Annotated in this window: 38 protein-coding genes (1 of these 38 running past the window's edge); 17 read left to right on the top strand and 21 right to left on the bottom strand. The window is 72.8% G+C overall.

All coding sequences use genetic code 11. The features are described 5' to 3' along the window. Positions 1–144 precede the first annotated feature (144 nt). The 7 genes from LNK82_RS15165 to LNK82_RS15135 form a co-directional block, all read right to left on the bottom strand. A complete protein-coding gene (locus LNK82_RS15165; protein WP_230567616.1) occupies positions 145–4,965 on the bottom strand; it encodes a ThuA domain-containing protein in 4,821 nt (1,606 codons plus the stop codon). A 64-nt stretch (positions 4,966–5,029) separates the two neighbouring features. Next, on the bottom strand, positions 5,030–5,872 hold the full coding sequence (locus tag LNK82_RS15160) for a sugar phosphate isomerase/epimerase family protein (protein WP_230567615.1): 843 nt from the start codon (positions 5,870–5,872) through the stop codon (positions 5,030–5,032). A gap of 44 nt (positions 5,873–5,916) precedes the next feature. After that, positions 5,917–7,098 carry a substrate-binding domain-containing protein gene (locus tag LNK82_RS15155; RefSeq protein WP_230567614.1) on the bottom strand — a complete coding sequence of 394 codons (1,182 nt, stop codon included), beginning with the start codon at positions 7,096–7,098 and terminating at the stop codon, positions 5,917–5,919. A 23-nt stretch (positions 7,099–7,121) separates the two neighbouring features. Beyond that, positions 7,122–8,129 (bottom strand): ABC transporter permease, encoded by a 1,008-nt coding sequence (locus LNK82_RS15150; protein ID WP_230567613.1) that lies wholly within the window; start codon positions 8,127–8,129, stop codon positions 7,122–7,124. After that, the gene (locus LNK82_RS15145) at positions 8,126–9,010 is read right to left on the bottom strand and encodes an ABC transporter permease (protein WP_372470493.1); all 885 of its coding nucleotides are present in this window, start codon (positions 9,008–9,010) and stop codon (positions 8,126–8,128) included. Before LNK82_RS15145 ends, LNK82_RS15150 begins: the two co-directional genes overlap by 4 nt. Positions 9,011–9,135: 125 nt before the next feature. Next, the gene (locus LNK82_RS15140) at positions 9,136–10,638 is read right to left on the bottom strand and encodes a sugar ABC transporter ATP-binding protein (protein WP_230567612.1); all 1,503 of its coding nucleotides are present in this window, start codon (positions 10,636–10,638) and stop codon (positions 9,136–9,138) included. Continuing rightward, positions 10,635–11,849, bottom strand: a complete 1,215-nt coding sequence (locus tag LNK82_RS15135; RefSeq protein WP_230567611.1) for a Gfo/Idh/MocA family oxidoreductase — start codon at positions 11,847–11,849, stop codon at positions 10,635–10,637. Before LNK82_RS15135 ends, LNK82_RS15140 begins: the two co-directional genes overlap by 4 nt. Positions 11,850–11,949: 100 nt before the next feature. Here LNK82_RS15135 and LNK82_RS15130 point away from each other — a divergent pair, with 100 nt between their 5' ends. Continuing rightward, positions 11,950–13,128, top strand: coding sequence for an ROK family protein (locus tag LNK82_RS15130; RefSeq protein ID WP_230567610.1), 1,179 nt, complete (start codon positions 11,950–11,952; stop codon positions 13,126–13,128). Positions 13,129–13,189: 61 nt separating this feature from the next. After that, entirely contained in the window at positions 13,190–14,227 is a 1,038-nt protein-coding gene (locus LNK82_RS15125) for a family 2 encapsulin nanocompartment cargo protein polyprenyl transferase (RefSeq protein WP_308257216.1), read from the top strand. Between the two features lie 66 nt (positions 14,228–14,293). Here the strand turns inward: LNK82_RS15125 and LNK82_RS15120 are convergent, their stop codons facing one another. From LNK82_RS15120 to LNK82_RS15100, 5 genes are all read right to left on the bottom strand, one after another. Further along, positions 14,294–14,941 carry a hypothetical protein gene (locus LNK82_RS15120; RefSeq protein ID WP_230567609.1) on the bottom strand — a complete coding sequence of 216 codons (648 nt, stop codon included), beginning with the start codon at positions 14,939–14,941 and terminating at the stop codon, positions 14,294–14,296. A gap of 188 nt (positions 14,942–15,129) precedes the next feature. Beyond that, positions 15,130–15,867 (bottom strand): DUF4328 domain-containing protein, encoded by a 738-nt coding sequence (locus LNK82_RS15115; protein ID WP_230567608.1) that lies wholly within the window; start codon positions 15,865–15,867, stop codon positions 15,130–15,132. 100 nt (positions 15,868–15,967) lie between these two features. After that, positions 15,968–16,825 carry an RNA polymerase sigma-70 factor gene (locus LNK82_RS15110; protein WP_230567607.1) on the bottom strand — a complete coding sequence of 286 codons (858 nt, stop codon included), beginning with the start codon at positions 16,823–16,825 and terminating at the stop codon, positions 15,968–15,970. 13 nt (positions 16,826–16,838) lie between these two features. Beyond that, entirely contained in the window at positions 16,839–18,017 is a 1,179-nt protein-coding gene (locus tag LNK82_RS15105; RefSeq protein WP_230567606.1) for an NAD(P)/FAD-dependent oxidoreductase, read from the bottom strand. Between the two features lie 136 nt (positions 18,018–18,153). Then, a complete protein-coding gene (locus LNK82_RS15100; RefSeq protein WP_230567605.1) occupies positions 18,154–18,360 on the bottom strand; it encodes a hypothetical protein in 207 nt (68 codons plus the stop codon). A 4-nt stretch (positions 18,361–18,364) separates the two neighbouring features. On the opposite strand from LNK82_RS15100, the gene LNK82_RS15095 reads away from it, so the two are divergent. The 3 genes from LNK82_RS15095 to LNK82_RS15085 all read left to right on the top strand — a co-directional run bounded on the left by LNK82_RS15095 (position 18,365) and on the right by LNK82_RS15085 (position 21,362). Next, a complete protein-coding gene (locus tag LNK82_RS15095; RefSeq protein WP_230567604.1) occupies positions 18,365–18,553 on the top strand; it encodes a hypothetical protein in 189 nt (62 codons plus the stop codon). Positions 18,554–18,803: 250 nt separating this feature from the next. Next, positions 18,804–20,510 carry an AAA family ATPase gene (locus LNK82_RS47690; protein ID WP_308257215.1) on the top strand — a complete coding sequence of 569 codons (1,707 nt, stop codon included), beginning with the start codon at positions 18,804–18,806 and terminating at the stop codon, positions 20,508–20,510. 3 nt (positions 20,511–20,513) lie between these two features. Beyond that, complete coding sequence (locus tag LNK82_RS15085; protein WP_230567603.1) at positions 20,514–21,362, top strand: DUF7192 family protein; 849 nt, start codon at positions 20,514–20,516, stop codon at positions 21,360–21,362. Between the two features lie 76 nt (positions 21,363–21,438). On the opposite strand, the gene LNK82_RS15080 is transcribed toward LNK82_RS15085, so the two are convergent. The 5 genes from LNK82_RS15080 to LNK82_RS15055 form a co-directional block, all read right to left on the bottom strand. Next, positions 21,439–23,130: a ThuA domain-containing protein gene (locus LNK82_RS15080; RefSeq protein ID WP_230567602.1), complete on the bottom strand. Its 1,692-nt coding sequence runs from the start codon at positions 23,128–23,130 to the stop codon at positions 21,439–21,441. A gap of 31 nt (positions 23,131–23,161) precedes the next feature. After that, on the bottom strand, positions 23,162–25,999 hold the full coding sequence (locus LNK82_RS15075) for a PQQ-dependent sugar dehydrogenase (RefSeq protein WP_230567601.1): 2,838 nt from the start codon (positions 25,997–25,999) through the stop codon (positions 23,162–23,164). Between the two features lie 96 nt (positions 26,000–26,095). Next, the gene (locus LNK82_RS15065; RefSeq protein ID WP_268996424.1) at positions 26,096–28,486 is read right to left on the bottom strand and encodes a ricin-type beta-trefoil lectin domain protein; all 2,391 of its coding nucleotides are present in this window, start codon (positions 28,484–28,486) and stop codon (positions 26,096–26,098) included. Between the two features lie 270 nt (positions 28,487–28,756). Next, a complete protein-coding gene (locus LNK82_RS15060; RefSeq protein ID WP_230567600.1) occupies positions 28,757–30,301 on the bottom strand; it encodes a glycoside hydrolase family 76 protein in 1,545 nt (514 codons plus the stop codon). Positions 30,302–30,644: 343 nt separating this feature from the next. Then, entirely contained in the window at positions 30,645–31,493 is an 849-nt protein-coding gene (locus LNK82_RS15055; RefSeq protein ID WP_230567599.1) for a mycofactocin-coupled SDR family oxidoreductase, read from the bottom strand. Positions 31,494–31,788: 295 nt separating this feature from the next. On the opposite strand from LNK82_RS15055, the gene mftA reads away from it, so the two are divergent. From mftA to mftE, 12 genes are read left to right on the top strand one after another with little or no spacing between them, the layout of a single operon-like run. Next, positions 31,789–31,902 (top strand): mycofactocin precursor MftA, encoded by a 114-nt coding sequence (gene mftA / locus LNK82_RS15050; RefSeq protein ID WP_230567598.1) that lies wholly within the window; start codon positions 31,789–31,791, stop codon positions 31,900–31,902. A gap of 9 nt (positions 31,903–31,911) precedes the next feature. Then, positions 31,912–32,199, top strand: a complete 288-nt coding sequence (gene mftB / locus LNK82_RS15045) for a mycofactocin biosynthesis chaperone MftB (protein ID WP_230567597.1) — start codon at positions 31,912–31,914, stop codon at positions 32,197–32,199. Between the two features lie 10 nt (positions 32,200–32,209). Continuing rightward, positions 32,210–33,397 carry a mycofactocin radical SAM maturase gene (mftC, locus tag LNK82_RS15040; protein WP_230567596.1) on the top strand — a complete coding sequence of 396 codons (1,188 nt, stop codon included), beginning with the start codon at positions 32,210–32,212 and terminating at the stop codon, positions 33,395–33,397. Further along, positions 33,394–35,376: a mycofactocin system FadH/OYE family oxidoreductase 1 gene (locus LNK82_RS15035; protein WP_230567595.1), complete on the top strand. Its 1,983-nt coding sequence runs from the start codon at positions 33,394–33,396 to the stop codon at positions 35,374–35,376. Before mftC ends, LNK82_RS15035 begins: the two co-directional genes overlap by 4 nt. A 1-nt stretch (position 35,377) precedes the next feature. Further along, on the top strand, positions 35,378–37,333 hold the full coding sequence (locus tag LNK82_RS15030; RefSeq protein WP_230567594.1) for a mycofactocin system FadH/OYE family oxidoreductase 2: 1,956 nt from the start codon (positions 35,378–35,380) through the stop codon (positions 37,331–37,333). 59 nt (positions 37,334–37,392) lie between these two features. Next, on the top strand, positions 37,393–38,310 hold the full coding sequence (locus tag LNK82_RS15025; RefSeq protein WP_230567593.1) for a mycofactocin-associated electron transfer flavoprotein alpha subunit: 918 nt from the start codon (positions 37,393–37,395) through the stop codon (positions 38,308–38,310). Beyond that, positions 38,307–39,611: an FAD-dependent oxidoreductase gene (locus LNK82_RS15020; RefSeq protein ID WP_230567592.1), complete on the top strand. Its 1,305-nt coding sequence runs from the start codon at positions 38,307–38,309 to the stop codon at positions 39,609–39,611. The genes LNK82_RS15025 and LNK82_RS15020 overlap by 4 nt, the downstream gene beginning before the upstream one ends. Continuing rightward, positions 39,608–39,898 (top strand): ferredoxin family protein, encoded by a 291-nt coding sequence (locus LNK82_RS15015; RefSeq protein WP_230567591.1) that lies wholly within the window; start codon positions 39,608–39,610, stop codon positions 39,896–39,898. The genes LNK82_RS15020 and LNK82_RS15015 overlap by 4 nt, the downstream gene beginning before the upstream one ends. Positions 39,899–39,903: 5 nt before the next feature. Next, on the top strand, positions 39,904–40,752 hold the full coding sequence (locus LNK82_RS15010) for a mycofactocin-associated electron transfer flavoprotein beta subunit (RefSeq protein ID WP_230567590.1): 849 nt from the start codon (positions 39,904–39,906) through the stop codon (positions 40,750–40,752). Then, positions 40,749–41,534 (top strand): mycofactocin-coupled SDR family oxidoreductase, encoded by a 786-nt coding sequence (locus tag LNK82_RS15005; protein WP_230567589.1) that lies wholly within the window; start codon positions 40,749–40,751, stop codon positions 41,532–41,534. The genes LNK82_RS15010 and LNK82_RS15005 overlap by 4 nt, the downstream gene beginning before the upstream one ends. Further along, on the top strand, positions 41,531–42,883 hold the full coding sequence (mftF, locus tag LNK82_RS15000; RefSeq protein WP_230567588.1) for a mycofactocin biosynthesis glycosyltransferase MftF: 1,353 nt from the start codon (positions 41,531–41,533) through the stop codon (positions 42,881–42,883). Before LNK82_RS15005 ends, mftF begins: the two co-directional genes overlap by 4 nt. Continuing rightward, positions 42,880–43,575 (top strand): mycofactocin biosynthesis peptidyl-dipeptidase MftE, encoded by a 696-nt coding sequence (gene mftE / locus LNK82_RS14995; RefSeq protein ID WP_230567587.1) that lies wholly within the window; start codon positions 42,880–42,882, stop codon positions 43,573–43,575. Before mftF ends, mftE begins: the two co-directional genes overlap by 4 nt. 109 nt (positions 43,576–43,684) lie before the next feature. On the opposite strand, the gene LNK82_RS14990 is transcribed toward mftE, so the two are convergent. The 4 genes from LNK82_RS14990 to LNK82_RS14975 all read right to left on the bottom strand — a co-directional run. Continuing rightward, positions 43,685–46,435, bottom strand: coding sequence for a helix-turn-helix transcriptional regulator (locus LNK82_RS14990; protein ID WP_230567586.1), 2,751 nt, complete (start codon positions 46,433–46,435; stop codon positions 43,685–43,687). A 224-nt stretch (positions 46,436–46,659) separates the two neighbouring features. Next, complete coding sequence (locus LNK82_RS14985; RefSeq protein WP_230567585.1) at positions 46,660–47,304, bottom strand: response regulator transcription factor; 645 nt, start codon at positions 47,302–47,304, stop codon at positions 46,660–46,662. Positions 47,305–47,377: 73 nt separating this feature from the next. Next, positions 47,378–48,523, bottom strand: a complete 1,146-nt coding sequence (locus LNK82_RS14980; protein WP_230567584.1) for a sensor histidine kinase — start codon at positions 48,521–48,523, stop codon at positions 47,378–47,380. A gap of 117 nt (positions 48,524–48,640) precedes the next feature. Continuing rightward, on the bottom strand, positions 48,641–49,389 hold the 3' portion of the coding sequence (locus tag LNK82_RS14975; RefSeq protein WP_230567583.1) for a macrolide family glycosyltransferase. The gene runs 454 nt beyond the window's last position; the window shows 749 of its 1,203 coding nt (coding positions 455–1,203); its start codon lies off the right edge, out of view — the gene reads right to left on this strand; the stop codon is at positions 48,641–48,643.

Genomic DNA, 49,389 nt, shown 5'->3' with positions numbered 1-49,389 from the left:
CCCCCCCCTCCGCCGGCACACCCAACCCCCCGGCAACCCCCGGGGCCGGGCCCGCGCGCGCCCGGCCACCGGTCGGGTGGGGGCGGTCCGGCAACCGCCCCCACGCGCTGGTGGCCGGATCGCGGTGGCGCCGGCCATCGCCCGTCAGCTACCGCCCGACTGCTTCCGCAGCGCCGAGATCACCACCTCGGCGTCGGCGACGAGCAGGTCGCGCACGGCCCGATCGGTCACCTTGCGGGAGACCGCGTCGCGGAAACCCTCCAGCTCCTCGATCGCCTTGGCGGGCTTGCCGTCGAACAGCAGCCGTCGGGCGTCGTCCAGGTCGCGGTCCAGCCCTCGCGCGACGGACGACGGGATGCGCCGTTCCGCCGAGAACCGGTCGACCATGGCCTGCAGGTCGGGCAACGAGGTCGTGACGGTGAACGACACCACCACGTCACGCTTGTTGCCCGCTTTGTCGGTCGCGGTCAGCGCCAGGGTGTGCGCGCCGAGCGCGAGCGTGTGCATGGGGATGGTCGTGCCGGACGTCACCGGGCGGCCGTCGAGCGCGACGGTGACCGATCCGACCCCGGACGTGGCGTCCTCGCCCTGCCAGGTGACCACCTTGTCCTCGGCGTGGCCGTAGCTCACGCCGTCGTGCAGCCCGGTGAGCTTCACGGTCGGCGCGGTCGCGTCGACCTTGACCGCCACCGAACCGGGTTCGGACCGGTTGCCCCGCGCGTCGGTCGCCCGGTACTGCACGGCGTGGGCGCCGTCGCCGGTCACCGGGAACGGCGCGGTGTAGGGCTTCCAGTCGCCGCCGTCGATCCGGTACTCGGTGCTCGCCACGCCGGAACCGGCGTCCACCGCGGCGATCGCCACGGTCGGCGCGGTGGTCCACCAGCCGTCCGCGCCGTCGGGCTCGGCCGGGTTCACGTTCGCCGTGACCTCGGGGGCGGTGGTGTCCACACCGGACACCCGGAACCAGTCGAAGTCGACCGTCACCGGGCCCATGGTCTGCGACGGCCCGATCGCCATCAGGCCGAACTTCGCGTTCGGCACGTCGTTCGTCACCGGGGCGCCCATGGACGTCCACGTGGTGCCGCCGTCGCTGATCTCGCCGCTGTAGGTGTTGCCCACCTTCTTCAGCCGCAGGTGCCACCACCCGCTCTCCGGCGTGCCGATGGTGATGCCCCGGTTGCCGCCGTCGCCGAACGAGCCGTTGTTCTCGGAGACGAGCTCCGCGCCCAACGTCACGGCCTGGCCCGGCGCGTTGCGCGCGACGACGTCGAACTTCACGTAGTCGTCGTCGTTGGCGTAAACCATGAAGCCGGCGAGCTGCCACTGCTCGACCACCGGCGCGGCCAACCTCGTCTCCACCGTCCAGTCGCCCGTGGGCGCGTTCTGCAGGACGAAGTTGCGCGGGTCGCCGTTGTCGCCGCCGTTGATGTCGCCGGGCAGCGTGTCGATGCTCAGCAGACCGTCACCCATCCGCATCGAGTCCAGGTCCGGCCGCAGGACGGCGTTCCAGCGGCACCCGTCGAGCCGGTCGCCGTCGAACTCGTCGCTCGGCGCGACGGTCGGGTTCGGCGGGTCGCAGGTGATGGGCGGCATCGGCGGGTCGCGCACGAGCACCGGCGTGGACACCTTCTTGGTCCGCCCGGCCGCGTCGGTGACCGTCACGGACGCGTAGTAGGTGCCGTCCTCGGCGTAGGTGTGCTCGACCGCGGCGCCCGATGCCGACGTGCCGTCACCGAGGTCCCACGAGTAGGTGAACGGCGCGTCGCCCTCCGCGTCGGTCGCCGTCGCGGTGAGCTTGGTGGTGAACGGCGCGGAGCCGGTCGCCGGGTCCGCCGTGACGGTCACGTGCGGCGCGGCGTTGACCGAGACGCCCTTGCCGATGAACGTGAACGAGTCGAGCGTGAACCGGTTGGCCGGGCCGCGGAATACCGCGACCAGCTTCACCGTGCCGCCGGGGTCGGCGACCGCCACGTCGGGCGCGGTCGCGTACCGGCCGATGCCGCCGGTCTCGGGCACCGCGATGGTGGCGAGGAGGTCACCGGTGGGCGAGCCCGCGCGCAGTTCGATCGACCCGCCCGCGCTCGCGGACGCCACCCGCGCGGTGACGCGGTCGATGCGGTGGAGGTTCACCGGGTGGAAGGCGATCCAGTCGCCGTCGCCGATGTCCGAGACCCGCTTGCCCGACTCGGCGGCCGGGTCGGGGGAGACCAGCACGCCCGCGGACTCCTGGTGGAACTCGGCCTGCTTGTGCTTGGGCTGGATCACCGCGAGGTCGCGGCCGACCAGCGGCGGCAGCGCGCCGGCGCCGCGGTCGGTGTAGGAGGCGTCCACGGAGTAGAAGATGTCCGCGTCGGCGTGGCCCTCGTCGACCAGGGTGGTGAACTTGCCCTCGCACGCGTTGATCTGGTCGATCGGGTGCGCGTGCGCCTCGTGGCCGAGCGCGGGCTGGAGGACCGCCTTGGCGCAGTCCGGTTGGCCGTCCTCCGGGTCGGTGATGTCGAGGTCGAACGCGACCTCGTCGCCGAAGTCGAAGAACCCGCCGTCGACCGGGGACGCCATGGTCACCGACGGCGCGGTGTTGCCGACCGTCACCTGGACGTTGGTCACGCCGCTCTTGCCCGACGGGTCGGTCACGGTGAGCTGGGCGTTGTGGACGCCGTTGGCGGTGTAGGTGTGGGTGGGCTCGGCCTCGGTGGACGTGCCGCCGTCGCCGAAGGTCCACGCGTAGGTCAGCGCCGCGCCTTCGGGGTCGGACGACTGCGTGGCGGAGAACCGCACCGGCAGCGGCGCCTGGCCCGAGGACGGGGTCGCCGTCGCCTTGGCTGTCGGCCGCCGGTTGCCCTGCGTGTAGTCGATCCGGTAGACGCCGGAGTCCGGGTTGTCGCGGCCGTAGCCACCGCCCCACTCCACGACGTACATCGCGCCGTCCGGACCGAACTTCACGTCCATCGGCGCCAGCGGCGCCGCGGTCTTGAACCACTCGTTGATCTTGAGCAGGCCTCCCTGGTCGTCCTGCGAGAACGTCCAGAACTTGTTGCGCGCCCAGTCGTAGAAGAACGGCTTGCCGTCGTAGTACTCGGGGAACTTCACGTCCGACACCAGGTTCGGGTCGAACTCGTAGCGCGGCCCGGCCATCGGGGCCTCGCCACCGGTGCCCATCTCGGGGAACTCGTCGCCCTCGGCGCCGTTGCCGTACCAGACGTCGGCGGCCTTGGCCGCGGGCAACGTGGTCAGGCCGGTGTTGTTCGGCGAGTCGTTCACCGGGTTGGCGCAGTCGAACTTGGCCTTGGACGTGTTCGTGGCGAAGTCGAAGTCGTTGAACGGGGTGTTGTCGCCCACGCAGTACGGCCAGCCGTAGTTGCCGGGCTCCTTGATGACGTTCCACTCGACCAGGCCGCCGGGGCCGCGCGACGGGTTGTCCCCACCGGCGTCGGGGCCGTAGTCGGCCATGTGGAGCGTGCCGTCGGAGGCGACGTTGAAGCGGAACGGGTTGCGGAAGCCCATGGCGTAGATCTCGGGCCGGGTCTTCGCCGTGCCCGGCGCGAACATGTTGCCCGCCGGGACGGTGTAGGTGCCGTCCGGCTCCGGGTGCACGCGCAGGATCTTGCCGCGCAGGTCGTTGGTGTTCGCCGCGGTCTTCTGCGCGTCGAACAGGTCGCGGCCGGGCCGCTCGTCCACCGGGGCGTACCCGCTGGACTGGAACGGGTTGATGTCGTCGCCCACGCCGATGTACAGGTTGCCGTTCGGGCCGAACTCCAGGTACCCGCCGGTGTGGCCGGGTTCCTCGCGGCGCGACGCCGGGATCTCCAGCAGGACCTTCTCGCTGTCGGGCCGGATCACGTTGCCCTCGGCGGTGAACCGCGAGACCCGGTTGACCTCGGCCGTGCCGACCGGTGAGTAGTACACGTAGAGATGGTGGCTGGTGGCGAAGTCGGGCGCGAGCGCCAAGGACACCAAACCGTCCTCGCCGCCGCTGTAGACGGGCAGCGTCAACGCGGTGGACGTGGCGTCCGACGCCGGGTCGTGCACGCGGATCTGGCCGAGCAGCTCGGTGTAGAACACGCGGCCGTCCGGCGCGACGTCCAGCGTCGTCGGCGCGTGGGTGGCGTCGTCGAGCGTCACCTTCTCGAAGTTGGCGTCGACGGTGGCGCCGCAGTCCGCGGGCACGACGCCGGCGGCCGTGCGGATGCCGCCCAGCACGTGCGCGACGAAGTTCGGCTCGGTGTAGTCGGCGGCGTTGTGGCCCATGCCGGTCGCCCAGACCCGGCCGCCCTCGGCGTCACGGCACCAGCTGATCGGGTGGTCGTGCCCCATGGCCTCGGAGCCCGGGTTGTAGGTCTTCTCGTCGACCTCGACCAGCGGGTGCACCTTGCCGCGCATGCTCGGCTTGAAGTTGTACCACTCCTCGGCCTTCTGCCAGCGGTCCGGCAGGTGCCTGGTCGACTCGTGCACCTCGTCGACCTGGTAGGAGGTGGCGGTGAGGCCGTTGGCGGAGTGCGCGGTCATGTGCGCGCCGCCGTTGACGAAGTCGTCCCACCACGGGAACGAGGACTCGATGTTCATGTCCGTCGCGTTGTGGACGGCGACGATGCCGCCGCCGTCGTTGACGAACTTCCTGACGGCGGCGCGCTGGGCGTCGGTGTCCCAGACCATGCCGCCGTTCTGGAGCATGATGACGACGTCGAACCCGGCGAGGTTCTCGTCGGTGAACTGGGTGGCGTCCTCGCTGTGCACCACCTCGAAGTGGTGGTCGGCGGCGAGCTTCTCGACCATCGCCACACCGGCCGGGATCGAGTCGTGCCGGTAGGCGCCCGCGGCGGTCTTGGTGAACAGCAGGGCTCGGAACTCGGCCGGCGCGTCGTGGCCGGGGTGTGCCGCGGCGGTCGCCGGCAGCGATCCGGCGGCGACGAGGAAGGCCAGCACGAGGACGAACACGGTGCGCAAGCGGAATACAGGGGTTCTCACGATCCTCCACACGCTTTCTGTTCCGCCCGGCGTGCCGGCGCCGGTGAGTGGTGGGTGACGCCGGTCAGCTGGAGCCGATCACCTCCCTGAGGAACTTCAGCCCGTCGACGGCGAGCGCGTCCTGGGTCGGTGCGAGCGGGCGCCAGATGGACGCGGCGGTCGCGATGCTCGCGTTCTCGCCGGTGAACGACTCGATGCACAGCGGCCCGGAGTAGCCGGCCTCGGCCAGCGCGGCGACGACGTCCGGCCAGTCGAGGTGGTCCTCGCCCGGTGTGCCGCGGTCGTTGCCGCACACCTGGACGTGCGCGATCCGACCGGCGGCCGACCGGATCGCGTCACCGACGTGCTTCTCCTCGATGTTCTGGTGGTAGACGTCGACCGCCACGCCGCACCCGTCGACCGGCAGCCCCTCCAGCGCCTCCAGGGTCTGCCCGACCGTGTTGAGCAGGCTGGTCTCGTAGCGGTTGAGCGGTTCGACCGCGACCCGCACGCCCGCCGCGCGAGCGTGCTCCACCACCGGCGCCAGGTTGTCGCGCAGCTCGGCGATCCGGTCGCGCCGCTCCCGCGCCGCCATCCGCCACGTGCGGCCGACCGACGCGTAGGCCGGGCCCGCGACGACCGGCGAACCGACCTGCACCGCGACGTCCACGACCCGCCGCAGGTAGTCCTGGGTCGCCGTGACGGTGGCGGGCTCTGCCGCGACCAGTTCCCGGCCCGGCGGCATCACCAGGCACACGGTCGCGGCGAGCCCGTGGTCCGCCAGCACCCGCGCGGCGTGCGCCGGGTCCCAGTCGCCGACCTCCTCCACCGGGAGTTCGAGCACGTCGAACCCCCAGCCGGCCACCCTCGTGGCCAGTTCGGCGAGCGTCACGTCGCGCAGCGGCGACGTCCAAACCCACGTGCTCACACCGATCGCGTGCACCGTTCCTCCGTCCGGGCCGGGCTCCGAGGTCACTTCCAGGGCGCGGGGTAGCCGGCCATCGACTCGCACCCGCACATCGCGTAGTGCAGCGGCGGCATGTCCTGCTTCAGGAAGCTCTGGAGGGTGTCCTGGGTGACCTTCGGCTGCGGCAGCACCCACTCCTTCGGCACCTGCTGACCGTTGAGGACCTTGAGCGCGGCGATGACCGGGGTGCGCCACTGGTAGGTCGGGTAGGTCGGCGCCACGGCGGTCATCTTCTCGTCGGCCCACATCCGCAGGAAGTCCTGCTGGTCCTCGCCGACGAACGCCGGGATCGGCACGCCCGCGTCCTGGAACGCCTCCACCGCGGCCACGGCGGTCGCGCCCGCGTCCATCCACACGCCGTCGATCTGGCCCTCGCGCTGGATGTAGTCGTTGACCACGCTCTTGGTCTTGGCCGCGTCACCGTCGGTGAACTCCACGCCGACGACCTTCAGCTCGCTGTCCGAGAAGATCTCGTCGGCCGCGGCCCACCGCTGCTCCAGCACGTCGACGCCGGGCAGGATCCGCAGGGCGAGGATCTTGCCACCCGGCTTCACCTTCTCCTTCAGGAACTCCGCGCCGTCCGCGCCGAACGCGAACCCGCCGATCGGGTGGATGAACGTGACGGGGCAGGTGGAGTTCACGCCGCGGTCGAACACGATCACCGGCACGTTGGTCCGGCACGCCGCCTCGATGGCGGGCGTCAGGGTCGCCGTCGTGTTCGGCGACACGACCAGCGCGCTGCACCCCTGCGAGGCGAACGACTGGATGTCGCTGATCTGCTTGTCGTCCTTGGCCTCGGCGTCGAGCACGGTGAACTTGGTGATCTCCGGGTGCAGCTTCACCTCCTCCTTCATCGTCTTGAAGCCGACCTGCCGCCACGGGTTGTTGACCGCGGCGTTGGAGAAGCACAGGTGGTAGTCGCCGCCCGGCTTGGCGAACTTCGCCGTGTCGACCAGCTCGGGCGAGATCATCTGCTCCCACGGCTTGTCGGCCGGCCCTTCGGCGGCGGTCGACCGGAACTTCAACTGGCGCTCGTACGTCGCCTGGTCGAAGAACTCCGACTTCGCGCCGGCGTCCTTCGACGCGCCCGTCGTGCCGGGCGTGCCGGTGTCGGCGGGCAGGTCGCTGCTGCAGCCGGCCACGGCCAGCAGGCCCGCGACGGCCACGACGGACCACTTCCTGTTCATCGGATCTCCTTGTGCGGCGGTGACTAGCGGCGGGCAGGCTCGGGTGTGCCCGCGCGGCGGCGGAACCGGAGCCGCGGCGTGACGCCGAGGGCGGCGTAGGCGACGGCGGCGATGATGATCACGCCCTGCACGGCGGACTCCAGCGCGCCGGCCACGCCGAGCAGGTTGAGCAGCGAGAAGAGGGCTTCGAGGGTGAGCGCACCGGCCGCCGCGGCGACGACGGAACCCCGTCCGCCGCCGAGCAGGACGCCGCCGAGCACGACCGCGGTGATGGCGCGGAACTCCAGTCCCTCGCCGACCTGCGCCGACACGCCCGCGAACCCGCCGAGCAGGATCGCGGCCAGCGCCGCGAGCAGACCGGACAGCGCGAACGCCAGCACCTTCAGGCGATCCACCCGACCGCCGGCCAGCCGCACGGCGTTCTCGTTGTCCCCCACCGCGACCAGCGTGCGGCCGGTGCCGCTGCGCATGAACAGCACGGCGGCGACGAGGACGGCCAGCAGGATCACCACCGACCACGGCAGGTGGCCGAGGACCGGCAGGTCGACGCCACCGCGACCGAACACGCGGAACGACGGTGACAGCGCGCCGCGCGGTGCGCCGCCGGTCCACAGGAACACCGCGCCGTCGAGGATGAGCAGCATCCCGAGGGTCACGATGAACGACGGCACCAGCAGCTTGGTCGTGACCAGCCCGTTGACCAGGCCGACCAGCAGGCCGAAGCCGAGCAGCAGCACGATCACCCAGCCGGTCGCCGACTCCTGGCCGTCGATCAGCCGGGCCGCGATCACCACCTCGGCGGTGACCAGCGAGCCCACCGACAGGTCGAACCCGCCGGAGACGATGACGAAGTACTGGCCGATGGCCAGGAGCACCAGCGGCGCGGCGCGCTTGAGCAGCGCCAGGTACCCGGCCGGTTCGGAGTAGGCGGGGCCCGCGAAGGCCAGCGCCACCAGCAGCACGGCGAGCACCACCAGCACGGGCGCGGTGCCGTCCGCCAGCCGGGGACGCCACGTGGTCGGCGCGCTCACGCGGACCTCCTGGAGAGCTTGCGGCGCGCGTAGAGCGCCACCGCGACGATGAGGACGATGCCGCGCACGACGTCCTTGAAGAACGGGTCGACGGCGAGGTCGTCGAAGATGGTGTCGAGGGTGGCCAGGATGAGGACGCCGCCGATCGTGCCGACGACACCGCCGCGACCGCCCGCCAGCGCCGCGCCGCCGAGCACCACGGCCGCGATGGACTCCAGGTCGTACCCGGCGTCCGTGCCGACGTACGGCGCGCCGGACCCGAGCCGGCTGGCCAGGAACACCCCGGCGAGCCCGGCGGCGACCGCGCACAGCACGTGGGCGATGACGATCGTGCGGCCGGTGCGCACACCGGACAGCCGGGCGACGTCCACGTCACCGCCGACCGCGTAGGTGTGGTAGCCGGCGCGGGTGCGCTTGAGGTACCACCACGCCGCCGCGGCGACGACGAGCATCAGCAGCACGCCGATCGGCACCGGGCCGATGCGGTCGAACCCGAGGTGCTGGAACGCGCGCGGCACGCTGCCCGCCGGTCCGGTGTAGTTCTGCTCCAGGTAGCCGCGCAGGATGAGCGCCACGCCGAGGGTCGCGATGAACGCGTTGACCTTGAGGACCGTGACGACCAGCCCGTTGACCAGGCCGACCACGGCGGCGACGCCGAGCGCCAGCAGCACTCCCGGCACGATCATGCCGTCACTGCCCGCCATCGTCTCCGCCGCCACGAGCGAGCACAGCCCGACCAGGTAGGCCACGGACAGGTCGAGCGAGCCGGTGATGATCACGATGGTCTGACCGACCGCGACCAGCCCGAGCACGGTGCTGCGGGTCAGGATGTTGAGGATGCCGCCCTGGTCGAGCAGCACGCCGCCGTTCAGGCCGACCAGGACGCTGCCGACGACGAGCAGCACCACCAGCGCCAGGTAGACGGTGACGGTCGGCGTGAAGCCGAACCGCCGGGCCCCACCGCGCCGGGCCGCGCCCGCGAGCTTGACCTTCTCCTGCACGACGCTCACGCCACTTCTCCCATACCGTGCCCCGTGGCGAGGCCCATGACGGCTTCCTCACCGGCGCCCGCGGGCAGCTCGCCCGCGATCGCGCCCTCGTGGACGACCAGGACCCGATCGCTCATGCCGATCAGCTCGGGCAGTTCGGAGGAGATCATCAGGATCGCGACCCCGTTGCGGGCCAGGTCGCGCAGCAACCGGTGCACCGCCTGCTTCGCGCCGACGTCGATGCCGCGCGTGGGCTCGTCCACGAGGAGCACGCGCGGCCCGACGGCGAGCCACTTGGCCAGCACGACCTTCTGCTGGTTGCCGCCGGACAGGTAGCGCACCTCCTGGTGCTCGCCCCGCCCCACGACCGCGACCGACTTCAGCAGCTCGCCGAGGTCGGACCTGCGCCGCCCGGCGCCACCTGCGAGCGCCGCCCGGCGGACGAGCAGCGCGTTGTCCCGGATGGACTGGCGCAGCGCCAGCCCCTCCCCCTTGCGGTCCTCGGTGACGTAGCCGATGCCCAGCCGAACGGCGGCACGCGGGTCGGTGATCCGCCGCGCGACGCCGTCGACCTCGAGCGTGCCGGTGGTGAACGGCTCGACGCCCCAGATCGCCCGCGCGATCGCGGACCGCCCGGAGCCCTGGAGCCCGGCGATGCCCACGATCTCGCCCGCCCGCAGCTCGAACGTCACGCCGCGGACCCGGTCGTTGCCCGCGCCGCGCAGCGCCAGCCGCACGTCGCCGAGGTCCTCCGGGGTCGCGCGGTCGGGGTAGAGCGCGTCGAGGGACCGCCCGACCATGTGGCGCACGAGCTGGTCGGAGGTCAGCTCGGCGGTGAGGGCGGAGGTGACGAACGCGCCGTCCTTGAGCACGGTGATCCGCTTGCTCAGGTCGAACACCTCGCGCATCCGGTGCGAGACGTAGAGGATCGCGATGCCCCTGGTGCGCAACCGGTCGACCAAGCCGTACAGCAGCTCCACCTCGTGGTCGGCCAGCGCGGCGGTCGGCTCGTCCATCGCCAGCACCTTGGCATCGGTGGACAGCGCCTTGACGATCTCGACGACCTGCTTCTGCGCGACCGACAGCCGGTTGACGGTCTCGGCCGGGTCGACCCCGTCCTCGCCGAGCCAGTCCAGCAGCCCCTTGGTGTCCGCCTCCATCTTCCGGCGGTCCACCTGGCCCCGGCGGACCGGCTCGCGGCCGAGGTAGACGTTCTCCGCGACGGTGCGGTGCTCCAGGAGGTTGAACTCCTGGTGGATGATCGCGATGCCCGCTCCCTGGGCGTCCCGGGGAGTGGTGAACACCACCGGCTCGCCGTTGACCTCCACCTGACCTGAGTCGGGCCGGTGCACGCCCGCGAGGACCTTCAGCAGCGTCGACTTGCCCGCGCCGTTCTCGCCCATGAGCGCGTGCACCTCGCCCGCGCGCAGTTCCAGGTCCACGCCGCGCAGCACGGGCACGCCGAGGAAGCTCTTGGTGATCCCGGTGAGCCGGACGACGACGTCACCGCCGGCGGTCATCGGTCCGCCTCGCCGCGGTCGTCCGCTCCCCCGACTGTCGTCCGATCGTCGACTCCGCCGACCGTGGTCTGGTCGTCGACTCCGCCGACGGTCGTCCACGCGCCGGCGGACGCGGCGGAGGTCAGGACCGCCTCGGTGATCCGGACGGACCGCAGGCCGTCGGCGAAGGTCGGCAGGCCGTCGGGCCGGTCCTCGCCGAGCACGGCGCGGTAGGTGTCGGCGACGAAGGCGTCGAAGCAGTCCTGGTAGCCCTGCGCGTGACCGGCGGGCAGGCGCGCGTACCGGGCCGCCCCGGGCGACAAGGTCCCCGGGTCGCGCAGCAGCACCTGGTTGCCGTCCCGCTTGCCGACCCACAGCCGCTCGGGGTCCTCCTGGTCGAACGCGAAGCTGGACTCGGTGCCGGAGATCTCCACGTGCAGCCGGTTCTTCCGGCCGGCCGCGACCTGCGAGACCACCAGCGTGCCGAGGACGCCGGACCCGGTGGCGAACTGGACGACCGCGGCGTCCTCGGTCGGCGTGGCCGACGGCCGAGGGCGCGCCTGGACGGTCGCCGTCTGCGCGGACAGCCGGTGGATCCGGTCGCCGGTGACGAACTCGACCAGGTCGCACCAGTGCGAGCCGATGTCGGCGAACGCCCGGGACGGGCCACCGACCGCCGGGTCGACCCGCCAGTCGTCGTCACTCGGCCGGGACAGCCAGTCCTGCAGGTAGCCGCCGCTGACCGTGGACACCACACCCGCCTGACCGGCCGCCAGCCTGGCCCGCAGCTCGCGCACCATCGGGTGGAACCGGTAGACGAACGGCACCGTGGCCACCCGGCCCGCGGCCGCCGCCGCGGCGGCCAGCCCGGCGGCCTGGGCGACGCCGACGGCCAGCGGCTTCTCGCAGATCACGTGCGCACCTGCGGCGAGCGCGGCCTCCACCGCCTCCGCGTGCCGGGCGTTGGGCGTGCACACGTGCACCACGTCGGCCCCCGCCTCGGCGAGCAACGAGGCCAGGTCGGGGTAACCGCGGTCCGCCCCGACCGCGCGCGCGGCCTGGTCCGCGCCTCCCGGAGTGCTCGCCACCGCGGCGACCACCGCGGCCCCGGCCCGTCGGGCCGCTTCGGCGTGCACGCGGCCCATGAACCCGGCGCCCACCACGGCGACCCTCGGCGTCCGCGGCTCGGCACGACCGGCGGTGGCCGGCTGAGTTAGGTGGGTCACAGTCATGTGGCGAACCGTAAGATCGGTAATGGCGGATGTCAACCAAAAGTCCGACATGTTTCGACGGTTGACGCCGTATGACCGTGACCTCTGCTTCAATTGAAGGGTGAAAGAAGACGTATCCACCGTCGGCGCCGCGTCTCCGGGAGAGCTGCTGCGCCTGCTGCGCGACGGCGTGCCCCGCACTCGCTCCGAACTCACCACGGTGACCGGACTGGCCAGGTCGACCGTGCGGGCCAGGTTGGACGCGCTGCTGGACGCGGGCTTGGTCAGCGACGGTGGCAGCGAGGCGTCGACCGGCGGGCGCCCGGCCGGCCGGTTCGTGTTCAACGCCCGCGCGCGGGTCGTGCTCGCCGCCGAGGTGGGCGCCACCCACGCGACCGTCGCGGTGACGGACCTGACCAGCTCACCCCTGGCGGTGCGCCGGTTGGAGCAGGACATCGCCGAAGGTCCGGAAGTGGTCCTGCCCGGGCTCGTGGCGGCCTGGCGGTCTCTGCTGGAGGAGACCGACCTGGAGTCGACGCGCGTGGCGGGCGTCGGCATCGGCCTGCCCGGCCCCGTCGAGCACTCCACCGGTCGGCCGAACAACCCGCCGATCATGCCCGGGTGGGACGGCTACGACGTCCCGGGCCACATCGGCGCGGAACTCGACGTCCCGGTCCTGGTCGACAACGAGGTGAACCTGATGGCCCTCGGCGAGCACACGAAGTGCTTCCCGGAGGCCGAGCACCTCATCGTGATCAAGGTGGCCACCGGGATAGGCGCCGGTTTCATCAGCAACGGCAAGCTCCACCGCGGCGCGGTGGGCTCGGCGGGCGACCTCGGCCACATCCTCGCGCCGCACGCCGGCGACGTGCCGTGCCGCTGCGGCAACACCGGCTGCCTCGAAGCGGTCGCCAGCGGGTCCGCCATCGCGGCGACGTTGCGCGCCAAGGGCGTCGAGGCGCACACGAGCGCGGACGTCGTCGCGCTGGTCCGCGCGGGCAACCTCGAAGCCGGTCAGGCCGTGCGGCAGGCGGGCCGCGACATCGGCGAGGTCCTCGCCGCCTGCGTGAGCATGTTCAACCCGTCGCTGATCGTCGTCGGCGGCACCGTCGCGCTCGCCGGGGAGATGCTGCTGGCCGGTGTGCGCGAGGCGATCTACCGGCGTTCCCTGCCGCTGGCCACCGGGAACCTGCGCATCGTGCCGTCGCAGGCCGGTGACGACGCCGGCGTCCTCGGCGCGGCGGCGATGGTGGTGCAGCACGTCCTGTCGCCGGACGTGGTCGACCGCCAGCTGGCCTGACCCGCGGGCACGACCGGCGTCCCGGCGGCCCCGCCCGACCCGACCGACCAGGAGGTGCGTCGTGCCGCCCGAAGCCATCGCCGGTGCCCGACCGGTGCGCGAAGTCGTGGCGTGGAGCCGCGACATGGTGCAGCCGGCCCTGCGTGCCGCCGTCGACCGGTTGCCCGCGTCGGCGCGCCGCGTCGCCGGGTACCACCTGGGGTGGTGGGACGAGCACGGCGAGCCGACCGACGCGGACGGCGGCAAGGCGATCCGCCCGGTGCTGACCCAGCTGGCGGCCGAGGCGGTCGGGGGCGAGGCGAGCACCGCCGTGCCGGCCGCCGCGGCGGTGGAACTGGTGCACAACTTCACGCTGCTGCACGACGACGTGCTCGACGGGGACCCGACCCGGCGGCACCGTCCGACGGCGTGGCGCGTCTTCGGCGTGCCGGACGCCGTCCTGGCCGGTGACGCGATGCTGGCGCTCGCCTTCGACGTGCTCGTCGCCGACGGGCACCCGGCCGCCTTGGCGGGCGTGCGCACGCTCAACGCCGCGGTGCTCGACCTGGTCGACGGCGAACAGGCCGACATCGCGTTCGAGGGGCGGCACGACATCGGGGTGGCCGACTGCGTGGCCATGGCGGAGCGCAAGACCGCCGGGCTCCTGGCCTGCGCCTGCGCCCTCGGCGCGATGTTCGCCGGCGGCGGGCCCGCGGAGGTCGCGGGCCTGCGTGACTTCGGCCTGCGCCTGGGGCTGGCGTTCCAACACGTCGACGACCTGCTGGGGATCTGGGGCGACGAGTCCGTGACCGGCAAGCCGGTGCACGGCGACCTGCGCGCCCGCAAGAAGTCGCTGCCGGTCGTCGCCGCTTTGACGTCCGACACGCCGGCGGGCCGGGAACTCGCCGTGATGTACGCGGGCGACGGGCGTCCGGTGGCCGCCGACCCGGCCCGCGCGGCGCGCCTCGTCGAAGCGGCCGGCGGGCGCGCCTGGAGCGAGCGGCAGGCGGAGCTGCTCCTCGGCGAGGCGTTGCGCCGACTCGACTCGATCAAGCCCGCGCCGCGCGCGGCGGCGGAGCTGACCGACCTCGCCCACGCGATCGTCCACCGTGACCGCTGAGCGCTTCACCGTGATGCCGCAGATCCCCGAAGTGGCCTCGCGCGACCGGGGATTCCGCCGGCGACTCTAAGGGGCCTCGGGGTTCCCGGCGCGTGGTCCGGCCGGTGGCGGGAGGTCCAGCGCGCGGGCGAGGGCGGCGGTGACGGGGGCGGCGTGGCCGGGCAGGTGCCGGGCGGCCCAGTCGGCTGCCGACGCGAGGAACCCGGCGAGATCGTGCTCGGCTCCGGCGAGCAGGCGCCGGAGGTCGGTGACGGGCAGCTCGATCACCGGGCTGTCGCCCTGCTCGGCGTCGACGATCAGCCGGGCGGTGCCGCCGTGCCGCTCGGCGCAGGGGTCGGGGTCGTGCCCGAAGCCCACCCGGCCGCTGCCGTCGAGAACCTGGTGCCACTCGCGCCAGTCCTCCAGACCGTTGCAGCAACCCGGTAGGAAGGCCACGCCCGTGGCGCCGTCCGTCACCCGCAGGCCGCCGGGCGCGAAGAGCGTGTCGAGGGTGAGCAGGCCGTGCAGGAAGGATCCCAGCGGGTCGGTGGGGCGAGGCGGACGGCCGTCGTGCCCGGGGTCGATGTCGTTGCACCTGGCGATGTACATCACCGCCGCCCCGACCTCGAGGGGCGTGAGCTCGCCGTTGAGCGCGAGGAAGCCGAACGGCTCGGCCTCGGCGACAGGCCAGAGGGCGAAGCCGCCAGGGGCGTAGACCTCCAGAACGGGCTGCATCACGATCACCCGGGGAAGTGTCGCTCATTCCCGCCCGCCCTGCCTCTGGTTTCCCCGTGCCCTGTCCCAGGTCCATCGGGGGTTACTTCTGCATGACCGCCGCCAAAAGTCTGCGATTCCTATGAGGACGGCCACGGCACCCCCGGGGGAGTGCCGTGGCCGTCAAGGGAGTCGGCTGGGAGGGGTGTCTACTCGGGACGCTCCCACCGCGGGTCGTGGGCGGGCGGCGCGGTCGGCGGAGCGGGCGGCGCGGGCACGTCCACCGGGGCCGGCCCGACGGACGACGGCGACACAATCTCCTCCGGCGTGACGAAGCCGGGCACGGACTGCCACGCGGTGATCCGCCGCACGACGTTCACCGACAGCGCCGCGGCGGCCACCGACAGCACGGCCACCACCACGAGCATCGTCCTGCCGTTGGCGAACTCCCCCACGTTCGTGCTGCGGGCCAGCATCCGGTCGGCGATCCGGTCCATCACCAGGTAGGCGATGAACAGGCCCCACCACCAGTTGACCTCGGCTCGGCCGCGACCGAGCTCGTGCCGCGGCAGGCTGACCTGCCAGACGTCCACGACCACGCGGCGCGGGAACCAGAAGTTGATGACCGGCAGCCAGCCCCAGATGGCCCACCGCTTGGCGAGGTGGTGGGCGTCCGGCGCGACCAGGTCCGCGTTGGAGCGGACGTTCCACAGCCACACCACGAACACGACACCCGCGGCGAGGTACGCGGCGGCGGCGCCCAGGTCGAGCACGTCGGTCACGGCGAGCGCGCGGTCGAACTCGGCCTCCCCGATCCGGCCGTCGACGAAGTCCTGCAGCACACCGTGCACGCGCCACACCCACCCGGCCAGGACAACGTCCATCAAGGCGGTCAACGCGACCAGCACGCAGAACGCGACGCCAAGGCCGCGCACGGATCGGAACACGGAATCTCCACTCCAGAGGTCCCCCGACCCGGGGGCAGCCTACGTGACGCGCCGATGGCGGCGGATCGCTCTTGCGCCACGCACACCGGCGACGAACGCGCTACCGGAGGCCGGTGAGCTTGTCCGGGTTGATCTGCAGGCGCAGGTTCTGCACGAGCCCGTCGGCCAGGTCGAAGGTCAAGGCGCCGATGGGGGTCGTCCCGACGGTGACCAGCACGCCCAGCTCGCCGTTGATGGAGGCCGGTTCGAGGACGACGCCCGCCGAGGCGGGTTTGGCCAGCACGCCGAGGAACCAGCGGGCGACGTGGTCCGGGCCGTGCAGGGGCCGCAGCGCCGCGGTGACCTTGCCGCCGCCGTCGGACCACGCGGTCACGCTGGGGGCCAGCAGTTCCATCACCGCGTTGAGGTCGCCGCCCGCGCAGGCCGCGATGAACCGGGACGTGATCTCCGCGCGCCGCTGCGGGTCGGCGTCGAAGCGGGGACGGCGGGCCTGCACGTGCTCGCGGGCGCGGTGCGCGATCTGGCGGACGGTGGGCTCCGGGCGGTCCAGCGCGTCGGCGATCTCGGCGTGGGAGTACCCGAAGACCTCGCGGAGCAGGAACACCGCGCGCTCGACGGGGTTGAGGGTTTCCAGCACCACCATCATCGCGGTGGAGACGGTGTCGGCCATGTCGGTCTCCGTGGCAGCGTCGGGCGAGGTCAGCAGCGGCTCGGGCAGCCACGGGCCGACGTAGGTCTCCCGGGTGGCCCGGGCGGAGGTGAGCCGGTTCAACGACAGGTTGGTGACCACGCGCACCAGGTACGCCTTCGGGTGCCGGACGTCCGAGCGGTCGGCGGCGTGCCACGTGAGCCAGGCGTCCTGGAGGACGTCCTCGGCGTCGGCGACGCTGCCCAGCATCCGGTAGGCGGTGGCGAACAGCAGCCGCCGGTGTTCGAGGTACGGGTCACGATCGGTCATGGCTGCGATGCTCTCAACGCGCGGCGGCGGGCTCGCGGGTGGCACGACCGCCCTTCGAGACGATGGTGCTGACGTTCACGCGCTTGCCGAGCCGGTACATCTTGACCGGGCTGCCACTGACGAACTCCTTGTAGAGGACGGCGGCGCGGCCCTTGAGGTAGGCCCGGCGCGGGGTGTCGTCGGCGTGGGTGAACTGGATGACCGCGTCACGGCGGCCGAGGCTGACCGGCTGGTGGAAGTAGCCGAACCGGAACGGCCGGGCCTGCTTGCCGCGCAGCAGCCGGGCGATGGTGTCGGCGGTGTGCTGGGCCGTGGGCAGGCCGCTCTGGCACGTGCCGTGGACGCGCCCCCAGCCCAGCCGGACGGCGGCGGCGTCGCCGATGGCGTGGACCTCGGGGTGCGACACCGACCGCAGCGTCGCGTCGACCACGATCAGCCCCCGGTCGTCCACCGCGATGCCCGACTCACGGGCCAGCGGCGACACCGCGACGCCGGTCGTCCACAGGCACGCGGCCGAGGCGACCCGCTCGCCGGTCTCCAGTTCGACGGCGTCGGCAAGCACCTCGGTGACCCGTCCGACCACGACCGCCACGCCGAGGCGGCGCAGCGACCCGTGGAGGTGGGCGCGGGCCCGGTCGCCCATCATCGCGCCGGGCTCGGTCGCGCTGATCAGCGTGACGTTCAGGTCGGGCCGGGCTTCGGCGACCTCGGTCGCCGCCTCGACACCGGTCAGGCCGCCGCCGCAGACGGTGACGGTGTCGCCGGCGGCGAGCCCGTCCAGCCGGTCGTGGAAGCGGACGGCGACCTGAGGGCTGTTGAGCGTGAAGGCGTGCACGTCCGCGCCGGGGACCCGGCTGGTGTCGGTGGCGCTGCCCAGCGCGTAGACCAGGGTGTCGTAGTCCAGCCGGGTGCCGTCGTCGATCGTGACGGTCCGGCCGTCGGGGTCGATCGCAGTGGCCCTGCCTCGCACGAACGCGATGCCGGTGCCGGCGACCAGGTCCGCGATGCGGAGGTGGGCCAGTTCCTGCCCGGCCGCGACCTGGTGCAGCCGCAGCCGCTCGGTGAACCGGGCCGACGGGTTGACCAGCGTGATCCGGACGCCGGTCCGGCGGGTGCGGCGGGCCAGCCGGATGGCGGCGAACATGCCGGTGTACCCGGCGCCCAGCACGACGACGTGGTGGTCGAGTTCCATGACTTCGTCCCTGCTCTCCTGACCGTGCCACCGGCTTTCCGGGGCGTTGAACGGCCATGGGACAAGCAGGCCCCGCCGGACGTGACACCCGCGGATGTGACGCGCGACACGTCACCGCCCGGTCACCTCGGCGGGCTCAGGACTTCCGGTGCGGAGCGCGCCCCGGCACTCCCGGGGCGAGGACCGCGGCGAAGGCCCCGCACATCACCACCTGGTAGGCGAACGACAACGGCACGCTGGACGCGAGGTGCAGCGCGCCCACGAACCCGGACGCCCACCACCCCGCGAGCGTGCTCAGCGCGAAGCCGTGCCAGAGCAGGAACACCGCGCAGAAGACCAGCACCGCCGTGCCCGCGGCGCACCCCGCGCACCATCGGCACGAGCGCGGCGACGTCGACCGGCAGGCTCGGCACGACCAGCACACCGAGGGCGGCCTGGTCGAACCTGGTCGTCTCACCGCCCGGCCCGACGAAGAGCAGCGCCGTCTGGACACCGGTCGCGGCGACCGCGAGCCGGCACGCCCGGGTGCCGCGTGACTGTTCCATCGGACTCCACTGCGGTGCGAACGGCGTCGGGCATGGTCATGGGCGGTTGTCGTGGCGGACCGGCTGCCCGCGAACCAGAGGAATCGTGCCTGGTCGCCGACAACCGACCTCGACCTGGTCGACCGGGGACGGCGTCGACCCCGTCCGCCCGCGGTGCGTGGCAGCAACGTGCCGCTCTCCGGGTGAGCCCCCGAATCGATCACATACTCGGTGGCGACACCACGGGGAACGGGGAGGAAGCGTGCGGACCAGCACGAAGGCGGAGATCGCCCAGATCTCCGAGGCGGTGGCGCGTGCGGTGTTCACGCAGAGCAATCTGCTGTGGATGGTGCAGAGCGAGATCCAGGCCCGGCTGCCGGAGACCATCCGCCAGCACGCCCAGGCGGCACTGCCCGGCCTGGCCAGGCACGCGGTCGCCGAGGCCACCCCGGACCTGGCCGAGATGCGGGCCGCGATCGAGGGGGCGGCGCGCAAGGAGCTGGAGGCCGACCTCCCGGCACTGGTCAACCGGGCCGCGGACGAGCTGCTGCCGGACCTGGCCAGGGCGGCGGTGCGGGAGGCGACGCCGGACGCGGCGGAGGTGCGCGAGGAGCTGGTCGCCGCGGTGGCCGCGGAAGCGACCGGCATCGTGCGCGGTCAGGCCGGGGACGTGCTCGCGGACGTGGTGCGCCAGGCCACCGACCAGGTGCGCGACGCGGTTGCCGGCAGCCTCGCGCGGCAGTCCGAGGAGGTGATCGCCGAACTGGCCCGCGCCGCGGTCGCCGAGGCCACGCCGGACCGGGACGAGGTGCGTGACGAGCTGGTGCGCGCCGGGTCCGCCGCGATGGTCGAGGTGGTGCGCGCGGCGGTCGAGGAGGCGGCGCCCGGGGCGGTGCGGGACGAGGCGGACAAGGTCCGCGGTTCGCTGGCCGAGGCCGTGGCGCGGGCGGCGGAGGAGGTGCTGCCGGCGCTCGCCCGTGACGCGGTGGCCGGAGCGACTCCGGACCTGCGACTGCTGCACGACGAACTGGCCGCCAAAGCCGCGGTCGCGGCGACCGAGCTGGCCCGCGAGGCGACCCGCGAGGACCTGCCGGGCGTCGTCGACCAGGTGTCCGCGGCAGCGATGGACTCGGTCCGCGGCGCGGTCCGCGAGGAGGCCGAGAAGACGTTCGCGCGGTACGCGCCGAACGTGGTCACCGTGGTGCTGCCGCAGGGCGGGAAGGTGGAGCTTGGCGCGGACACGCACACCGTGCTGCCGGAGTTGCTGGTGGCGCTGCACGCGCGCTGCCACGTGCTGCTGGTCGGCCCGGCGGGCACCGGGAAGTCGATGCTGGCCAAGCACGCCGCAGGGGCGTTGGGGCTGGAGTTCCAGGCGCTGTCGCTGGGCCCGACCACCCCGATGAGCAAGGTGTTCGGCTACTACGACGCCCACGGCCAGTACCGCGACACCCCGTTCCGCCGGGCGTTCGAGCACGGCGGCGTGATGCTGCTCGACGAGCTGGACAACGGCCACCCCGGGCTGCTCGCCGAGCTGAACCAGGCGCTCGCGCTGGGCACCTGCGCGTTCGCCGACCGCATGGTGGACGCGCACGAGAACTTCCGGTTGGTGGCCACCGGGAACACGTACGGCACGGGAGGTGACCGGCAGTACGTCGGCCGGCAGACGTTGGACGCCGCCACGCTGGACCGCTTCGTGGTGATCGACGTGCCGATCGACGAGGGGTTGGAGGAGCGGATCGCGCTGCGGCACGCGCCGTCGCACCCGGACGCGGTGCACGAGCTCCTCGCCGAGGTCCGGGAGCTGCGCAAGCTGGCGGAGGACAAGAAGCTGCCGGTGCTCTTCTCGCCGCGGACCAGCATCGACGGCGCCAAGCTGCTGGAGGCGGGCGCCACCGTGGACCAGGTGGTGCAGTGGCGGGTGGTGCGCGGCCTGTCCGACGCGCACCTCAAAGCGCTCGGGTTGGACTGACCCGTGCTGCCCACGACGTTGCCGCCGCTGCTGTCCTGGCGCGAGTTCCTCGATGCCGCAACGGCTCCGCCGTCCATCGCGTACGGGACGAGCAGGAGGGCCGATCTCGGGTGGCACGGCTCCTCCTGGGAGGAGGCGGTCCGGCTGGCCGTCGACGGCTGGCCGCTGGCCTTGGAGCAGGCCGACGTGACGATCAGCCAACTGCGCGACAGCGCCGGCCTGTCCCACGCCGTCACCTTGTTGGAACCGACCTGGGACGTGACCGGCAGCGAGGTCGACGTCGGCGCGTACCTGGCCGGTGTGCCGGAGTGCATGGTGGACGCGGTGCCCCGGCAGGTCTCGCGCCGGGGCAAGGTGATCACGTTCCTCGTGCCGTCCTCGTACTCGCACCGGATCGCGCACGACGTGATCATCAACCGCGGCCTGGCGCTGGCCACCCTGTGCGCCGCGATCATCGACGCCGGCCACAGCGTGGAGATCTGGTCCGGTGACGCCGGGGTCCTGCACTCGCCCGAGGGGCCGCAGCGCTACTGCGGCGTGGCGCGGGTGATCTCGGCCGGCGAACCGTTCGACGTGGGCAGGCTGATCTTCGCGATGGCGCACCCGGGGATGCTGCGGCGCCTGTGGTTCGGCATCTGGGACGCCCAGCCGAAGGAGGTCGCCGAGGCGATGTACGCGGACAACTACGGGCGTCCCCCGTACACCTGCCGCGCGACCGACCTGCCTGCCGACATCACCGAGCCGTACGTGTTCCCGTACCTGACCGAGGAGGACCGACAGTGGGACGACCTGCCGACCGCGCTGTCCTGGGGCAGGCAGGTGTTCAGCGACCTCGGGCTGATCCAGGACTGACCCGGCCGGCGGCGCGGGCAGAGGCGCCCCGCCGCACCACGCGCGGCGGGGTACCTCGGTCACGTCGGTCCGGCCGTCAGGGCAGCGTCCACCTCTGGTTGGCGGCGCCGATGCAGTCCCAGATGTGCAGCGCGGTGCCGTCGGCGGAGCTGTTGCCCGACGCGTCCAGGCAACGCCCGGACTGCGGGTTGCGCAGCGCGCCGCCGGCCTGAGCGGCCCACTGCTGCGCGCCGCTGCCGTTGCACGTCCACAGCTGCGTGAGCGTGCCGTTCGCCGTGCCGCCGGACCGGACGTCGAGGCACTTGCCCAGCGCGCGGATCGTGCCGTCGCCCGGCAGGGTCCACTGCTGCGCGTTCGTGCCGTTGCAGGTCCACAGCTGGATCTTCGTGCCGTCCGCGGTGCCCGCGTTGCTGACGTCGACGCACTTGCCGCCGATACCCGTGATCCGACCGGTGCGGGTGGCGGACAGCTCCTTGACCCGGATGTTGCGGAAGGACGCGTCGTCACCGTCGCCGTGGTTCTGCAGGCCGAAGTGCCCCTGTTGCAGGCTGCGGGCCGGATCGGTGTTGGTGAAGTCGTTGATCTTCACGCCGTTGAGGAACAGCTGCAGCCGCTCGCCTTCGACGAGCAGCTCGTAGGTGTTCCACTCGCCGGGCGGGTTGAGCGCGCCGTCCCGGGCGGCGATGTCGGCCGACTTGAAGCCGTACACCGCGCCGGTGGTGCGGTCGACCGCGTCGGTGGGGTCGATCTGGATCTCGTAGCCGTTGTTCACCGCCGACCACGGGTCGCTGCTGGCCGGGAACCCGATGAACACACCGGAGTTGTCGTCGCCGGCGAGCTTCCAGTCGAGCTTGAGCGAGTACGACCGGAACTCCTTGGCCGAGTACCAGAGCATCCCCATCCCACCCCGTGAGGTGAGGGTGGCGTCGGCGACGGCGAAGCTGCCCGGACCGGCCTGGCTCCACCCGCTTGTGTCGGAACCGTTGAACAGCGACGTGTAGCCGGTCTCGGCCCGGCAGTCGGCGTCGGTCACGCCGGCCGCGTAGCGGATGCCGCCCAGCAGGTGCGCGCGGAACCCAGGCTCGGCGAACGCCTGCTCGGTGTGCCCGCCGGCGGTGTACCAGGACCGGCCGCCCTGGTAGGTCTGGCACCACGCGATCGGGTGGTCGCCCATGTTGCCGCCGGAGTAGGTGCCCTCGTCCAGGCGCGCGAGCACGTGCACGTTCGCCCGCGGGTTCGCCCGGAAGTTGTACCACTCGTCGGTCCGGACCCAGTCCTGGCCGAGGTGGGAGGTCGAGGCGTGGGCGCGGTCCTCGACCCGCACCGTCGCCTGCTGGATCGCCGGGTGCGAGTGGAAGTAGCCGCCCACCACGCCGCCGTAGAACGGCCAGTCGTACTCGGTGTCGGACGCGGCGTGCACGCCGACGAAACCGCCGCCGGAGCGCACGTAGGACTCGAACGCGCCCTGCTGGGTGGCGTTGAGCACGTCACCGGTCGTGGACAGGAAGACCACGCTCTTGTACTGGGCCAGGTTCGCGCCGGTGAAGGCCGCGGCGTCCTCGGTGGCGTCCACGGTGAAGTTGTTCGCCGCACCGAGGTCGCGGATCGCCTGGATGCCGTTGGGGATGGACGAGTGGCGGAAGCCCGCGGTCTTGGAGAAGACCAGCACCTTGTAGGGGGGATCGGCCGCGGTCGCCGGAACGGACGCCGCGGCGAGGACCACCGCCGTCGCGGTGATCGTCGACAGCACGGATCGCAGTCGGGACATCAGTTGCTCCTCGGTCGAGCGGTCGTCGTGGTCAGGGTCCGATCCACTTCTGGTTGGCGGCGCCGTTGCAGTCCCGGATGTGCAGCGCGGTGCCGTCGGCGCTGCTGCCGCCCTCGGCGTCGAGGCAGCGCCCGGACTGCGGGTTCACCAGGGCGCCGCCGGCTCGCGCGATCCACTGCTGCGCGCCGCTGCCGTTGCACGTCCACAGCTGCGTGACCGTGCCGTTCGCCGTGCCGCCGGACCGCACGTCGAGGCACTTGCCCAGCGCGCGCAGCGACCGGTCGGCGGCCGTGGTCCACTGCTGCGCGTTGGTGCCGTTGCAGGTCCACAGCTGGATCTTCGTGCCGTCCGCGGTGGCCGCGCCGCTGACGTCGACGCACTTGCCGCCGATGCCGGTGATCGGACCGGTGCGGGGACCGGTGGCGAAGGTGAAGTCGTCGACGTCGAACAGCGCGCCCGCGCCGCCCTTGAACACCAGGTAGAGGGTGGTGGTGCCGGCGGGCCGGTTGGTCAGGCCCGCGCTGACGTCGGTGAACGTCTCCCAGCCACCGGTCACCGGCACGGCGGCCGAGCCGAGCAGCGTGCCGGTCGCGGACCCGGCCCGCACCTCGATGGTGCCCCCCGCACCGGCCGAGGCGACCCGCGCGGTCATCGTCGTCGCGTCGGTCAGCACGTAGGGCTGGAACGCGATCCAGTCGCCGTTGTGGATGTCGCCGACCGCCTTGCCGCCGTGCGCGGCGCCCTTGTCGTAGACCGTCACGCCGTTGGCCGAACCGTGGTGCTCGGCCTGCCGGTTCTTCGGCTGGGTGACGTGCTGGGTGTGGGTGGTCACGCCGCCGCTGTCGGTGTACTCCGCGTCCCAGACGCCGAAGATGTTGGCGTTGGGGTCGTGCTCGCCGTCCTGGGGTGTCTGGACGGTGCCCGAGCACCCGGTGGCCTCGGTCAGCTTGTGGCCGTGCGAGTCGTGCCCGAGGATGTAGCTGATCTTGACCTTGGCGCAGTCGACCGCGCCGTCCTCGGGGTCGGTCACGCTGATCCGGAACGGCACCGCGTCGCCGAACTCGAACAGCTGCCCGTGCTGCGGCAGGTGCAGGGTGACGGTCGGAGCCGTGTTGCCGACGGTCACCTGCACGCTCGCCGTGGCCGTCCGACCGGTGCTGTCGGTGACGGTGAGCGTGGCGGTGTAGGCGCCGTTGGCCGTGTAGGTGTGCTGCGGGTTGGCCGCCGTCGACGTCGCGCCGTCGCCGAACTTCCACGCGAACGTGATGGCGTCGCCGTCGGGGTCGGACGAGCCCGCCGACGAGAAGGCCACCGTCAGGGGCGCCTGGCCGGAGGTCTTGTCTGCGGCGGCCTTGGCGATCGGCGCGAGGCCGCCGGTCACGTGCTCGATCCGGTACAGCGCCGAGTTCGCGTCACCGGCGAACCAGCCCGTGCCGTAGTCCAGCACGTACAGCGCGCCGTCCGGGCCGAACGCCGAGTCCATCACCTGCGTGCCGGACCAGGGGAAGGCGGTGATCGCGCCCGGCGTGCCGTTGGCGTTCACCGTGATGTCCTTGATCCAGCGGCGGCCGAACTCCGTGCCGAAGAAGTGCCCGTCGTAGGACTGCGGGAACTTCACCGCGGAGTCGAGGTTCGGGTTGTAGCGGTAGACCGGGCCGCCCATGGGCGACTCGCTGCCGCAGCCGAACTCGGGCACGGAGCAGCCGTCGTAGGAGATCCAGGCCGCTTTCGCGGCGGGCAGCGTCGGCAGGCCGGTGTTGCGCGGCGAGTTGTTCGTCGGCCCGCCGGCGCAGTTGTACTTGGCCCCGGAGACGCCGGTGGCGAAGTTGTGGTCGTTGTAGGTCTCCTCGGTGGTGTTCGAGCCCGTGCAGTACGGCCAGCCGTAGAAGCCGGGGCCGGTGATGCGGTTGAACTCGACCTGGCCCGCCGGGCCGCGGGTGGCGCTCGTCGACCCCGCGTCCGGGCCGTAGTCGCCGAGGTAGACGACCCCGGTCGCCTTGTCCACGGAGAACCGGAACGGGTTGCGGAAGCCCATGGCGTAGATCTCGGCCCGGGTGCCCGCGGTGCCGGGTGCGAACATGTTGCCCGCCGGCACGGAGTAGCCGCCGTCCGCGTTGACCTTGATCCGCAGCAGCTTGCCGCGCAGGTCGTTGGTGTTGCCCGCGCTGCGCTGGGCGTCGAAGGCCGGGTTGCGGTTGGCGCGCTCGTCGAGCGGGCTGTAGCCGTCGGAGGCGAACGGGTTGGTGTCGTCGCCGGTGCTCAGGTAGAGGTTGCCGGCGGCGTCGAAGTCGAGGTCGCCGCCGACGTGGCAGCACGTGCCGCGGCTGGCGGGCACGTCCAGGACCACCTTCTCGCTCGCGGTGTTCAGCGTGCCGTCGGCGTTGAGCACGAAGCGGGACAGCCGGTTGACCCCGTTCCAGGCGGAGAAGTCGGTCCCGTCGGAGGGTGCGTCGCCGGCCGGTGTCGACAGCGGTGGCGCGTAGTAGAGGAACAGGTGGCGGTTCGTGGCGAAGTCCGGGTCGGCGGCGATGCCCTGCAAGCCCTCTTCGTCGTGGGAGTAGACGGTGAGCTTCCCGGCCACCTTGGTGGTGCCGGCGGCGTCGGTGAGCCGGATCGTGCCGTCCCTGGACGTGTGCAGGACCGACCGGTCGGGCAGCACGGTCATGGAGATCGGCTCGCCCATCTCGGCCGCGCCCTTGGCGAGCGTGACCTGCTGGAACGAGGGCGCGAGCGCTGCTCGCGGCGCCGAGTGGCCGAGCAGCGCGGGCGCTTGGGCGACGGCGGTCGTCGGTACGGCGGTCTGGACGGCGGCGGCCACCAGGAGCAGGGCGGCGGCGAGGCCGGTGCGGGTTCGCGGGGATCTGGTCATGGTGACGTCGTCCTCCTGGACTTCACTGCCGGGACGTGGGACGAGGGGTGGTCCGCCGGCCGGCAGGGCGACCGGCGGACCCGCGGATCCCCGCGATCAGGGAAGGACCCACTTCTGGTTGCCGACGTCGAGGCAGTCCCAGATGTGCAGCGCGGTGCCGTCGGCGGAGTTGTTGCCCGACACGTCGAGGCAGCGCCCCGACCTCGGGTTGCGCACCGAGCCGTCGGGCTGCGCGACCCACTGCTGGGCGCCGGTCCCGTTGCACGTCCAGAGCTGGGTGACGGTGCCGTTCGCCGAGCCGCCCTGCTGCACGTCCAGGCACTTGCCGAGCGCGCGGACCGTCCCGTCGGTCCCCACCGTCCACTGCTGCGCGACCGTGCCGTTGCACGTCCACAGCTGGACCTTCGTGCCGTCGGCCGTGCCCGCGTTGCTGATGTCCACGCACTTCGCGGCGAGGCCCGTGATCGGCCCGGTGCGGGCGGTCGTGCCCGGCTTGGTGTTGAGGGTGTACCAGGCCTCCGTGCTCCACAACGACTTGCCGGACTCGGAGGCGAACGGTCGGGGCGAGCGCAGGTGCACCACGTGCCCGTTCTGCAGGCCGGAGAGCATGACGGTGACCTTCTTGCGGTCCGCGGACGGCGTGGCCGACTGCACGGTCAACGCCTGCCGGCCGATCTTCGGCCCGCCGTAGGTCGACGTCGGCAGGTAGCGCCACTGCGTCGCCTGGTACTTGGCCGCGAGGTCCTGCACCGCCTGCGCGGACAGCGGCTGGGTGTACTCCAGCTCGAAGCCGCCCTGGATCGCCCGCATGGCGAGGATGTCGAACGCCTCCGCGCCGTTGGGCGTGAGCTTCTGCAGGCCGAAGTTCAGCTTGCCCGCCTGGCCCCAGTTGCCGCCCGCGCCGATGCCGCCGGTGTAGATCGCGCCGTCGGGGCCGAGGCTGATCCGGTTCACGCCCGATTCGAGCCCCTGCGTCATGCGGAACACCGCGCCCTGGTACTCGCCGCCGACCTTCTCCAGGAAGGCGCGTTGCAGACCGCCGTAGGTCACGTCACCGAAGACCAGCTGCCCGGCGAACGGTCCCGCGGTCAGCTGCACCGGGTTGCTCGGCGAGTTCGCGATCTCGTTCTGCGGCAGCCACAGCACCGGTGAGGTGATCGCGCGGTTGTCGAACGGGCCGACCGGGTTGGTGTAGTGGTTGAAGAACCGGTCCTGCTTGACGTGCAGCAGCTTCGACGACGGCAGCCAGCCGCCCTGGTTGTCGGTGACGAAGAGGTCGCCGTCGGGACCCCACCCGATGCCGTGGGGCGTGCGCAGCCCACCGGCGAGGTAGGTGATGGCGCCGGTGGCCTTGTCCACCTTGATCGTGGTGCCGCGGTTGGGCGCCGGCTGGGGATCGGTGGTGGCACCGCCGTAGTCGATCGCCACCGACAGGTTCAGGTAGAACGCGCCGTCCCGGTACAGCATCCCGAACGCGAACTCGTGGAAGTTGCCGCCGAACGGCCAGGTCGCGACGCGGCGGTAGTTGTCGGTCACCCCGTCGCCGTTGGTGTCGTTCAGCTCGGTGAGCCCGGCCTTCTCCGACACGTACAGCTTGCCGTCGACGTGCTTGATCCCCATCGGCTCCTGGAGGCCGGAGGCGATCCGCTGCGTGCGCACCTTCGAGGGGTCGGTGGCGCCGGTGACGCCGCTGATCAGGTGCACCTCGCCCAGCTTCGTGTTGGAGCCGCCCCAGGTGGCGATGGCGAGCCGGCCGTCCGGCAGCCAGTCCATGCCGCTGACTTGCGGCTCGAACCCGCTCGGGCGCAGGTTGGTCAGGGAGTACGCGGGGTGCACGGCGGTCAGCGGCAGGCCGTCGCCCGGTGCGTCCGCGCCGCCCTCGCACTCCTTGCGGCCCGGCGCGGTCACCCGGACCACGCCCGCGTCGGTGCTGAGCGCGGCGTTCGGCACGACGCTGAACCCGGTCGCGCCGGGCGGCTGCCACTCCAGGGTCAGCTGCTGGCCGCCCCCGTTGTCGAAGTGGTCGATCCGCAGGGCGTGGTAGCCGGCCCCGAGCTGGACCGAGCCGCTCTTCGACTCGCTGCCGTGCAGGCCGTCGTGGTCGACCACCACCGCGTTGTCGATCCGCAGCCGGGAGCCGTCGTCACTGGTGAGGCGGAAGCCGTAGGTGCCCGCGGTGGTGGTGGAGAGGTTGCCGGTCACCTCGGACAGGAAGCGGTCGCCGAGGCCGAAGTCCGCGGTGGTCGTCCAGTTGATCGACGGCATCACCTTGTCGACGTTCGGCGTCTGTCCGGTCTTGAGGGTGCACAGCCGGGCGAGCTCGGTCTGCATGTCGAAGACCCGGAGCGTCACGCCGGGCTCTTGGGGCGGAGGCGCCGCGGCGAGCGCGGGCGAGGAGGCGGACAGGGCCGCGGCCGTGACGAGGGCGGTCGAGGCGAGGGCGCCGGCGGCGCGCAGCCACCGGATGCGACGGGCAGGGGACGACATCGGGTGTTCTCCCTTGAACTAAGCCGGTGAGCAGGGGACTCGACTCGGCAAGGGGGTTCGGGGGCAGGGACCCCTGGGAGCCGGCGTGTTAGCCAGGTCACATCCGGCTAGGCGACCGTAAGGCGACTTTTGTACAGAGTCAACGAAAGACCGTACGGAAATTACGAAAGTGCTGCGAACCAGTGCACGACTGCCGACATTCGGGTGCAGCACGATCGGCAGATCGGCGCACCCGCGTTCCCGGCCCGCTCCGCGGTTGCCGTGGCCCGGTCAGCTCGCGGCGTTCATCAGGTCCACCGCGCTGTGCTGGCGCGCCGCGTCGCTGCGCTGGAACGGCCCGGCCCACGGCTGGTCGTAGGAGTCGCTGCTGGACCGGTCGCGCGCGTGGGCCGTGTCCGCCTGCCTCGTGAGGTAGGCGGTGTACGGGCGGTCCGGCAACGCCCGGTTCAGCTGACCGAGCCCGCGCACGAAGGCGCCCTTGAACGACGGCACGTCACCGCCGCCGCCGTTGTCGAACACGATCCCGCCGGGGTTGAGCGCCGTGCTCGTCGTCGACGCGTCGGCCAGCGTGCGCGCCCTGGCGAGGTACGCCGGGTCCGCGGTGGCGCGGTGCAGCTCGGTCAACGCGGCCAGTGGCACGCCCTGGTTGTAGCTCCACGGCGTCTGGCCGTTGTTGCGGCACGTGGAGGTGACGAGACCGTCGTTGACCAGGTTCGAGGCGTTGACCATCCCGCTGTTCTCGAACCACCTCCAGCCGTCCCGGGCGCGCTGCACGTAGGTCGTCTCACCGGGCAACCGGTTGTGCAACGCGGCGTTGAGCTGGACGTACAGCGAGTTGGCGATGGCGTTCTTGTAGGTCCGGCTCGACGTCCACCAGATGCCGCCGCCGCAGACCTGGTCCCAGTACCGGTGGACGTGGTCGGCGCCGGCGCGGGCGGTGTCGAGGTAGCGGCGGTCGCCGGTCAGGTCGTAGGCGGCGATCCACGCCAGGCCCCACCACGCGACGTCGTCGTTGTACTCGTTGATGAAGTTGCCGGCCCAGGCGGTCCGGTTGAGGTCGTAGGTCCGCGCGATGGCGTACCGGTAGCTGCCCATGCCGCTCACCCGCGCGTTGTCGATGATCGCGTTGAGCGCGTTGGCGGCGTTCCACCAGCCGGTGGTGTCGAACAGGCCGGTGGTCAGGTTGTACCGCTGCATCAGGGCGGTGGCCGCCGCGGTGGCGCGGTTCCCGGCGTTCCACGTCGTGCGGTACCAGCTCGTGCAGGCGATGGACGACGACCCGGCCGGGCGGCCGCAGGCCCGCAGCAGCCCGACGCCGAGGTTCGCCCAGTCGTCCACGTTGTGCATGGACGTGCGCCAGCCGCCGTAGCCCGCCGGCGTCGTGGTCGAGCCGAGCTTGGGCTGCCAGGTGACCCCGGCGTCGTAGGAGCGGTCGAGCCAGACCTCGTCGCCCTGACCGCCGCCGGAGATCACCGCCCAGCCCATGGTCTCGGTGCCGTCGAAGTGCAACGCGACCCGGCGTGCGCCGACGGGCACGGCCTGGGCGACGCGCTCGCCCGCGGAGAGGGCGGGGTCGCGTCCGTCGCAGTGGAGGTTGCAGACCGGTCCCGCGGCGATCGACCGGGACTCGGCGGACGGCCGGGACGGCGACCGGTGCGCGCTCGGCGGCAAGGCGGGGTCGCGGTCGTCGCAGTAGCTGTCGCAGACGGTGTTGGCCGACGGAGGCGCGGTGACCGGATCCGGTGGAGTCGGCGATCCGGCCGGCAAGACCACGAAGGACAGGAGCAGGGATGCTTGAACGACGGTGTTCAGCACGGGACCTCCCCCACGGGAGTGGGTGGCCGACAGGGTGTGAGAACGCTCTCACACCGAGGCTAGGTCCGGCCTTCGCACAGCGTCAACACGGAGCGCAGAACAGGTCGGCCGCGCCGTGATTCCCGGTTTCGACCGGTCGCCGGCGGTGGGCGGCGACGCACGGCGTCGACCACCCCGATCACTGCGTGGATGAACCCGGTAGGGGTTGTCCGAGAATTCGCCGTCCACTTGACTCGGGAACTCCTCGGACGCCATTGCGCGAAATCGCGACAATTGCTCCAGTGGGCGGCGACCCGGTGGCGGGTGGCGTCAACGGCCACCCCGCCACCGGGCGCTCACGACTTCACTTGCCCTGCTTGACCAATGCGCCGGCGTCGATCTTCAGGTGCGTGCCGGTGGTGTAGCGCGATTCGTCCGATGCGAGGTACAGGACGGCGTGCGAGACGTCCTCCGGCTCCACGAACGGGATCGGCATGGCGTGGAACGCGAAGAAGCCCTGCACGCCCTCCTCCGGGGTGGGCTCCTCCAGGTCCGGCCGGAAGATCTTGTACATCGACGGGTTGTGCATCATCGCGGTGTTGACGTTGGACGGGTGCACCGCGTTGATCCGGATGCTCATCGGCGCCAGCTGCGTGGCGAGGATGTTGGTGTAGAGCACCAGGGTCTGCTTGGCGACCGAGTACGCCGCGCCGCCGGGGCCCATCGGGCCGGGGTCGCCGTGACCCGGCATCAGGCCGACCGCGGAGCCGACGATGATGACCGACGAGCCGGGCTGCAGGTAGGACAGCGACGAGTGCACGGTGTTGAGCACACCCGTCAGGTTGATGTCGACGATCTGGGTGAACGTGCTGAGCGGACGGCCCGGGCCGAGCTGCGCGATGCCCGCGTTCGGGATCACCACGTCCAGCTTGCCGAGCTCCGCCACGCCGGCGTCGATCGCCTGCTGGAGCGCGGCGCGGTCCCGCACGTCGACCTTCGCGGTGTACGCCCGACGCCCGGCCTTCTCGATCAGGCGGGCGGTCTCCTCCAGGTCCTCCTCCGAGGCCATCGGGTAGTCGATACCCGGGAGGTCCTCGCAGAGGTCGAGGGCGATGATGTCGGCGCCCTCCTCGGCGAGCCGCACCGCGTGGCTGCGACCCTGCCCACGCGCCGCGCCCGTGATGAGCACGACCTTGTCTTCAACGCGGCCCATTGTGCGGCCTCCTGCCATCGCTGTGAACGAACAATTCGTCGGACGGGTGCCGCGACCACCGGTTCCGGCGTTCCGCGTCGGAACGCGCGAACACCCGTCGGAGCATTAACACCCGGCAACTGTCTACCCTTCCCCGGCAGCCCGGGGAAGACATTCGACCCCCTAGCGGCCCGGTGTTCCCGTGACGCCCGCAATCCCCTGTCGGGGTAAGGGGACTAGGGGCTAGGCACTCCTGCGACCCCTGGTTACAGTCGTCCACTGAACCGGTTTGAGCAGCCGATCCGAGGAGCACGGCATGAGCGGCACCCAGGACACCTCAATTCCGCAGAACGACGCCGACAACGCGTTGGTGGAAGCCGACTTGCTCGTCGAGGACGTGTCGATCGACGGCATGTGCGGCGTCTACTAGGTCGACCGGATGGAATTCGACCCGGACCGCCCGTACCGCTGCTCGCCCGCGCTCGCGCTGCGCCCGGAACCGTTCGGCGCGCTCGCCTACCACTTCGGCACCCGTCGGCTGTCGTTCCTCAAGTCGACCAAGCTGGTCGAGGTGGTGCGCTCGCTGGAGCACCACCCCTCCGCCGCCGCCGCGCTCGTGGCCGCGGAGGTCGGCCCCGAGGAGCACCGCACGTACTTGGCGGCTCTCGCCCGGCTCGCCGAGGCGGGCACGATCGAACCGCGCCCGCCGGGCCCACCACCTCGCTGAAAGGCGCGCGATGAAGCTGTCCGAGCACTTCAAGCTGGGTCTGGACGCCCCGATCTGCCTGACCTGGGAGTTGACCTACGCCTGCAACCTGGCGTGCGTGCACTGCCTGTCGTCGTCGGGCAGGCGCGACCCGCGGGAGCTGAGCACCCAGGAGTGCCGGGCGCTGATCGACGAGTTCCAGCGCATGCAGGTCTTCTACGTCAACATCGGCGGCGGCGAGCCGACCGTGCGCCCCGACTTCTGGGAACTGGTCGACTACGCCGTGGACCACCAGGTGGGGGTGAAGTTCTCCACCAACGGCGTGCGCATCGACCGCGCCCGGGCCCGCGCGCTGGCCGCGTCCGACTACGTCGACGTGCAGATCTCGTTGGACGGCGCGACCGCCGAGGTCAACGACGTGGTGCGCGGCCCCGGCTCGTACGCCACGGCGTTGCGGGCGATGGCGAACCTGCGCGACGAGGGCTTCCGCGACTTCAAGATCAGCGTGGTGATGACCCGGCAGAACGTCGGCCAGCTGGACGACTTCGCGGCCATCGCCGAGGAGCACGGCGCGCAGCTGCGGATCACCCGGCTGCGCCCGTCCGGTCGCGGCGCCGACGTGTGGGACGAGTTGCACCCGACCGCCGAGCAGCAGTTGCGGCTGTACGAGTGGCTGTCGGCCAACGGCGACCGGGTGCTCACCGGCGATTCGTTCTTCCACCTCAACGCGCTGGGCTCGACGCCGTTGCCGGGGCTCAACCTGTGCGGCGCCGGCCGGGTGGTGTGCCTGGTCGACCCGGTGGGCGACGTCTACGCGTGCCCGTTCGCGATCCACCGGGAGTTCCTGGCGGGCAACGTGCGCGAGCCGGGCGGTTTCACCGGGGTGTGGCGGGGGTCCGACCTGTTCGCCCGGCTGCGGGAGCCCTCCGACGGCGGCGCGTGCTCGTCGTGCTCGGCGTTCGACTCGTGCCAGGGCGGGTGCATGGCGGCGAAGTTCTTCACCGGCCTGCCGCTGGACGGGCCCGACCCGGAGTGCGTGCGCGGGCACGGCGAACGCGCATTGGCCACGGTCGGCGCGGCGCCGCGGTCGGACGTCGACCACTCGCGCCGCAAGGCGGTGCCGCTCCAGGTGACCTTCGGTCCGCCCGCCGTCGTGCCCGCGCCGGCCTTGCGCCCGTGCGACCCGAATCCGCTGAGCGGGTTCGAAGTGCCGCGATGAACGCGTTGACCGGACCGGTCGCGCTGGCCGGTAGGACCGCGCCGAGCCGGGTGCTGTTCGGGCCGCACGAGACCAACCTGGGTGACGGGCGCGCGCTGTCCGAGCGGCACGTCGCGTACTACGAGCGGCGGGCCGCCGGCGGGGCCGGGCTGATCGTCACCGAGACGGCGAGCGTGCACGACTCGGACTGGCCCTACGAACGCGCGCCGCTGGCGATGTCGTGCGCCGACGGGTGGCGGGCGGTGGTCGCGGCGTGCCGTCCGCACGGCGCGCTGGTGCTGGCGGGGTTGGGCCACGCGGGTTCGCAGGGCAGTTCGGCCTACGGGCAGCGGGCGTTGTGGGGGCCGTCGCGGGTGGCCGACGTGGTGAGCCGCGAGCTGCCGGCCGAGGTGGAGGAGCGCGAGATCGCGGCGCTCGTGGCGGGGTTCGCCGCGGCGGCGGCCTCGGCGGTGGCGTGCGACCTGGACGGGGTGGAGGTCGACGCCGGGCAGTACTCCCTGCTGCGGCAGTTCCTCTCCGGGCTGACCAACCAGCGCGGCGACCGCTACGGGGAGGACCGGACGGCGCTGCTGGTCGAGGTGCTGGCGGCGGTGCGGGGCGAGTTGGGCGACGGGCGGGTGCTGGGACTGCGGCTGTCGTGCGACGAGCTGGCGCCGTGGGCCGGGATCACGCCGGAGCACGCGGTGTCGTCGTTCGCCGGCTTCGCCGACGTGGTCGACTACGTGGTGCCGGTGCGCGGGTCGGCGATGAACCTGTCCGCGACGCGGCCCGACTCGCACACCGAGCCCGGGTTCAACGCGGGGCTGTGCCGGGCGGTTCGCGAGGCCGTGTCGGGGCGTGCGGCCGTCGTGTGGCAGGGCAGCGTGGTCGACCCGGGCGCGGCGCGTGCGGGGATCGAGGACGGCACGGCGGACCTGGTGGAGATGACCCGGGCGCAGATCGCCGAGCCGCGCCTGGTGTCGCTGGTGCGGGCGGGGACGCCGGAGCGCATCCGGCCTTGCGTGCTGTGCAACCAGTTCTGCCGGGTGCGTGACAGCCGCAACCCGCGGGTGAGCTGCCTGGGCGAGCCGAGCAGCGGGTACGAGGGCGAAGAGCCGGCGGTGGACCTGCCTTGGCCTGGTTCGGGTTCGAACGGGCGCGCGGGTTCGGGTTCGGCGTCGGATGAGGTGCTGGTGGTCGGTGGCGGGCCCGCCGGGTTGGAGGCGGCGCGGGTGTTGGCGTTGCGCGGGCGTTCCGTGCGGTTGGTGGAGCAGGAGGACAGGCTCGGGGGGACGTTGTCGGTCGCGGCGCAGCTCGCCGGGCGGTCGCGGCTGGCGGAGTTGGCTCAGTGGCTGGAGCGGGAGGTGCGGCGGCTCGGCGTGCGGGTCGAGACCGGGACCCGTGTCGACCTCTCCGACCTCGACCCCGCGACCCCTGTACTTCTCGCCACCGGGTCGGTCGCCGGACCGCGGGCGTACACGTCCGACGGGCCCGTGGTCGAGACGCGCGACCTGCTGGCGGGACTCGCCGCAGGCGCGCGAGTGGACGACCTCGTACCCGCCGGGCCGGTGCTGGTGGTGGACCCCGTCGGCGACTGGACCGGTGCGGGCACGGCGGAACTGCTGGCGGCGGCTGGTCGGGACACCGCCATCGTCACGCAGGACCCGGTGATCGCCACCCAGCTCGCCATCATCGGTGACCTGGCCGCGGCCAACACCCGGTTGCAGGTGGCGGGCGTGCGGCTGCACAAGCGGGCGATGCTGCGCCGGGTGCTCGACGGGCGCGCGGAGCTGGTGAACGTCATCACCGGCGTGGAGTCCACTGTGGACTGCGCGGTGGTGGTGCACTGCGGGCACCGGCTGCCCGCTCCGACGCCGGCCGGACTGCCCTCGGCGGGTGACTGCGTCGCGCCGCGCACGGTGCACCAGGCCGTCCTCGAAGGCCGACGTGTCGCACGGTCCATGGCCACGCGGCCGACGCCTGTGCTCGGGCGGGTGTGACGTGTCCCGCTACCGCTACCTGTTCTCCCCCGTCCGGCTCGGCCCGGTCGTCGTGCCCAACCGGATCGTGTTCGCCGCGCACCTGACCAACCAGGCGCGGCACGGCCTGCCCAGCGAGGCGCACGCGGAGTACTACGCCGCACGCGCGGCCGGCGGCGCGGGCCTGATCATCACCGAGGAGCACTCGACCCACGTCACGGACTGGCCGTACGAGAAGCTGGTGCACGGCTTCCGGCGCGAGGCGATCGCGGGCTACCGCAGGATCACCGACGCGGTGCACGCGCACGGCGTGCCCATCTTCGCGCAGCTCAACCACAACGGCGGCCAGGCGTCCTCGATGTACTCGCGGCTGCCGGTGTGGGCGCCGTCGGCGGTCCCCGACCCGCTCTTCCGCGAAGTGCCCAAGGCGATGGACCACGGCGAGATCGCCGAGGTGGTGGCCGGCTACCGCACCGTCGCCGCGCACTGCGTGGAGGGCGGTTTCGACGGCGTGGAGCTGCAGTGCTCGCACTCCTCGATCGTGCGCGGCTTCCTGTCGCCCGTGACGAACCTGCGCACCGACCGCTACGGCGGTTCGCCGCGCAACCGGGCCCGCATCCTGCTGGAGATCATCGAGGCGGTCCGGGAGGCGATCGGACCGGACCGGGCGCTGGGCGTGCGGCTCTGCGGTGACGAGCTGATCGAGAACGGCACGCGGATCGAGGACGCCGTCGAGGTCGCGCGGATGGTCGAGGCGACCGGCGCGGTGGACTACCTCAACACCTCGATCGGCGTGGCGACCTCGACCCTGTTCATGATCGAGGCGTCGATGGCGTTCCCGCCCGGGTACGCGCTGCACATCGCGAGCGCGATCCGCGAGGCCGTCCGCCTGCCCGTCGTCGGCTCGGGTCGGATCAAGGACCCGGCGCAGGCCGAGCGCGCGCTCGCGGAGGGCCAGTGCGACCTCGTCGGCGTGGTGCGCGGGCAGATCGCGGACCCGGAGTTCGCCGCGAAGGCGCGGGCGGGGCGGGCCGGCGACGTCAACGCCTGCCTGTCGTGCAACCAGGAGTGCGTGGGCCGGGTCGGGTTGGGGCGTTGGCTGGGCTGCGTGGTGAACCCGCGCGCCGGGCGGGAGGCCGTCGTGCTGCCGACGCCGCGCCGACGAGGCCGGCGGGTGCTCGTGGTGGGCGGCGGGCCGGCGGGGTTGAAGGCCGCGGCGACGGCCGCGCAGCGCGGGCACGACGTGACGCTGCTGGAGCGCGCCGCGCAGGTGGGTGGCCAGGTGGCGCTGGCGGCCACCGTGCCGAGCCGGGTGGAGCTGGGTGAGCTGGTGCGCGGGCTGCTCGCGGAGTGCGGGCGGTCCGGGGTGGAGCTGCGGACGGGCGTGAGCGTCGACGCGGGGTGGCTGCGGGCGCAGGCGCCGGACGTGGTCGTGCTGGCCACCGGCGCCAGGCCGAAGCGCCCGTGGTGGGCAGGCGAGCTGGAACGGGTGGTGGACGTGCGGGATGTCCTGGAGGGGCGGGCGGCGCCGTTCGGTGACGTGCTCGTGGTGGACGAGCTGGGGTTCCACCAGGCGACCTCGGTGGCCGAGCTGCTGGCCGACCGACGTGCCGCGGTGCGGATCAGCACGCCCGGCATGGTGGTCGGCCAGGACCTCGGGCTCACGCTGGACCTGGAGATGTTCACGATCCGCGCGCACGCCAAGGGGATCGCCCAGTCGACCGACGAGGTGGTGACCGGCGCGTGGCAGGCGGAGGACGGCGGTGTGCTGGTCGACGTGCACACGCACACCACCGGGGTGACCGTGCAGCAGCGCTACGACTGGGTGGTGTGCGCGGTGCACCAGGACCCGGAGGACGGGCTGTGGCACGACCTGCGGGACGCGCCGTTCGAGGTGCACCGGGTGGGTGACTGCCTGACGCCGCGGCGCGCGGACTCGGCGGTCGCCGAAGGCCACCGGACGGCGGCAGCCCTGTGAACACCACAGCCGGGGCCCGAGATCCGGTCGAGCCCGATATCGGTGGTCTGGCCGAGGTGGTGCCAGAAGCGGGAGCCGTGGCCAAGCGCGTCGCGGTCGTCCCCGTACGTGACGGTGTGGTGCCCCTGGGCGCGGACGAGGCGGTCGCCGAGGCCGGCGGGGTGGCGTTGATCGTCGGCACCGGCACGCGGGCGGCGGCTGAAGCGCTCCGCGCGGTGGTCTCGGGCACGCTCGTCGAGGCCGGGGCGTTCGCGCCCGGCCGGTGGGCGCGCGGACTCGCCCGCGCACTCGCCGCGCACCACTGCGTGATCCTGCCGGGCTCACCGGACGGCCGCGACCTCGCGCCCCGGCTCGCCGCCGAACTCGGCCGCCCGCTGCTGCCCGGCGCGGTGCGGGTGTCGGACGGCGGCGCGGAAGTGGTGCGCTGGGACGGTCGGGTGAGCGTCGAGCTCGCCGTGGAGGGGCCGTTCGTCGCGACGCTGCTGCCCGGCGTGCGCGGCGTCCACGCGGTCGACGGCACCCCCGACCTGGTCGAATCGTCAGCCGACCACCAGCACGCCGAGGACGCGGCGTCGGTCGAGGTGCTGGCGCCCGACCCGGCCACCGCCGACCTGGCCGAGGCGCCCCGGATCTTCGGCGCCGGCATCGGGCTGGGCGACGCGCGGGCCGTCGCCGTGATGGCACGCGTGGCCGCGGCGCTCGGCGCGTCCGCGGGCGCCACCAGGGCGGTCACCGATGCCGACTGGGCGGACGCCGAGCGGCAGATCGGCACCACCGGCGTCGTGGTGAACCCCGAGCTGTACGTGGCGTTCGGCGTGTCCGGCGCGGTGCAGCACACCAGCGGGCTCGGCGACCCGGCGCACGTGGTGAGCGTGAACACCGACCCGTCCTGCCCCATGACCGCGATGGCGCACCTCGGCATCGTGGCCGACGCGCCCGCGGTGCTGTCCGAGTTGGCCGCGAGGTTGGGCGTATGAGCGAGTTCGACGTGGTGGTGGTCGGCGCGGGACCAGCGGGATCGGCGGCGGCGCTGGAGGTCGCCCGGTCCGGCCGCTCGGTCGCCCTGGTCGAGCGCGGCCCGTTCCCCGGCTCGAAGAACGTCTACGGCGGCGTGGTGTACGGCCGCGTGCTGGACGACCTGGTGCCGAACTGGTGGGAGCGCATGCCGGTGGAGCGCTGGGTCACCCGCCGGTCCACCATGGTCATGTCCGGCGAACGCGCGCTCACCGTCGACTTCCGCACGCAGGACTGGGGCCGACCGCCCTACAACGGCGCCACCGTGCACCGGGCCGACCTGGACCCGTGGCTCGCCGGGCTCGCGGTCGAGGCGGGCGCGGTCCTCGTGCCCTCCACCGTGGCGACCGGGCTGCTGCGCGGGCCGGACGGCGCGGTCGCCGGCGTCCGCACGGACCGCCCGGACGGCGACCTGCGCGCCGGCGTCGTGATCGCGTGCGACGGCGTGAACTCGTTCCTGGCCAAGGAAGCCGGCCTGTTCGACGGCTCGCGCCAGGCGGAGCACACCGTGCTCGGGGTGAAGGAGACCATCGCCCTGCCGCGCGAGGTGATCGACCAGCGGTTCGCGCTGCGCGGCGACGAAGGCGCGGACATCGAGATGCTCGGCTGCACGGGCGACGTGCCCGGCGGCGGTTTCCTCTACACCCAGCGGGAATCGGTCTCGCTCGGCGTCGTGCTCTCGCTGCCCGGCCTGGCCGCCGCGCGCACCCGGCCGGAGGCCCTGCTCGCCGACCTCAAGCGGCACCCGGCGATCGCGCCGCTCGTCGCGGGCGGCGAGGTGGTCGAGTACTCGGCGCACCTGATCCCCGAGGGCGGCTACCTCCACCTGCCGCGACTGGCCGGCGACGGGCTGCTGGTCGCGGGCGACGCGGCCGGGTTGTGCCTGGCGGCCGGGATCTGGTTGGAGGGCGTGAACTTCGCCCTCGGCTCGGGCGCGCAGGCCGGGCGCAGCGCGGTGGCGGCGCTGGACGAGGGCGACACCTCGAAGCGCGGCCTGGCGGGGTACCGCAAGGCGTTGGAGCGCTCGTTCGTGCTCGCCGACCACCGCAAGCTCCGCGACATCCCGGGTCTGGTGATGTCGGACCGGGTGCAGCGCCAGTACCCGGGGCTGCTGTGCGACCTGGCGCAGTCGGTGTTCCAGGTCGACAACCCCCGGCCCAAGCCGGGGCTGCGCGGGCTGTTGCGGCGCAGCGCGAAGGACAACGGGGTGCGGCTGCGCCACCTGGTGCGCGACGCCGTGACCGGGATGCGGGGGTTCGGATGAGCTACGCCGAGCGGGCGTTCGACGACGTGCTGTCCACTGTGGAGTTCCACGTCGGCGAGCGGGCGCACATCACGGTGGACAACTCGGTCTGCGCCTCGTGCACCTCCCAGGTGTGCGTGAGCGCGTGCCCGGCCGACCTGTTCGTGCCCATGGCCGACGGCGGGATCCTCTTCAACTACGAGCACTGCTTCGAGTGCGGCACGTGCTACCTGTTGTGCGACAAGCCGGGTGCGATCACCTGGACCTACCCCGACGGCGGCCACGGCGTCGTCTTCACGAAGGGGTGAGGCCGGTGCTGGTCGTCGCCGCCCTGCGCTGGACCGCGACCCACGCCTCGGTCGACCCGCTCACCGGGCGGGTGCGGCGCAACCCGCGCGCCGGCGGGCTCTCCGAGGCCGACCGCTGCGCGCTCGAACACGCCGTGCGCCTGGCCTCCGCGCTGCCCGACGCCCGCTGCGTCGCGGTGGCGCTCGGCCCGCCCGAGGCGGACGACGTGCTGCGCCTGGCGCTCGAAGTCGGCGTGGACGAGGTGCTGCGGATCGACCACCCGGCGGACGACGACCACACCGACGACGGCAGCCGGACCGCGGCGGCGCTGCTGGCCGGGCTGCGCGCCGGACCCGGCGCGCCGGACGTCGTGCTGTGCGGGGACCGCTCGTCGGACCGCGGCACCGGGACCACCCCCGCGTTCCTGGCCGGGTTGCTCGGCGCGCGGCAGGCGTTGGGCCTGTGCGAACTGGGGCTGCGGGACGGTGAGCTGCACGGCGTGCGGCGGCTCGACGGCGGCCGGCGCGAACGGCTGCGGATCGGTTTCCCCGCCGTGTGCTCGGTGGAGCCCGGCGCGGTGCGGCTGCGACGAGGTGCGCTGCCCGCGGTGCTCGCCGCCCGGCAGGCCGTGATCCCGGTGGTGTCGCCCGGTGTCCGCGCGGACAACCGGGTGACGGTCACCGGCGTGCGCCCCTACCGACCGCGTCCCCGCGTGCTCCCGGCGGCGAGCGCCGCGTCGCACCACGAGCGCATCCTGGCGCTGTCCGGGCCGACCGGCCCGAAGGTCCGCTCGCGCGTCGTCACGCCCAGGACGCCGCAGGCCGCGGCCGACGAGCTGATGGCGTTCCTGCGCGAGCACGGGTACCTGCCGTGACGCCGCGCGTGGCCGTGGTCACCGGAGCCGCGCGCGGCATCGGCGCGGCGGTCGTCCGCCAGCTCGCCGAGCAGGGCTGGCGGGTCGTCGCGGTCGACGTCCCCGGCGACCTGCCCGGCGTGCCGTACCCGCTGGGCACGCGCGAGCAGTTGGCGGAGCTGGCGGGACGGTGGCCGGGCCGGGTGCTCGACGTCGTCGCCGACGTGCGCGACCAGTCCGGTGTGGACGGTGCGGTCGCGTTGGCGGAACGGGAGTTCGGCCGGCTGGACGCGGCGGTGGCCGGCGCGGCGGTGATGGTCGGCGGCACGCCGCTGTGGGAGACCACCGACGAGCAGTGGGACGCCCTGTTCGACAGCGGGGTGCGCGGCGTGCTGAACCTGGCCAGGGCCGCCGTGCCCGCGCTGCTGCGGGTGCCGGCGCCGCGCTCGGGACGGTTCGTCGCCCTCGCCTCCGCCGCCGCGCACCGCGGGTTGTGGCGCCTCGCCGGGTACAACGCCGCCAAGCACGCCGTGGTCGGCCTGGTCCGCGGGCTGGCGACCGACCTGCGCGGCACGGGCGTCACGGCCACCGCCGTCTCCCCCGGTTCGACCACGACGGACATGCTGACCGCGAGCGCCGCGCTGTACGGGCTGGCGGACGTGTCCGAGTTCGCCGCCCACCAGCTCGTCGAGCGGCTGCTCGACCCGGACGAGGTCGCCGCCGCGGTGAGCTGGCTGTGCGGCCCGCAGTCCTCGGCCGTCACCGGAACCGTGCTGCACGCCGACGGAGGGTTCACCGCATGAGCGAGTTGTGGCTTCGCCTCGATGGGGGCACCCGGACGTTGGCCGGTGGTCGCGTGGTCCTCGGCGGGTCGCCGTACCGGGTGATGCGCCTGTCGGCGACCGGCGCGGAGGTCGTCCGGTCGTGGCTCGACGGCGAGCCGGTCGGCGACGACCCCGCCCGGCGGGCGCTGGCCCAGCGGCTGGTGCGCGCGGGGATGGTGCACCCGGTCTACAAGGTCGGCCTCACGACCGCGGACGTCACCGCCGTGACACCGGTGCGCGACCAGCCCGGCGAGCTGCGCACCGTGGACGGCGTCGCGGCCTCGATCGTCGTCGACGACGGGTCGGCGCGGAGGGTGCCCGGCGCGGCGGTGCGGCACCCGGTCGCGCGCGGTCCGGCGGCGGCCCGCAACGCCGGTGCGGCGCTCGTGCGCACCGAGCTGGTGGCGTTCCTCGACGCCGACGTCCACCCGGACCCCGGTTGGCTGGACGCCGTGCTGCCGCACTTCGCCGACCCCGAGGTGGCCCTGGTCGCGCCGCGGGTGCGCAGCGTGCCCGGTGACTCGGCCCTGGCCCGGTACGAACTCGTCCGGTCGCCGCTCGACCTCGGCACGGCGCCGGGGCCGGTGCGCCCCGGCGCGCGGATCAGCTACATGCCGAGCGCCGCGATCGTCATGCGCGCCTCGGTGCTGCGCGAGATGGGCGGCTTCGACGAGAGCCTGCGCTTCGGCGAGGACGTGGACCTGGTGTGGCGCATGGTGGCCGCCGGGCACCTGGTGCGCTACGAACCCGCGTCCACGGTGGCGCACGAGCCGCGGTCGACGTGGCGGAAGTGGCTGCGCCAGCGGTTCGACTACGGCACGGGCGCGGCGCCGTTGGGACTCCGGCACGGTCCCGCCGTGACGCCGGTGAAGATGTCGCCGTGGAGCGCGCTGGCCTGGGCGTTGGCCGCGGTGGGCCTGCCCGTGGCGGGCGCGGGCGTGGCGCTGGGCACGGCGGCGCTGCTGCCGCGCAAGCTGAAGCGGTACGAGGTGCCCGAGGTGGACTCGCTGCGGCTCGCGATCCAGGGCCACCTCGGCGCGGGCACGCAGGCGGCCGACGCGATCACCAGGGTGTACGGACCGGTGGCGATGCCGCTGATGGCGTTGTCGAAGCGGGGGCGGCGGCTGCTGGCCGCGTCGCTCGCGCGGCACCTCGTGGAGTGGCGGGACAGCCAGGTCGAGCTGGACCCGGCGCGGTTCCTGGGGCTCCGCGTCGTCGACGACCTGGCGTACGGCTGCGGGGTGTGGTGGGGGTGCGTGAAGCACCGGACCGTCCAGCCGCTGCTGCCGGAGCTCGTCGACTGGCCCGGCAAGCTACCGCCGCGGTGAGGGCGCTCAGCGACCTCACGTGGCCCGAGGTGGCCGAGCTGGCGGCCCGCAGCGTGCTGGTGGTGCCGATCGGCTCGACCGAGCAGCACGGGCCGCACCTGCCCGGCACGGTGGACACCGAGGTGGCGGCGTGCCTGGCCGAGCGGGTGGCCGCGGCGCGGCCGTGGGCGGTGCTGGCGCCCGCCGTGCCCTACGGGTCGAGCGGGGAGCACGCCGGGTTCCCGGGCACGCTGTCGATCGGGCGCCACGTGGTGGAGGCGCTGGTGCTGGAGCTGGTGCGGTCGGCCGAGGTGTTCGCCGGGGTGCTGCTGGTGTCCGGTCACGGCGGCAACGCCGTGCCGCTGAGCCGGGCGGTGGCGGCGGCGGTCGCGGAAGGGCGGGCGGCGGCGGTCTGGTCGCCGACGGGTCCGCCGCGCGACAGCCACGCCGGGCACACCGAGACGTCGGTGATGCTCGCGGTGCGCCCGGAGGCCGTGCGGCTGGACCGGTTGGAACGCGGCGACACCCGCCCGTTGCCGGAAATCATGGGCGTGCTGCGCGAACGAGGCCTGCGACCCGTCACCGCGAACGGCGTGCTGGGCGACCCGAGGATGGCCTCGGCCGAGGCGGGCCACCGCGTCCTGACCCGGTGGACCGCCGACCTGCTGGCCGAGGCGGACCGCTTCCACCAAGTCCACATCGGCCGGTCGTGATGCCCGCGTGTGGTTCCCGTTGGGGCATCGCGCACACGCCATGCCCCAACGGGAACCTCACGCGCGCCACCGCTGACGGAACGGTCGGCGACGTCGGCGTGACCGCCGGCTACGACACGCCCTGTGCCGTCAGGACCGAGGCCAGGTCGCCGCGGTTGTTGGCGTTCAGCTTGCGGTACACGCGGGTCAGGTGTTGTTCGACCGTGCTGACCGTGATGTAGAGCGTGCGGGCGATCTCGCGGTTCGAGTGCCCTCTCGCCGCGAGCATCGCGACCCGCTGCTCGGCGTTGCTCAGCACCTGCGCGCCCTCGTCACCGCGAGGCGTGAGGGTGACCGGCCGCGCGTCCGGCGCGTGCATGACCGGCGTCGTCGGGTGCGGCGCGGTGCGCTGCCGTGACGTGGCCCCCACCGACCCCGTCGGCGTGACGGCGCGGCAGGCCTTGGCGACCTGCTCCGCGCGGCTGGCGGTCTGGCGCGACAGCTCGACCTCCCCCAGGTGCTTCTGCACCGCGCTCAGGTCGGAGAGCGCCCTGGCCAACTCGTACCGGTCGCCCGAGGTGTGCAGGGCGTTGATGGCCTGCTTGAGCAGGGCCGGCCGGTGCGCGGGCTCGGTGGCCAGCGCGAGCAGCCGCAGCGAGATGCCCTTGGTACGCAGGTCGACGCACCGGCCGGGTTCGAGCTGCTGGCTGAGCAGGTCGCGCGCCTCGGACACCCGCTTGAGCTTGAGGCTCGCCTCCGCGACGTCGCTGCGCCACGACACGAGCGCCGGCACGTCCAGGCCCCACTTCTCCGCCTGCGCGCCCGCGTCCCGGAAGTCCCGGATCGCGGCGAGCGCCCGGTCGGTGGCGAGCAGGTGGTGCCCGCGCGCTTGGAGGTACCGCAGCCCGCCCAGGGTGGAGAACATCGACTCGGGCACGACGACGGAGTTCAGGACCTCGGCGGCTTCCTGGTGTCTGCCCGTCCTGGTCAACGCGCTCACCAGGACGGAGACCGGGTAGCCGACGACCATGCCCCAGTTCTGCGGCGGCAGGACCCGCAACGCGGTCTCGGCGTTCGCCTTGGCCGCCGCCAGGTCGCCGCACCGCAGCGCCACCTCGGCCCTGATGTTGCTGAACACCGCCAGCCACGTGCTCGCGCCGCGCCTGGTCGCCTCGTCCACCAGCGAGTCGCACCACTCGGTGGCCTTGTCGAGCCGGTTGCCGTAGGCGAGCGCGAGCAGCGCCGACGACACGATGCCGAGCGTGTTGTCACCGAGGCAGTAGCTGCGCACGATCTGCTCGGCGCTCGCCGACGCGGCGTCGTTGGCGCCCTCCGTCCACACCGTCTCGACCGCGGCCACCGCCTGCGACCACGGGTCGCCCGCCGCGGGCCGGTCGGACGGGGGGAAGTGGTTGCGCCCCGACCCGTAGATCAGGTGGTGGGCCAGCCGCAGCTCGGCCTCGATCAGGGGATCGGAGAGCGCCGCGCTGTCGTGCGCCGCGCGCAGGACGTCCGCGATCTCCTCGTCGTCGCCGTTCCACAGCGCGCAGCGGATGAGGACGACGGCGTCGCGGCCGGACAGCTTGCCCTCCTGCAACGCCGTGCGCAGGGCGGGCACATAAGGCGCGGCGGCGGCCGGGTTCAGCCGCCAGGAGGCGCGCGCGAGCATGGCCGTGATCGTCAACTTGGTCTGCTCGTCGACACACGCGGTGAACGCGAGCTTGAGGCAGCGCAGCGCCAGCTGCACGCGGTCGGTGGCCAGGGCCTGCTCGGCGGCGGCGCGCAGCAGGCCGACGCCCCAGCCGTCCGGGACGCAGCCGGCCGAGATGATGTGGTCGGCGACGTCCATCGCGGACGCGCCGCGGCGGTGCAGCATCTCGGCGACGTCCAGGTGCGCGGTGGCGCGCTCGCAGGCCGACATGCCGCCGAGGACGGCGTCCCGGACCGCGGGGTGCCGGACCCGGCCCGCCGTGAGGATCCCTGCCTCGGTGAGGATGGCGAGGACCTGCTCGACGTCCTTGCCGTCCACCCCGGTCAGCAAGGAGAGCTCGGTCGGCTGGCTGAGGTCGCCCAGCACCGCGACGGCACGGGCCACGTCCAGCGTCTGGTTGTCCCAGCGGTGCAGGCACGACAGCACGGCGTGCCGGAACGCCGGGCCCACGACCGGCTCGCACCGCTCGGCGTCGCCGCTGTTGAGGTAGTCCTCCAGCAGCGCCTGCACCAGCATCGCGTTGCCGCCGCTGAGCCGGTGGACCTCCGGAGCCAGCCTGCCCGCCTCGGCCGGGTCCACGACGGACCGCTCGACCAGCTCGGCCACGCCGAGCCTGGTCAACCGGGCGAGGTGGAGCCGGTCGTGCGGGCGGCGGGTGATCTCGGAGCCGAACAGGAGGTCGGTCGGCTGCGACCGGTCCCACTCGGTGACCACGAGCAGGATGCGCGCCCAGCCGAGCCGCCGCTGCAAGTACAGCAGGAGGCGGCGGGACTGGGCGTCGGCGTACTGGACGTCGTCCACGCCGATGACCAGCGGTCGGTCCTTGGCCAGGTCCAGGATGATCGCGCAGATCTCCCGGGCCGTCTGCGCCTCGTCGGCGGAGGAGGCGAGCCGGTCCCACACCCGTTCGGCGACGCCGCTGGGCAAGCCGGCGCTGTGGAACAACTGGTCGAGCACCCCCGCCGGCAAGCCGGTCTCGTCACGGGAGCCGCTGGCGCCGAGAAAAGTCGCACCACCGGCCGTCACCAACCCCGCGAATTCGTGAAGAAGTTTCGTCTTGCCGCTCGCGGGCCCACCGCGCACCACGACCAGTTGGCCACAGCCCGCGGAGATTTCCGCGAGGCGACCTTGCAGCAAATCGAACGCTTCCTCGTATTGAACAAACGCCATGCGTCTGACCCCCAAGCCAGCTCACGGGTACATCACTCAAAGCGAAGACCTGAACACGGCGCGAGAGGTATCCGTATCAATACGAGACGACCGGGGAGCCGTGGTAGGACGGCGCCCCGATACTCTTCACCGTGCGTGGTGGTCGCTGGTGCGACCGAGTGGAGCCTACCCACAAACGGATGGGGTGTGGTGTGTTCGCGGACATTCCGCGAAAAGGGTTCCCGCTACGCGTGACCGAGATAGGTGAGCACGGCGCGCACGCGTCGGTGCTCATCGGGAGTCACATCGAGGCCGAGTTTGGCGAAGATGTTGCCGATATGTTTCTCGACCGCCCCCGAGGAGACGTGCAGGTCCCGTTCGATAGCCCGATTGGACAGACCTTGGGCCATTAGGCCGAGTACTTCCGTCTCCCGGTGCGTCAACGCGGCGAGCGGGTCGACCTTGCGCCGCGCGATGAGCTGCGAGATGACCTCGGGGTCGATCGCGGTGCCGCCTGCCGCGACCCGGCGCACCGAGTCGAGGAACTCCGCCACGTCGGCCACGCGCTCCTTGAGCAGGTAGCCGATGCCGGTCGTGCCGCCGGCCAGCAGCTCGGCCGCGTAGGTCTCCTCGACGTACTGGGACAGCACCAGGACGGGCAGGTCCTTGACGATCTCGCGGGCCGCCACCGCGGCGCGCAGCCCCTCGTCGGTGAACGTCGGCGGCAGCCGCACGTCCACGATCGCCATGTCCGGCCGGTGCTCCTCGACCGCGCGCAGGAAGTCGTCGGGGTTGTCCACGGCGGCGACCGTCTCCATGCCCTCGTCGGCCAGCAGGCGCTGCACCCCCGCCCGGAGCAGAGCGGCGTCCTCGACGATCACAACACGCATGCGCTCTCCTGACAGCAATGCCGGTACGCGAGGCACCCTACCGGCCGAGCACCGCGGCACCCGGCGCTTCGCGTCACCACGAACAGGGCAGCTCAGCGCGGATGACGGTGGGTCCGCCGACCGGGCTCTCCACGGTGATCACACCGTCGATGGTGGCCGCGCGGTCGGCCAGCCCGGCGAGCCCGCCGCCCGGGCGGATCTTCGCGCCGCCGACGCCGTTGTCGGTGACCTCCACGGTGACGCCGTCGCCGTCGCGGCGCGCCCGCACGGTCACCTCGGTCGCCTCCGCGTACTTGGCCGCGTTGGTCAGCGACTCGGCGACGATGAAGTAGGCCGTCGTCTCCACCGCCGCCGGCGGCCGGGGGTTGAGCTTGGTGTCGATGCGCACGTCCATCGGCGACTTCGCCGCGAGCGCGGACAGCGCGGCGTCGAGGCCCCGGTCGCGCAGCACCGCGGGCGAGATGCCGCGGGCCAGGTCGCGCAGCTCCGACACGGCGAGCTTGGCGCCGACGTGCGCCTCCTCGATGAACTCGCGCGCGGACTCAGGGTCCTGGGCCAGCCGCATCTTGGCCTGGCCCAGGCTCATCGCGACCGACACCAGCCGCTGCTGGGCGCCGTCGTGCAGGTCGCGCTCGATGCGGCGGCGCTCGGCCTCGGCGGCGTCGACGCCGCGCGCCCGTGACGCCTGGAGGCGTTCGGCCCGCCGTTGCAGCTCGGACTTCTTGGTCGGGCCCAGCACGCCGCGCGCGACCAGGCCGTGGGCGAAGCCGATCCACGGCACGGCCCAGATGCTGACCGGCACGAGGACGACGCCGATCGCCGCGACGGCGAGCTCGGCGAGGCCCAGCGGCATCGCGAGCGCCACGTAGGCGACCTCGCGCCACGTCCGCGAGTCCGTGATGCGCCGGAACACGCGGCGGATCAGACCGCGGTCCTCGTCCGGGTCGAACTCGATGGGTGCCACCGGCGGCACCTCGACGTCGAGCATCCGACCGACCCACTGCCGCTCGATCCGGCAGAACCAGCCGGTCATCCGCAGCGTGCCCTCGACGATGGGTATGCCGATCCAGATCGGGGTGGTGATCGCGCCGACCACCAGGCCGGTGAACGTCAGGCCGAACTGGACGACGCGCGGGACGGCGCTGGCGAAGAAGAAGCCCAACGTCCGCAGGATGCCCTTGCGGGACCCGGCGAACACCCCGTCCCTGCGCACCAACATGTCGCCTCCGACCTGAACGTCACCGCCCGTTGATGGCGATGAGCTCCCCCCGCCAGCCCAGGTCAGTAGAATGGCACACCGGGCCGGATGCGGGGGAAGGTTGCGCCGAACGCCCGATCAGCCGTTGTCGACCAGGCGCTTCTCCAGCACGTCGGCCGCCAGCCTGCTGCCGCCCGACTCGCGCACGTGCCGCTGCATCTCGCGGGTGTTCGCCGCGATCTCCTCGTCGGCGGCCACCTCGGCGACCAGGTCCCGCAGCTCCTCCACCGACATGGTGCCGAAGGGCAGGATGCGGCCGACGCCCAGCTGCGTGATCCGCTTCGCGGTCGGTTGGTCGACCGGCGTCAACGGGATCATCACCATCGGCGTGCCCGTGTGGAGGGACTCCATGACGCTGCCGAGGCCGCCGTGGGTGACGAAGACGCTCGCGCGGTCGAGCACCTCCAGGTGCGGCAGCCAGCGGTGGATCTCGACGTTCGCGGGCAGCGGGCCGATCTCCTCCGGGTCGATGCCGTCGCCCACGGTCATGACCACGTGCCACGGCTCCGCCGCGAACGCGTCCGCGGCGACCCGGAAGAACTCCGGCATCTGGTTGAACACCGTGCCGAGGGACACCAGCACGACGGGCCGGTCGCCGGCGGGCGGCGTCCACTCGCCCAGGAACGGCCGGTCGTCCATCGACGGACCGACGAACGCGAAGCGCTCCTCGTCGAAGGTCTCCCCCGCGAACTGGAACGCCCGCGGCAGGTAGACGAGGTTGAACTCCTCGCCCGGCAGGACGAACTCCGCCACCGGCGTCTCGATCCCGAACGAGGCGATGACCTCGGCCATCGCGCCGAAGACGTCGCCCATCTCGTCGGGCACCT

The organism is Saccharothrix luteola (assembly GCF_020859565.1).
GTDB classification, from domain to species: domain Bacteria; phylum Actinomycetota; class Actinomycetes; order Mycobacteriales; family Pseudonocardiaceae; genus Actinosynnema; species Actinosynnema luteola.
This window is presented reverse-complemented; position numbering and strand designations above follow the sequence as displayed.

Excerpts from the sequence above, each read along its gene's own strand:
- LNK82_RS15155 (WP_230567614.1), bottom strand. The coding sequence starts at position 7,098 with ATGAACAGGAAGTGGTCCGTCGTGGCCGTCGCGGGCCTGCTGGCCGTG.
- LNK82_RS15140 (WP_230567612.1), bottom strand. The coding sequence starts at position 10,638 with ATGACCGCCGGCGGTGACGTCGTCGTCCGGCTCACCGGGATCACCAAG.
- LNK82_RS15135 (WP_230567611.1), bottom strand. The coding sequence starts at position 11,849 with ATGACTGTGACCCACCTAACTCAGCCGGCCACCGCCGGTCGTGCCGAG.
- LNK82_RS15120 (WP_230567609.1), bottom strand. The coding sequence starts at position 14,941 with ATGCAGCCCGTTCTGGAGGTCTACGCCCCTGGCGGCTTCGCCCTCTGG.
- LNK82_RS15110 (WP_230567607.1), bottom strand. The coding sequence starts at position 16,825 with ATGACCGATCGTGACCCGTACCTCGAACACCGGCGGCTGCTGTTCGCC.
- LNK82_RS15105 (WP_230567606.1), bottom strand. The coding sequence starts at position 18,017 with ATGGAACTCGACCACCACGTCGTCGTGCTGGGCGCCGGGTACACCGGC.
- LNK82_RS15080 (WP_230567602.1), bottom strand. The coding sequence starts at position 23,130 with ATGTCCCGACTGCGATCCGTGCTGTCGACGATCACCGCGACGGCGGTG.
- LNK82_RS15075 (WP_230567601.1), bottom strand. The coding sequence starts at position 25,999 with ATGACCAGATCCCCGCGAACCCGCACCGGCCTCGCCGCCGCCCTGCTC.
- LNK82_RS15065 (WP_268996424.1), bottom strand. The coding sequence starts at position 28,486 with ATGTCGTCCCCTGCCCGTCGCATCCGGTGGCTGCGCGCCGCCGGCGCC.
- LNK82_RS15055 (WP_230567599.1), bottom strand. The coding sequence starts at position 31,493 with ATGGGCCGCGTTGAAGACAAGGTCGTGCTCATCACGGGCGCGGCGCGT.
- mftA (WP_230567598.1), top strand. The coding sequence starts at position 31,789 with ATGAGCGGCACCCAGGACACCTCAATTCCGCAGAACGACGCCGACAAC.
- mftB (WP_230567597.1), top strand. The coding sequence starts at position 31,912 with ATGGAATTCGACCCGGACCGCCCGTACCGCTGCTCGCCCGCGCTCGCG.
- mftC (WP_230567596.1), top strand. The coding sequence starts at position 32,210 with ATGAAGCTGTCCGAGCACTTCAAGCTGGGTCTGGACGCCCCGATCTGC.
- LNK82_RS15035 (WP_230567595.1), top strand. The coding sequence starts at position 33,394 with ATGAACGCGTTGACCGGACCGGTCGCGCTGGCCGGTAGGACCGCGCCG.
- LNK82_RS15020 (WP_230567592.1), top strand. The coding sequence starts at position 38,307 with ATGAGCGAGTTCGACGTGGTGGTGGTCGGCGCGGGACCAGCGGGATCG.
- LNK82_RS15015 (WP_230567591.1), top strand. The coding sequence starts at position 39,608 with ATGAGCTACGCCGAGCGGGCGTTCGACGACGTGCTGTCCACTGTGGAG.
- mftF (WP_230567588.1), top strand. The coding sequence starts at position 41,531 with ATGAGCGAGTTGTGGCTTCGCCTCGATGGGGGCACCCGGACGTTGGCC.
- LNK82_RS14990 (WP_230567586.1), bottom strand. The coding sequence starts at position 46,435 with ATGGCGTTTGTTCAATACGAGGAAGCGTTCGATTTGCTGCAAGGTCGC.
- LNK82_RS14985 (WP_230567585.1), bottom strand. The coding sequence starts at position 47,304 with ATGCGTGTTGTGATCGTCGAGGACGCCGCTCTGCTCCGGGCGGGGGTG.
- LNK82_RS14980 (WP_230567584.1), bottom strand. The coding sequence starts at position 48,523 with ATGTTGGTGCGCAGGGACGGGGTGTTCGCCGGGTCCCGCAAGGGCATC.